The 57,671-nt window shown below is 47.1% G+C and carries 58 protein-coding genes, 3 pseudogenes and 1 riboswitch (1 of these 62 running past the window's edge); of the genes and pseudogenes, 43 read left to right on the forward strand and 18 right to left on the reverse strand.

All coding sequences use genetic code 11. The annotated features are described in order from the left end of the window. Positions 1-583: 583 nt before the first annotated feature. From MST20_RS18975 to MST20_RS19000, 6 genes are all read left to right on the forward strand, one after another. Positions 584-2,008: a PTS mannitol transporter subunit IIBC gene (locus MST20_RS18975; protein ID WP_243944211.1), complete on the forward strand. Its 1,425-nt coding sequence runs from the start codon at positions 584-586 to the stop codon at positions 2,006-2,008. Between the two features lie 66 nt (positions 2,009-2,074). Next, positions 2,075-2,515 (forward strand): PTS mannitol transporter subunit IIA, encoded by a 441-nt coding sequence (locus tag MST20_RS18980; RefSeq protein WP_020450212.1) that lies wholly within the window; start codon positions 2,075-2,077, stop codon positions 2,513-2,515. Further along, a complete protein-coding gene (locus tag MST20_RS18985) occupies positions 2,512-3,651 on the forward strand; it encodes a mannitol-1-phosphate 5-dehydrogenase (protein WP_243944212.1) in 1,140 nt (379 codons plus the stop codon). The genes MST20_RS18980 and MST20_RS18985 overlap by 4 nt, the downstream gene beginning before the upstream one ends. 259 nt (positions 3,652-3,910) lie before the next feature. After that, the gene (locus MST20_RS18990) at positions 3,911-5,989 is read left to right on the forward strand and encodes a BglG family transcription antiterminator (RefSeq protein WP_243944213.1); all 2,079 of its coding nucleotides are present in this window, start codon (positions 3,911-3,913) and stop codon (positions 5,987-5,989) included. A 116-nt stretch (positions 5,990-6,105) separates the two neighbouring features. Beyond that, complete coding sequence (locus MST20_RS18995; protein ID WP_243944214.1) at positions 6,106-6,975, forward strand: SDR family oxidoreductase; 870 nt, start codon at positions 6,106-6,108, stop codon at positions 6,973-6,975. Between the two features lie 15 nt (positions 6,976-6,990). Beyond that, positions 6,991-7,494, forward strand: coding sequence for a D-lyxose/D-mannose family sugar isomerase (locus MST20_RS19000; protein ID WP_243944216.1), 504 nt, complete (start codon positions 6,991-6,993; stop codon positions 7,492-7,494). A 16-nt stretch (positions 7,495-7,510) separates the two neighbouring features. Here MST20_RS19000 and MST20_RS19005 read toward each other — a convergent pair whose 3' ends face one another. Then, a complete protein-coding gene (locus MST20_RS19005) occupies positions 7,511-7,894 on the reverse strand; it encodes a DUF2283 domain-containing protein (RefSeq protein WP_243944218.1) in 384 nt (127 codons plus the stop codon). 84 nt (positions 7,895-7,978) lie between these two features. Here MST20_RS19005 and MST20_RS19010 point away from each other — a divergent pair, with 84 nt between their 5' ends. From MST20_RS19010 to MST20_RS19020, 3 genes are all read left to right on the forward strand, one after another. Continuing rightward, a complete protein-coding gene (locus MST20_RS19010) occupies positions 7,979-8,401 on the forward strand; it encodes a pyridoxamine 5'-phosphate oxidase family protein (protein ID WP_075753916.1) in 423 nt (140 codons plus the stop codon). Positions 8,402-8,854: 453 nt separating this feature from the next. Beyond that, entirely contained in the window at positions 8,855-9,664 is an 810-nt protein-coding gene (locus MST20_RS19015; RefSeq protein ID WP_243944220.1) for a lipid II flippase Amj family protein, read from the forward strand. 164 nt (positions 9,665-9,828) lie between these two features. Beyond that, positions 9,829-10,770, forward strand: coding sequence for an LCP family protein (locus tag MST20_RS19020; protein WP_243944221.1), 942 nt, complete (start codon positions 9,829-9,831; stop codon positions 10,768-10,770). Positions 10,771-10,801: 31 nt separating this feature from the next. On the opposite strand, the gene MST20_RS19025 is transcribed toward MST20_RS19020, so the two are convergent. Beyond that, on the reverse strand, positions 10,802-11,095 hold the full coding sequence (locus tag MST20_RS19025; protein WP_020450222.1) for a DUF3817 domain-containing protein: 294 nt from the start codon (positions 11,093-11,095) through the stop codon (positions 10,802-10,804). 84 nt (positions 11,096-11,179) lie between these two features. Then, a complete protein-coding gene (locus MST20_RS19030; RefSeq protein WP_243944223.1) occupies positions 11,180-11,590 on the reverse strand; it encodes a carboxymuconolactone decarboxylase family protein in 411 nt (136 codons plus the stop codon). Between the two features lie 117 nt (positions 11,591-11,707). On the opposite strand from MST20_RS19030, the gene lrpC reads away from it, so the two are divergent. Continuing rightward, on the forward strand, positions 11,708-12,136 hold the full coding sequence (lrpC, locus tag MST20_RS19035; protein ID WP_023857895.1) for a transcriptional regulator LrpC: 429 nt from the start codon (positions 11,708-11,710) through the stop codon (positions 12,134-12,136). Positions 12,137-12,206: 70 nt separating this feature from the next. Then, positions 12,207-14,390: a DNA topoisomerase III gene (locus tag MST20_RS19040; RefSeq protein ID WP_243944318.1), complete on the forward strand. Its 2,184-nt coding sequence runs from the start codon at positions 12,207-12,209 to the stop codon at positions 14,388-14,390. 124 nt (positions 14,391-14,514) lie between these two features. On the opposite strand, the gene MST20_RS19045 is transcribed toward MST20_RS19040, so the two are convergent. The 3 genes from MST20_RS19045 to MST20_RS19055 are packed head-to-tail and all read right to left on the reverse strand — an operon-like array spanning position 14,515 to position 17,949. Next, the gene (locus tag MST20_RS19045) at positions 14,515-15,498 is read right to left on the reverse strand and encodes a prephenate dehydrogenase dimerization domain-containing protein (protein ID WP_243944224.1); all 984 of its coding nucleotides are present in this window, start codon (positions 15,496-15,498) and stop codon (positions 14,515-14,517) included. After that, entirely contained in the window at positions 15,495-17,591 is a 2,097-nt protein-coding gene (gene pabB, locus MST20_RS19050) for an aminodeoxychorismate synthase component I (protein WP_243944225.1), read from the reverse strand. Before pabB ends, MST20_RS19045 begins: the two co-directional genes overlap by 4 nt. Then, positions 17,560-17,949: a chorismate mutase family protein gene (locus tag MST20_RS19055; RefSeq protein ID WP_243944226.1), complete on the reverse strand. Its 390-nt coding sequence runs from the start codon at positions 17,947-17,949 to the stop codon at positions 17,560-17,562. The genes pabB and MST20_RS19055 overlap by 32 nt, the downstream gene beginning before the upstream one ends. Positions 17,950-18,916: 967 nt before the next feature. Between MST20_RS19055 and MST20_RS19060 the strand changes: the two genes are divergently transcribed. Further along, entirely contained in the window at positions 18,917-20,638 is a 1,722-nt protein-coding gene (locus tag MST20_RS19060; RefSeq protein WP_165426086.1) for a pyruvate oxidase, read from the forward strand. Between the two features lie 150 nt (positions 20,639-20,788). Then, positions 20,789-21,382: pseudogene (locus MST20_RS19065) on the forward strand (lytic polysaccharide monooxygenase auxiliary activity family 9 protein); the annotation flags it as partial. A gap of 119 nt (positions 21,383-21,501) precedes the next feature. On the opposite strand, the gene MST20_RS19070 reads toward MST20_RS19065, so the two are convergent. The 5 genes from MST20_RS19070 to aspA all read right to left on the reverse strand — a co-directional run bounded on the left by MST20_RS19070 (position 21,502) and on the right by aspA (position 25,670). Continuing rightward, positions 21,502-21,753, reverse strand: coding sequence for a hypothetical protein (locus tag MST20_RS19070; protein ID WP_243944227.1), 252 nt, complete (start codon positions 21,751-21,753; stop codon positions 21,502-21,504). A gap of 71 nt (positions 21,754-21,824) precedes the next feature. Further along, on the reverse strand, positions 21,825-22,376 hold the full coding sequence (locus MST20_RS19075) for a GNAT family N-acetyltransferase (RefSeq protein ID WP_243944228.1): 552 nt from the start codon (positions 22,374-22,376) through the stop codon (positions 21,825-21,827). Between the two features lie 54 nt (positions 22,377-22,430). Next, entirely contained in the window at positions 22,431-23,711 is a 1,281-nt protein-coding gene (locus tag MST20_RS19080; protein ID WP_243944229.1) for an Nramp family divalent metal transporter, read from the reverse strand. 182 nt (positions 23,712-23,893) lie between these two features. Then, complete coding sequence (locus tag MST20_RS19085) at positions 23,894-24,154, reverse strand: GlsB/YeaQ/YmgE family stress response membrane protein (protein WP_075753944.1); 261 nt, start codon at positions 24,152-24,154, stop codon at positions 23,894-23,896. 94 nt (positions 24,155-24,248) lie between these two features. Beyond that, positions 24,249-25,670: an aspartate ammonia-lyase gene (aspA, locus tag MST20_RS19090; protein WP_243944230.1), complete on the reverse strand. Its 1,422-nt coding sequence runs from the start codon at positions 25,668-25,670 to the stop codon at positions 24,249-24,251. A gap of 306 nt (positions 25,671-25,976) precedes the next feature. On the opposite strand from aspA, the gene MST20_RS19095 reads away from it, so the two are divergent. Continuing rightward, on the forward strand, positions 25,977-27,161 hold the full coding sequence (locus MST20_RS19095; RefSeq protein ID WP_243944231.1) for a macrolide family glycosyltransferase: 1,185 nt from the start codon (positions 25,977-25,979) through the stop codon (positions 27,159-27,161). A 25-nt stretch (positions 27,162-27,186) separates the two neighbouring features. Here MST20_RS19095 and MST20_RS19100 read toward each other — a convergent pair whose 3' ends face one another. Beyond that, the gene (locus MST20_RS19100; RefSeq protein ID WP_243944232.1) at positions 27,187-27,633 is read right to left on the reverse strand and encodes a DUF2188 domain-containing protein; all 447 of its coding nucleotides are present in this window, start codon (positions 27,631-27,633) and stop codon (positions 27,187-27,189) included. 118 nt (positions 27,634-27,751) lie between these two features. Between MST20_RS19100 and MST20_RS19105 the strand changes: the two genes are divergently transcribed. Next, positions 27,752-28,573 (forward strand): EcsC family protein, encoded by an 822-nt coding sequence (locus MST20_RS19105; protein ID WP_243944234.1) that lies wholly within the window; start codon positions 27,752-27,754, stop codon positions 28,571-28,573. A gap of 43 nt (positions 28,574-28,616) precedes the next feature. Here MST20_RS19105 and MST20_RS19110 read toward each other — a convergent pair whose 3' ends face one another. Next, positions 28,617-29,906, reverse strand: coding sequence for a Na+/H+ antiporter NhaC family protein (locus MST20_RS19110; RefSeq protein ID WP_243944235.1), 1,290 nt, complete (start codon positions 29,904-29,906; stop codon positions 28,617-28,619). Positions 29,907-30,034: 128 nt separating this feature from the next. Between MST20_RS19110 and MST20_RS21295 the strand changes: the two are divergent. From MST20_RS21295 to MST20_RS19150, 9 genes and pseudogenes are all read left to right on the forward strand, one after another. Then, a pseudogene (locus MST20_RS21295) lies at positions 30,035-30,364 on the forward strand (cupin domain-containing protein); the annotation flags it as partial. A 21-nt stretch (positions 30,365-30,385) separates the two neighbouring features. Further along, positions 30,386-30,751, forward strand: a pseudogene (locus MST20_RS21300) (YdbC family protein); the annotation flags it as partial. A gap of 74 nt (positions 30,752-30,825) precedes the next feature. Beyond that, complete coding sequence (gene gsiB / locus MST20_RS19120) at positions 30,826-31,266, forward strand: glucose starvation-inducible protein GsiB (RefSeq protein ID WP_106071083.1); 441 nt, start codon at positions 30,826-30,828, stop codon at positions 31,264-31,266. Between the two features lie 221 nt (positions 31,267-31,487). Further along, complete coding sequence (locus tag MST20_RS19125) at positions 31,488-32,528, forward strand: AI-2E family transporter (RefSeq protein ID WP_243944239.1); 1,041 nt, start codon at positions 31,488-31,490, stop codon at positions 32,526-32,528. A 71-nt stretch (positions 32,529-32,599) separates the two neighbouring features. Further along, positions 32,600-32,741: riboswitch (cyclic di-AMP (ydaO/yuaA leader) on the forward strand. Positions 32,742-32,814: 73 nt separating this feature from the next. Then, complete coding sequence (locus MST20_RS19130) at positions 32,815-34,059, forward strand: dicarboxylate/amino acid:cation symporter (protein WP_243944241.1); 1,245 nt, start codon at positions 32,815-32,817, stop codon at positions 34,057-34,059. Positions 34,060-34,129: 70 nt separating this feature from the next. Beyond that, the gene (locus MST20_RS19135; RefSeq protein WP_243944243.1) at positions 34,130-35,056 is read left to right on the forward strand and encodes an ABC transporter ATP-binding protein; all 927 of its coding nucleotides are present in this window, start codon (positions 34,130-34,132) and stop codon (positions 35,054-35,056) included. Further along, a complete protein-coding gene (locus MST20_RS19140) occupies positions 35,049-35,816 on the forward strand; it encodes an ABC transporter permease (protein WP_243944245.1) in 768 nt (255 codons plus the stop codon). The genes MST20_RS19135 and MST20_RS19140 overlap by 8 nt, the downstream gene beginning before the upstream one ends. A 121-nt stretch (positions 35,817-35,937) precedes the next feature. Then, positions 35,938-36,276, forward strand: a complete 339-nt coding sequence (locus MST20_RS19145; protein ID WP_243944247.1) for a hypothetical protein — start codon at positions 35,938-35,940, stop codon at positions 36,274-36,276. A 124-nt stretch (positions 36,277-36,400) separates the two neighbouring features. Continuing rightward, positions 36,401-37,549: an acyl-CoA dehydrogenase family protein gene (locus MST20_RS19150; RefSeq protein WP_243944249.1), complete on the forward strand. Its 1,149-nt coding sequence runs from the start codon at positions 36,401-36,403 to the stop codon at positions 37,547-37,549. A gap of 35 nt (positions 37,550-37,584) precedes the next feature. Here MST20_RS19150 and fbpB read toward each other — a convergent pair whose 3' ends face one another. The 3 genes from fbpB to MST20_RS19165 all read right to left on the reverse strand — a co-directional run bounded on the left by fbpB (position 37,585) and on the right by MST20_RS19165 (position 38,637). Then, positions 37,585-37,740, reverse strand: coding sequence for a Fur-regulated basic protein FbpB (gene fbpB, locus MST20_RS19155; protein WP_003179099.1), 156 nt, complete (start codon positions 37,738-37,740; stop codon positions 37,585-37,587). Positions 37,741-37,742: 2 nt separating this feature from the next. Beyond that, positions 37,743-37,901, reverse strand: a complete 159-nt coding sequence (fbpA, locus tag MST20_RS19160) for a Fur-regulated basic protein FbpA (RefSeq protein WP_023857875.1) — start codon at positions 37,899-37,901, stop codon at positions 37,743-37,745. A 415-nt stretch (positions 37,902-38,316) separates the two neighbouring features. After that, positions 38,317-38,637: a thioredoxin family protein gene (locus MST20_RS19165; protein ID WP_003179104.1), complete on the reverse strand. Its 321-nt coding sequence runs from the start codon at positions 38,635-38,637 to the stop codon at positions 38,317-38,319. 160 nt (positions 38,638-38,797) lie between these two features. Between MST20_RS19165 and MST20_RS19170 the strand changes: the two genes are divergently transcribed. From MST20_RS19170 to MST20_RS19195, 6 genes are all read left to right on the forward strand, one after another. Further along, on the forward strand, positions 38,798-39,883 hold the full coding sequence (locus MST20_RS19170; protein ID WP_023857873.1) for a D-alanine--D-alanine ligase: 1,086 nt from the start codon (positions 38,798-38,800) through the stop codon (positions 39,881-39,883). Positions 39,884-40,020: 137 nt separating this feature from the next. Next, on the forward strand, positions 40,021-41,391 hold the full coding sequence (locus tag MST20_RS19175; RefSeq protein ID WP_243944251.1) for a UDP-N-acetylmuramoyl-tripeptide--D-alanyl-D-alanine ligase: 1,371 nt from the start codon (positions 40,021-40,023) through the stop codon (positions 41,389-41,391). Between the two features lie 65 nt (positions 41,392-41,456). Beyond that, a complete protein-coding gene (locus MST20_RS19180; RefSeq protein WP_243944253.1) occupies positions 41,457-42,167 on the forward strand; it encodes an alpha/beta hydrolase in 711 nt (236 codons plus the stop codon). Positions 42,168-42,518: 351 nt separating this feature from the next. After that, complete coding sequence (cshA, locus tag MST20_RS19185; RefSeq protein WP_243944255.1) at positions 42,519-43,982, forward strand: degradosome RNA helicase CshA; 1,464 nt, start codon at positions 42,519-42,521, stop codon at positions 43,980-43,982. Between the two features lie 113 nt (positions 43,983-44,095). Further along, positions 44,096-44,575, forward strand: a complete 480-nt coding sequence (locus MST20_RS19190; protein WP_243944257.1) for a PH domain-containing protein — start codon at positions 44,096-44,098, stop codon at positions 44,573-44,575. Then, on the forward strand, positions 44,565-46,049 hold the full coding sequence (locus MST20_RS19195; protein ID WP_243944259.1) for a PH domain-containing protein: 1,485 nt from the start codon (positions 44,565-44,567) through the stop codon (positions 46,047-46,049). The genes MST20_RS19190 and MST20_RS19195 overlap by 11 nt, the downstream gene beginning before the upstream one ends. On the opposite strand, the gene MST20_RS19200 is transcribed toward MST20_RS19195, so the two are convergent. Next, complete coding sequence (locus MST20_RS19200) at positions 46,046-46,645, reverse strand: rhomboid family intramembrane serine protease (protein ID WP_020450255.1); 600 nt, start codon at positions 46,643-46,645, stop codon at positions 46,046-46,048. The two genes, MST20_RS19195 and MST20_RS19200, sit on opposite strands and share 4 nt — an antisense overlap. 343 nt (positions 46,646-46,988) lie before the next feature. Between MST20_RS19200 and MST20_RS19205 the strand changes: the two genes are divergently transcribed. The 13 genes from MST20_RS19205 to MST20_RS19265 all read left to right on the forward strand — a co-directional run bounded on the left by MST20_RS19205 (position 46,989) and on the right by MST20_RS19265 (position 57,287). After that, positions 46,989-47,948 (forward strand): LolA family protein, encoded by a 960-nt coding sequence (locus MST20_RS19205; RefSeq protein ID WP_165395380.1) that lies wholly within the window; start codon positions 46,989-46,991, stop codon positions 47,946-47,948. 225 nt (positions 47,949-48,173) lie between these two features. Next, positions 48,174-49,343 carry an alanine racemase gene (gene alr / locus MST20_RS19210; RefSeq protein WP_243944261.1) on the forward strand — a complete coding sequence of 390 codons (1,170 nt, stop codon included), beginning with the start codon at positions 48,174-48,176 and terminating at the stop codon, positions 49,341-49,343. 111 nt (positions 49,344-49,454) lie between these two features. Beyond that, positions 49,455-49,736, forward strand: a complete 282-nt coding sequence (locus MST20_RS19215) for a CopG family ribbon-helix-helix protein (protein ID WP_006638778.1) — start codon at positions 49,455-49,457, stop codon at positions 49,734-49,736. 4 nt (positions 49,737-49,740) lie between these two features. After that, the gene (gene ndoA / locus MST20_RS19220) at positions 49,741-50,091 is read left to right on the forward strand and encodes a type II toxin-antitoxin system endoribonuclease NdoA (protein ID WP_003179128.1); all 351 of its coding nucleotides are present in this window, start codon (positions 49,741-49,743) and stop codon (positions 50,089-50,091) included. 117 nt (positions 50,092-50,208) lie between these two features. Then, on the forward strand, positions 50,209-51,036 hold the full coding sequence (locus MST20_RS19225; protein ID WP_243944262.1) for an RsbT co-antagonist protein RsbRA: 828 nt from the start codon (positions 50,209-50,211) through the stop codon (positions 51,034-51,036). A 3-nt stretch (positions 51,037-51,039) separates the two neighbouring features. Further along, entirely contained in the window at positions 51,040-51,405 is a 366-nt protein-coding gene (locus MST20_RS19230; RefSeq protein WP_243944263.1) for an STAS domain-containing protein, read from the forward strand. A 2-nt stretch (positions 51,406-51,407) separates the two neighbouring features. After that, positions 51,408-51,809: an anti-sigma regulatory factor gene (locus MST20_RS19235; RefSeq protein WP_009330126.1), complete on the forward strand. Its 402-nt coding sequence runs from the start codon at positions 51,408-51,410 to the stop codon at positions 51,807-51,809. A 10-nt stretch (positions 51,810-51,819) separates the two neighbouring features. Beyond that, entirely contained in the window at positions 51,820-52,827 is a 1,008-nt protein-coding gene (locus MST20_RS19240) for a PP2C family protein-serine/threonine phosphatase (protein WP_243944264.1), read from the forward strand. 58 nt (positions 52,828-52,885) lie between these two features. Beyond that, the gene (locus MST20_RS19245) at positions 52,886-53,212 is read left to right on the forward strand and encodes an anti-sigma factor antagonist (RefSeq protein ID WP_243944265.1); all 327 of its coding nucleotides are present in this window, start codon (positions 52,886-52,888) and stop codon (positions 53,210-53,212) included. Next, positions 53,212-53,694 (forward strand): anti-sigma B factor RsbW, encoded by a 483-nt coding sequence (gene rsbW / locus MST20_RS19250; protein ID WP_165426109.1) that lies wholly within the window; start codon positions 53,212-53,214, stop codon positions 53,692-53,694. The genes MST20_RS19245 and rsbW overlap by 1 nt, the downstream gene beginning before the upstream one ends. Next, entirely contained in the window at positions 53,660-54,451 is a 792-nt protein-coding gene (gene sigB / locus MST20_RS19255; RefSeq protein WP_243944319.1) for an RNA polymerase sigma factor SigB, read from the forward strand. Before rsbW ends, sigB begins: the two co-directional genes overlap by 35 nt. Further along, positions 54,448-55,047: a PP2C family serine/threonine-protein phosphatase gene (locus MST20_RS19260; protein ID WP_243944266.1), complete on the forward strand. Its 600-nt coding sequence runs from the start codon at positions 54,448-54,450 to the stop codon at positions 55,045-55,047. Before sigB ends, MST20_RS19260 begins: the two co-directional genes overlap by 4 nt. A gap of 77 nt (positions 55,048-55,124) precedes the next feature. Then, positions 55,125-57,287, forward strand: a complete 2,163-nt coding sequence (locus MST20_RS19265) for a Tex family protein (protein ID WP_243944267.1) — start codon at positions 55,125-55,127, stop codon at positions 57,285-57,287. Between the two features lie 41 nt (positions 57,288-57,328). Here MST20_RS19265 and MST20_RS19270 read toward each other — a convergent pair whose 3' ends face one another. Continuing rightward, positions 57,329-57,671 carry the 3' portion of a TetR/AcrR family transcriptional regulator gene (locus tag MST20_RS19270; RefSeq protein ID WP_165426112.1) on the reverse strand. The gene runs 215 nt beyond the window's last position, so the window shows 343 of its 558 coding nt (coding positions 216-558); the start codon falls outside the window, past its right edge — the gene reads right to left on this strand; its stop codon occupies positions 57,329-57,331.

The raw sequence follows: 57,671 nt of genomic DNA on the forward strand, positions 1-57,671 counted from the left end.
GCTGGCGAATTGGACCTGGAAAGGTCCTCATCGCCAGCTTTTTCGTCGAAAAAATAGAACAAAATGGACAAAAATAGGTCGGATCATAGAAATCCGACCTATTTTGTCAACGGTCTGAGACCATTCCAATCAGGAATGGTCTTTTCAGCGTGTCGAGAAACCCTCGCATTCGTTGTCAGGCCTGCGCGTCGGTGCTCACGAATTCCAACATTCGCTGCGCTCCGATGCTCGGCCTTCCTAGACTGCAAGGGTTTTCAATCACGCTGAAAGGGTGACAAAATCCTAAAACTGAAAACCGTTTTAGGATTTTGTCAACAATCTGGAAAGACCATTCCAATCAGGAATGGTCTTTTTTTATGCAATTCTTCAGCGCGCCTTTATTTTCCTCGAGTCGGCCGCGGCAGCCGAAACCAGACTAAAAAATGAAACTATTAAATTTTGTCACACGGCTCCTGCCAAAGTGCCGTTTTCTTTCAATTGAGCAGTCATCTGTAAGCGTTTTAATATAAAGACAAGGAGCCGACATTATTCGACATCATTTTTTTATCAGAGGCTTTAAAGGACAACAAAGGAGGGTTATGAAATGGAAGAAAGACAAAATCCAGATTTCAAAGTAAAGATTCAACGTTTCGGAAGCTATTTGAGCGGAATGATCATGCCGAATATCGGTGCATTTATCGCATGGGGGATCATTACCGCCCTGTTTATTCCGACGGGATGGATGCCGAATGAAGCGCTTGCTTCATTGGTTGATCCGATGATCAAATTTTTGCTGCCGCTCTTGATCGGATACACGGGCGGTAAGATGGTGTACGACCACCGCGGAGGCGTCGTCGGTGCGACTGCGGCGATGGGCGTTATTGTCGGCGCGGACATTCCGATGTTCCTCGGCGCGATGATCATGGGGCCGCTGGGCGGCTTCCTGATGAAATTGACGGACAGGCTTTTCAAAGATAAGGTCCGTTCCGGATTTGAAATGCTGATCAACAACTTTACAGCCGGAATTCTCGGTTTCATTTTGGCAGTGCTCGGCTTTCTTGCGATCGGTCCGGTGGTGCTCGGCTTGAACAAAACATTGGCGGCCGGCGTGGAAGTGATCGTCAATGCGAATCTGCTTCCATTGGCAAGTATTTTTGTAGAGCCTGCGAAAGTTCTTTTCCTTAACAATGCGATTAACCACGGTATTTTGAGCCCGATTGGTATTGAACAGGCCGCCCAGACAGGAAAATCGATTTTATTCCTTTTGGAGGCGAACCCAGGTCCGGGTCTCGGGATTCTTTTAGGTTACATGATGTTCGGAAAAGGCACATCAAAGCAGACCGCACCGGGCGCTGCAGTGATTCACTTCCTTGGCGGGATTCACGAAATTTATTTCCCTTACATTCTGATGAAACCGCTGTTAATCCTGGCTGCAATAGCGGGCGGAGCGAGCGGTGTGCTGACATTCTCCATCTTTAATGCGGGGCTGGCGGCTGTTCCTTCACCGGGAAGCATTATTGCGGTGCTGGCGATGACGCCGAAAGGCAACCACATCGGTGTGATCCTTGGTGTTCTCGTCGCGGCAGCCGTTTCATTCATTGTCGCTTCTTTGATTTTGAAAACGTCTAAAGCCGGCGAAGAAGATTTAACAGCAGCAGCAGAAAAAATGCAGCAAATGAAAGGGAAGAAGAGCCAAGCCGTTTCCGCGTTGACTTCGGCTGATGAAGCGGAAGAATCAGAGGCAACTTACGAAAATGTCGGCAAGATTATTTTCGCGTGTGATGCCGGAATGGGCTCCAGTGCGATGGGGGCATCCATTTTGAAAAACAAAGTCAAAAAAGCAGAACTCGATATCGACGTATCCAATACATCGATCAATAATCTGCCGGGAGATGCCGACATCGTCATCACGCATAAAGACTTAACGGAACGCGCAAAAGCGAAGCTTCCAAACGCCAGACACATATCGGTGGAAAATTTCCTTAACAGTCCAAAATACGATGAACTGATCAATCAGCTAAAAAAGTAAAGTTTGAGAACCCGTGAGCCTGTCAATCAGGCTCACACAATATGTATGAAAGAGAGTGATTTCCCAATGAAACCAGTACTTGCAAAAGAAAACATTCATCTCAATCAATCTGCCGCAACGCAGGAAGAAGCGATCAGGCTGGCCGGAAAGGCGCTGGTTGACGCCGGCTATGTGACCGCGGATTATATCGAGAAAATGTTGGAGAGGGAAGGCCTCACTTCCACTTACATGGGGAACGCAATCGCCATTCCGCATGGTACGGAAGACAGCAAGCGCGATGTTCTTCATTCCGGAATATCCGTGATCCAGCTTCCGGAAGGTGTTGAATACGGCGATGGCAATATCGCTAAAGTGATTTTTGGCATTGCCGGGAAAAATGATGAGCATTTGGAGATTTTGTCAAAGATTGCGATCGTTTGCTCAGAAGCGGACAATGTCGAACGGATCATCAATGCGAAAAATGAAGACGAGTTAATGGCGGTTTTTGAAGAAGGTGACCAAATATGATTGCACTGCATTTCGGTGCGGGGAACATCGGCCGCGGATTTATCGGAGCCTTGCTCTGCAAATCGGGGTATGATGTCGTGTTCGCCGATGTAAACGATGCCGTGATCAAGGAACTGAACGACAAGGGCCGCTATATCGTCGAATTGGCCGACGCTGGAAGAGAGCAGGAAACGATTGGCCCGGTTCGGGCGATCAACAGTGCGACCCAGCTTGACGAATTGTATGATTTGATAGCGAAAGCCGACCTTCTCACCACAGCGGTGGGTCCTGCGGTGCTTAAATTGATCGCAGAGCCGATTGCAGAAGGTTTGAAGCGTCGGATGAAAATAAATACCCAGCCTTTAAATATTATAGCTTGCGAGAATATGATCGGAGGCAGCGCTCATCTACGCGAGGAGATTTTTGCCCGCTTAACTGAAACAGAGCGCGCCGCAATCAGCGATTCAGTCGGCTTTCCGAACTCGGCAGTCGACAGAATCGTGCCGATCCAGCATCATGATGATCTGTTGAAAGTAACGGTGGAGCCTTTTTTCGAATGGGCCGTCGATCAAACGGAATTCGCCGGAAAAGTGCCGGATATTGAGGGTGTGACATATGTACCGGATCTCGCGCCATTCATCGAAAGAAAGCTGTTTACGGTCAATACCGGACATGCCATGGCGGCGTATGCCGGCTATAAGAAAGGTTTGAAGACGATAAAAGACGCCATTCATCACCCTGAGGTCCGCCAAACGGTGGCAGGCGCGCTTGAAGAAACAGGCCGGTACCTTGTTCAAACATACGATTTTACACAGGAAGAGCACCGGGCATATATGGAAAAAATTATCGGGCGCTTTGAAAATGAATGCCTATCAGACGACGTCACCCGTGTGGCCAGGTCGCCGCTTCGCAAGCTTGGCATGGATGACCGTCTTGTCGGCCCGGCCAGGAAGCTTTGCGACCTCGGCTTTGAACCTGTTCGCCTTGCAGAAGGTATTGCCTTGGCGCTGCAGTTTGATTGTGTCGATGATCCGGAAGCCGTTCAGCTTCAAAGCATGATCGCTGAAAAAGGCTATGAAGGGGCGCTTCGGGACGTATGCGGACTAAAAGAGGATCATTCTTTATTCAAACTGGTGATCAGCCATTTGAAAGCATAGTTTCAGATAGAATCGGGAAAAGTTCGGCAGCCGGGCGGGGGCTGCCGAAACAGAATGTATGAACAGGGCGGCGCAGATGCAACCTAACCTTGAAACATCAGCTGGGGCTGATGTTTCTTCACTTCTAGAAGATTTTAATAAAAATTTAATTAGTTCGAATTGAAGATTTCTTAACAGCGTTTTATGATAGGGATACCGTTTCAACCGCCGGACCCCCCTTTCACTCCCGCAAAAACGACAACATCGGAGGCGGCGTTTTATGTATATGACAGCAAGGGAACAAAAATTGATGAAATATCTTTTGCATCAAAACCGTTATGTCAAGGTCAATGAAATTGCCGACTATATTGAAGTCAGCACAAGAACGATCCACCGCGAGCTCAAAGCGGTTAAATCCGTTCTGGACAAGTACAGTCTTCAGCTTGATAAGCAGCCGGGAAAAGGCTTGAAACTGGTCGGAGCCTACGGAGACAAACAGCGGCTTCTTGAAGATCTGTCCCGGGACAGCCATGTCGAATACAGTGCCGATGAACGAAAGCTTTTGATTTTATGCGCGATGCTTGAAGCGGGAGAGCCGATCAAACTTTATACAATCGCCAATGACTTGCAGGTGACGACGGCAACGATCAGCAACGATCTTGACGAGCTGGAGAAGTGGATCGCTCCGTTCGGCCTGTCGCTGATCAGAAAAAGAGGCTACGGCATAGAGCTGAGGGGGCCGGAGGATGCCAAGCGAAAAATCGTCGGAAACTTGATGGCCGACAAGCTCGATGTTCAGCAGTTTCTGGAAACGATTGAAATGAACATTAAAGGCAAGAACGAAGCGCCGGAGAAAATATTCGGTGTCGTCAGCAGGGGGAAATTGCTGAAAGCGGAAAAAGTGCTGTTTCAGATGAAAGAAAAGTATGAACTTTCCCTTTCCGACAGTGCATACATCGCTCTCGTCGTCCACTTGACGTTTGCGATCGAGCGGATACAGCTCGGTGAAATGATCAATATGAATGAAGAAGAATTGACGGACCTGAAGCGTACGAAAGAGTTTGAACTGGCGATTGCGCTTGCAAAGGCGCTTGAAGATGCGTTTCACGTCAAGATCCCTGAAGCTGAGACGGGGTATATTACGATGCATTTAAGAAGTGCCAACAAAAGCTTCAAAATCGACTACAGAGCGGAAGATATCGAGCTGGATACCGCGCTCAGGACGAAAAAGCTGATCGATTTCATCTCGCAAAAAACGGGCACGAATTTAACAGGCAACCATTCGCTTTATGAAGGATTAATCGCCCACCTTGAACCGGCGATCATCCGGATCAAAGAAAAGATGTCAGTGCATAATCCGTTAACAGAACAGGTCAAAAAAGATTATTTTCTCTTATATATGGCCATAGAGGAAGGCGTCGAAACATTTTTTCCGGAAATCCGGTTCCCAGATGAAGAAATTGCTTTTATCGTCCTTCACTTTGGATCGGCGCTTGAGATGAGCAAACAAAAAGTAGACATCAGCGCGCTCGTGATTTGTTCGAGCGGAATCGGTTCATCAAAGATGCTGGCCTCGCGGCTGAAAAAAGAGCTTCCTGAAATCGCTTCCTTTGAGATATCCTCGCTGATGGAGCTGAAATCGAAAAATACCGGTGCCTATGACATCATCGTTTCAACCGTGCCGATCCCATATGAAAACATTGACTGCGTCACCGTCAGTCCGCTCCTTGACACAGAAGATGTGAAACAGATCAAACACCAGCTCACCCGGAAAATCCCGCTTATCCTTCGGAAAAAGCGGATGGCTCCCAAAAAACCGGAGCCGTTTCCCGATATGCTTCAAATTGCACGGAAAATCGGCCATTACGCAGCCGGCATTCAACATTTACTGAGCCATTTTACAGTTGAAACGCTGGAAGCTGAATCAAGCCTGGAACATACGGTCAAACGTATTTGCAGCACCCTTGAAGATCAAGGTCTGGTTACAGATGCAGGACAGATGGCCGGCGGGCTGATGGCAAGAGAAGCACAGGGGGGCCTCGGCATTCCCGGAACCACCTTCGCACTGTTCCATTTAAAAAGCGAAGCGGCCGCGATTCCCCTCTTTAAAGCTTATGATCTGTCCAAACCGTTCGAGATCAAAGGGATGGACGGAAGCGCCATGAAGATGACGCGGATGCTCATCATGCTGGCGCCGGCCGATCTGTCTCCGGAAGGTTCCGAGATTTTGAGCTTGATCAGCTCTTCGATGATTGAAAGTGATGAGAGTATAAAAGCGTACCAGACCGGAGACCGCGAGCAGCTGTACGGCAGGCTGAACGTGTTGTTTCACCGGTTTATACAGGATAAAGAGTGGTAAAAGCCAAGCCCCGGTCACCCCGGGGCTTTCTTCATTTTTCGCGCACACGGTCATGTTTAAACAAAAATTTCTCCGGTTAAAAGTCTAGTAACATCAGCTAAAGGGAGGAATCACAAATGGATTTGCGCAATCAGCAGACAAACGGACAGCCGGCACAGACGCAAGACCGTCAACCCGGCATCGAAAGTGTCATGAACCCGCGTCCGATCTATGAAAATGAAAATGACAAAGGGACGGATAAATTAAAAGGAAAGGTCGCGCTGATCACAGGAGGCGACAGCGGAATCGGCAGGGCAGTTGCCGTTGCCTATGCTAAAGAAGGTGCGGACATCTCGATCGTCTATTTAAATGAACACGAGGACGCTCAAGAGACGAAAGCCCGGGTTGAAAAAGAAGGCGTCAAATGCCTGCTGCTTCCCGGAGACGTCAGAGACGAAGCATTTTGCAATGACGCGGTTGAACAGACTGTAAAAGAGCTGGGCCGTCTTGATATTCTTGTCAATAATGCGGCCGAACAGCATCCTAAAGACAGCATTAAAGAGATTTCCAGTGAACAGCTTGAGAAAACATTTAAAACAAATTTCTTCTCTTATTTCTACTTTACAAAAAAAGCGATCGATTATTTGGAGCCGGGCAGCGCGATCATCAATACAACATCGATCAACCCTTACCGGGGCAATCCGCAGCTGATTGACTACACGGCAACAAAAGGTGCGATCAATGCGTTTACAAGATCGATGTCACAGGCGCTCGTCAAAGACGGCATCCGCGTCAATGCCGTTGCACCCGGACCGATTTGGACGCCGCTGATCCCGTCAACATTTTCAGGGGAGGAAGTGGCGAAGTTCGGTACAGATACCCCGATGGGCCGTCCAGGTCAGCCGGTGGACCATGTGGGCTGCTATGTGCTTTTAGCATCTGACGATTCTTCGTATATGACAGGGCAGACCCTCCACGTCAACGGCGGAGACTTTATCACGACATAAAAGGGGGAAGCTCGTGTGAAGGTGACAAAGGAAGACGTAATCGAATACTACGAAAAAGCGGGCATCGCGCTGAGCGACGATGATAAAAAAAACATCCAAATCATGGACTACGGATTAAATAAGCTGAATAAGCTGGGGCTCCAGCTGTTCGTCTATGTTAACACAGACCGCTACTGCGCCAAAGAGCTTGTATTATTCCCTGAACAAACATGCCCCGAACACCGGCATCCTCCCATAGACGGGCAGGAAGGGAAGGAAGAGACATTCAGGTGCAGATACGGAAAAGTGTATTTGTATGTAGAAGGAGAAAAAACGGAAGTCCCAGCCGTTCTGCCGCCGCACGAGGATATCGAGCATTTCACCGTTTGGCACGAAATTCAGCTCACACCCGGCGAACAGTACACGATTCCGCCGGATACGAAACATTGGTTCAAAGCGGGGAGTGAGGGTGCTGTGGTTACGGAGTTTTCTTCAACAAGCACCGATGATCACGATGTGTTCACAGACCCGAGAATTTAGCGAATGGGAGCCGCTCTCATTCGCTTTTTTCCGTCCGGTCAAGCACATCAAAGCCGATGAAGCGCTGTCCGTCATAATCGGCAAAATAAAATTGAACACCGTTCACACAAAGTGTTTTGACGGCTTCCTGTGCCGTCGCTCGAAACCGCTGAACGCGGGCGCCGTTTAGGAAAGCCGGTTCAAGTTTGTGTTTTCTGCCGGTCAGCGTTCCAAGCCGCGCGATTTCCGGAGCCGCCTTCCCTGGAAATTCGACACCGATAATCCGCTGATGGCGGTCAAAGTCTGCAGCCAAAGCCGTGTTACCGATATCATCGGTTGCTGCGGCAGATCCGGAACGGTTTTCCGTTAAAGCAATGTAGCCCATATCAGCCTCCGCATCAAACGATATGAAAATATTCACGTCAAAAACCTCCATTCAATTGTTTAATATACAAGACATTGTGGAAAAGTAACAGTGGAGACGATACAAAGGAGGGAACTCAAAATGGATCAGCAGCAATTGAAGAACAAGGTGCTCGACATTCTCGATCATCATAAAATCGGTTCGCTTGCAACGGTCGAAAGCGGCAAGCCTCATTCCCGCTACATGACCTTTTTCCACGACGGGCTGACGCTTTATACACCGACAAGCGATGAGACGCACAAGGCGGAAGAAATTGATAACAACCCGAACGTCCATGTGCTGTTGGGTTATAACGGTGAAGGATTAGGCGATGCATACTTAGAAATCACAGGTACGGCAAAGCTCAACCATTCTCAGGATTTAAAGGACAAAATCTGGGATGAAAGGCTTGAGCGATGGTTTGACGGAAAGGACGATCCGAACTTAACCGTGCTTGAGATTGAGCCTTCGGAAATCAGACTGATGAATGAAGGCGAAAGCACCCCGGTCACACTTGATCTGTAGCCCGCTGTGCTCTGTCAGTTTGTCATGAAGGACGAACTGTAGTATAATAAAAAACAGGAACACGCAAAAGAGCAAATAAATGGAAAGTAGACTTCTTTTTTCTTTCTTAGAAGATACTGATTTCTTCCTCTGACCCGCCCCTAACAGGATAGAGGGAAAAAAGACTTTTTGTTTCACAATTCACACTGGCGCGGCTTCGGAGCCGTAAGGACGAATGAGAGGTAGGGCTTTCGTTGTCTTGTATCAGAAATTCCATGGTGTTTACTTTCAACTCGGAACGATAGATGCTGATCTTTTACGAAATTCAAATGACCGCCTTTGGCAGCGGATAGATTTATTTGCTCGAATAAATATGATAATTGAGACCGCTTCGGCTTTTGCCGGGGCGGTTTTTGATTTGCCGAAACGTTTGCGTTTTGAAAACAGTCTTACCTATAGACTGGAGGAAAGAAAATGGACTTTTTGACATCTAAGGTACTATTGATTTTTTGTTTTCTGTTGCTGATCCATTCCATCGAAACGCTTGCATATGCCGCCCGTCTGTCAGGCGCGAGAGTCGGATTTATCGCATCGGCGCTGTCATTATTTAATGTGATGGTCATCGTCTCGAGAATGTCAAACATGGTTCAGCAGCCTGTGACGGGGAAGCTTGTCGATGTTGCGGGTGCGGACGCACTTTCCCTCGTCGGCAGCCAATTTCGGTTTTTAATCTTTGGTTCAACCGTCGGCACCATTTTCGGAATGCTGCTTCTGCCGACGTTCGTCGCCGTATTTTCGAGAGCGATTGTTCATTTGGCAGGGGAAAAAGGCTCCGTTTTGCAAGTGTTTCGCAAGGCGTTCTCAAAAAATATCTTCAAGCATGCCAAGCATTATGCGAAAAGACCGAGCCTGGAATATGTGAGAGACTTTCGGTTCCGCTATATACCGAAGCGGCTGTTTGTCTTGAACATGGCCATCACGGCGATTTATACAATCGGTGTTCTTGCCGCTCTTTATGCGGGCGTCCTCGTGCCCGAAAGGCATACGACCGCGGTGATGGCTTCCGGCCTTGTCAACGGGGTTGCGACGATGCTGCTGGCGCTGTTTGTCGATCCGAAGGTTTCCGTACTTGCAGATGACGTAGCAAAAGGGAGGCGGAGCTACACCTATTTGAAATGGGCTTCGATTACGATGGCAACATCGAGGGTGGCCGGGACGATTTTTGCCCAAGTTCTGTTTATCCCGGCTTCTTACTATATCGCATGGATGACGAAGTGGATGTAGTCGATTTTTGACGAAAAGAACAAAATTCGATCATTTTTCTTTCGAAACGAAACAAATGAAAACAAAATGTTATCTTTTTCGACAGGATTAGACGGCTTGATCTTTCTTTTATTAATTGCCCGCTGTTTGATCCTGTGATAGTCTTATGTGTGGCGGTGATAAAAGTGGAGAGGGTTAGAGTAAGAGTAAGAAAACCGAAAAGAAAAAGGCGAAAAATCATAAAGCGCCTGTTTACCTTAATGTTGCTGGTTCTCATAGCAGCAGCGGGTTATACCTACTTTGAATACAAAAAAGGCTTATCCGAATCTGACGGAGATTTTAAAGAAGACGGTCAGTTTGAATTTAACGGGGAAGGCTCTGATCTTGATGAAGTGAACATCCTCGTTCTAGGGATCGATTCAAGAGGGGAAGACCATTCAAGGTCTGACTCGATGATGGTGATCCATTATAATAAAAAGCAGAAACAGCCTAAATTGATCTCGATTATGCGGGACAGCTATGTCGACATCCCCGGGTATGACAAGCAAAAAGTCAACGCGGCTTATGCATACGGAGGCCCGGAACTCGTCAGAAAAACATTAAAAGAATCCTTTGATTTGGACATTAACTATTACGCCATCATCGATTTTAAAGGTTTTGCCAAAATCGTGGATGCGGTGGCGCCTGACGGCATCGAAGTCGACGTTCCGAAAAAAATGTCGTACGGAATCGGGATGACACTGCAGCCGGGAAAACAAATTCTTCACGGTGATAGGCTGCTGGGCTATGTCCGGTTCAGGCATGACAGAGAAAGCGATTTTGGACGGGTCAGAAGACAGCAGGAAATCTTTTCAGAGCTTCAAAAAGAAGCGATGAGCATCGGAAATATCGCCCAGCTTCCGAAGCTGTGGGGGCTCGTCGATCCTTATATTGAAACAAACATTCCGAACGGCGTCATATTCTCCCTCGGCAAAGACTTTTTGCTCGGAAGCGTAAAAGAAACCAAAAGCTTCAGGCTCCCGGTTGACGGATCATTCACGAACAAAGACGATCCAACATACGGGGCGGTCCTCGATTTAGACCTTGAACAAAACAAGGAAGAGCTGAAACGCTTTTTAAATGAGTGATCAAAAAATCCGCCGGGTTTCCCGGCGGATTTTACTGATCATATTTTTTTAGTCCCCGGTCATAAAGGAAATTGCCGAACGGAACAAATGCGGCCACAAGACCGGCAGCCGGCCATTTCACAGACCACCTCAGCACAAAAGTCGCATACAACAGAACAAACAAATACAAAATAAACAATCCGCCGTGGAGCGATCCGACAATCGTAACGGCCATCGGATAATCCGCCCAATATTTAAGCGGCATGGCGATAAACAGCAGGATTAAAAGCGACATGCCTTCAATAAAACCCATCAACCGAAGGCGGCCAATCGGCGTTTGCAGCATAGCATACCTCCTGTGGAGTGATAGTCTACCTTTATACTATAAACCAAAAGGGGACAAATATGACAGGTTTTTTCTCCGTTGAATTTATGCGTCTGCCGGAAGCTTCATTAAAGCGCCGAAATATTGCTGGGCAGTCGTAAAACAAATAAATGCGGTCAATTCCGTTATTTCTTCTTCTGAAAACACTTCTTTTAAAACATCAAACTGCCTGTCTGACACGCGCTCCCTCTGCGCCAAAAAGACCTCTGCAAACCCCATCGCAAAGCTCGTTTTCTGCTGATTCGGGATCCCGGGTTTCCCCTTGGCCCTGCAATATTCGCATCCGTTTCCCTGAGCCAGCACGCGGCGCACCTGCTCCTTCAGTTCCTTTGATAAAAAGCCGTCTCCTGACAGTTCCTCAGCTAAAGCCGTCCAGTTTGACATCAGGCTTTCAGAGTGTCCGAGCAGCCGCTGAAACGGCGTCTCTCCTCTGTCTGAAAAATTGATTCTTGTCATATGATGATCACCTCTTCATAATCATATATAAGCAGAAGTGAAAAATGAATTTCGAACGAAAGAATTTTCATGATAATATTAAAGTAATGAAATAGAATGAAGGGAATAAAGTTACATATGAAAATTGATGACCTCGATTTTAAAATCATAGCTGAATTAAAGAAAGACAGCCGTTTATCGATGCGGGAGCTGGGCAGAAAGATCAGCCTTTCCGCGCCGTCTGTGACCGAAAGAGTCAGGCGGCTCGAATCGTTCGGCGTCATTAAAAAATATACGCTTGACATCGATTACCAAAAGGTCGGTCTTCCCGTATCCTGCATCATTGAAGCAACGGTGAAAAACGGGGAATACGAAAGGTTTAAAGCGTATATCGAACGCCTCCCGAACATTGAATTCTGCTACCGGATCGCGGGAGCCGCCTGCTATATGCTGAAAATCAATGCAGAGAGCCTGGCGCAGATCGAAGCGTTTATCAATGAAACATCACCATATGCGCAAACCGTGACACACGTCATTTTTTCTGAAATTGAAATAAAGGAATCGTGAACATTAGAGATGCATTTGTATCATCTGTTATAATAAAAGGATGCATGAACAAGAAAGTGATGTGATGGACTTGTCTAAAACAGTCGTTTTAGCAGAAAAACCTTCAGTCGGCCGTGACTTGGCCCGCGTGCTGAAGTGTCATAAAAAAGGAAACGGATATCTTGAAGGCGACCGCTATATCGTGACATGGGCGCTCGGCCATCTGGTCACATTGGCGGACCCTGAAGGATACGGAAAGGAATTCCAGTCTTGGCGGCTTGAAGATCTGCCGATCATCCCCGAGCCTTTAAAGCTCGTCGTCATCAAAAAGACCGGAAAGCAGTTTCAGGCGGTTAAATCGCAGCTGATCAGAAAAGATGTCAAAGACATCGTCATTGCAACAGATGCCGGCCGGGAAGGCGAGCTTGTCGCCCGCTGGATCATCGATAAAGCAAAGGTCACGAAGCCATTGAAGCGCCTGTGGATTTCGTCGGTCACAGACAAAGCGATCAAAGACGGATTTAAAAACTTAAAGAACGGCAAAGACTTTGAAAACCTCTACCATTCAGCCGTGGCTCGAGCTGAAGCCGATTGGATCGTCGGCATCAACGCGACAAGGGCGCTGACAACGAAATTCAACGCCCAGCTTTCCTGCGGACGCGTACAGACGCCGACATTGGCGATGATCGCGAAAAGAGAGGAAGATATCAAGAACTTTAAACCCGTCCCTTATTTCGGCTTGCGTGCAGCGGTTGATGGTATGACGCTGACGTGGCAGGACAAAAAGACGAAGCAGACCCGCACGTTCAACGCGTCTGTGACCTCACAGCTTGCAGGAGCGTTGCAAGGCAAACCGGCCGCCATCGCCGACTTGAAAAAAACGGCGAAAAAAAGCTTTGCCCCCGGTCTGTATGATCTGACCGAGCTGCAGAGGGACGCCCATAAACGCTTCGGATTTTCCGCAAAAGAAACGCTGTCCGTTTTGCAGAAGCTCTATGAGCAGCACAAGCTTGTCACCTATCCGCGGACGGACTCAAGATTTCTTTCCAATGACATCGTCCCTACGCTGAAAGACCGTTTGGAAGGCATGCAGGTGAAGCCTTATGCTCAGCATGTGGCCCGGATCTTAAAGCGTGGCGTTAAAGCCAATAAAAGCTTTGTCAACGATGCGAAAGTATCCGATCACCACGCGATTATTCCGACGGAAGAGCCGCTTGCGCTCGGCGCGTTAAGCGAAAAGGAAAGAAAGCTTTACGATTTGATCGCGAAGCGCTTCCTCGCCGTTTTAATGCCGCCGTTTGAATATGAAGAAACTAAAGTGTTTGCCGAAATCGGCGGAGAAACCTTTACGGCAAAAGGGAAAACCGTTCAGTCGCAAGGCTGGAAAGCGGTGTACGATTTCGCAGACGAAGATGATGACGAGGAAGAAAAGGATCAAACCCTGCCAAAACTCGCAAAAGGCGACACGCTGTCCGTCCGGTCTTTGACAGAGACGAAGGGTGAAACAAAACCGCCGGCGCGGTTTAATGAAGGAACATTGCTGTCTGCGATGGAGAATCCGGCCGCATTTATGCAGGGAGAAGAAAAAAACCTTGTGAAAACTCTCGGAGAGACGGGCGGACTTGGGACAGTCGCAACACGCGCCGACATTATCGAAAAGCTGTTCAACACGTTCCTGATCGAGAAAAAAGGAAAAGATATTTACATTACTTCAAAAGGAAAACAGCTCCTTGAGCTTGTTCCGTCAGATTTAAAATCTCCTGCCCTCACCGCCGAATGGGAGCAGAAGCTTTCAGGCATTGCGAAAGGAACACTGAAATCCTCCGCCTTCATCAAAGAAATGAAGGAGTACGCAAAGCAGACGATCAGAGAAATCAAAAGCAGCAATCAAACGTTTAAGCACGACAATATCACAGGGACGCATTGCCCTGACTGCGGAAAACTGATGCTGAAAGTAAACGGCAAACGCGGCACAATGCTCGTCTGCCAGGACAGGGAGTGCGGCCACCGCAAAACAGTCGCCAAACAGACGAACGCCCGCTGCCCGAACTGCCATAAGCGTATGGAACTGCGCGGACACGGAGAAGGCCAGACATTCGCCTGCGTCTGCGGCCACAGAGAAAAGCTCTCCGTTTTCGAAAAGCGCAGGGCAAAAGACAAAAATTCAAAAGCATCAAAACGCGATGTACACTCCTACTTGAAAAAGCAAAACAAGGATGAGCCGATCAACAACGCGCTCGCCGAACAGCTGAAGAAGCTGAAGCTTGATCAATAATCAGCAGACAGCCTGCCGAAAACGGCAGGCTGTTTTAATGTGACCAAATATCATCAAAACTAGCTGTTATGAAGAAGAACTTGTCAGTGAAAAAGTCGCGAATCTACACGGCATTTTCATACTTCTATTTGTCCCGGAAAGCTGTTCCCTGTTCTAAGGAATCAGTTGTTTTTAAAATCCTTGATTCTACTCTATTAACCGGGTGGTTGGTTTGGCTGTGCTTTCCCTCCTTTGGTGCGATTGGACCTTCAAAGATACTAGCACAGAGATCTTGATAATGGGCTATTTCAGATCCAAATACCTCCCGGGATTTACGCAGCAGTTCGGTGAATACGGACTGATCCCTCATCGATTCATTCAACGATGCAACTGCTTCAGCCAGTGCGGCACGGGCCGTCATTGCTTGGTGGTTCACGGATTGGACGTCCCAATACACATCCGGTGTTCCAGAACTAATCCGTGCCAGTAGCGCAAGCATAGTTGCATGCGGAGGAGGGGCAAGGGAACTAAGTTTTGCGATGTCAACATCTAATTCTGCGAGCGCCAATCCAAAGGTGAGTATCGCTGAATGAGTGAGTGCCTGCATAGCCGCGGCCAATTGATCATGCTCCTCAGCTTCTAATAGCACCGGACGGCCTTTCCAATCTAAAATCATCTGAATCAAATGACTTCCTTTAGGCCCGTCGTTTTGAACGATGACAGCTACCGGTCTACCCGCGATACTAAGACTGGGAGCAAACATAGGGTTAAGACCTATGCTTTCGAAAGGCAAACCGAAAGCGTGTATTTTTTTAAATATGGGTGACTGGACAGAAAGAGTGTGCGCCAAGAGAGAATCAGGCTTCATTAACGCCCCGACAACTTTTACTGCTTGAAGAGCCGCGGTCTCTGGTAAAGCGAGCATCACCATGTCCGCCTTCTGAATAATATCTTTGGCCTCTGGAGTCGGAACAGTGATGTCACACTTCTTGAATTGTCGACGAACAGAAGGAGGCTTCTTATCGATAATACATACTTCAACACCCGATCCTTCAAGGAGGTCTGCAAACATCCCGCCAACGCCGCCGGCTCCCCCCGCAATCACACACTGCCTTATTTCCTGACTCATCTTGAACCTCCCACTGCAGAGAGTTCCGCTGCTGCGATGGCTGAGACCATTGCTCGCGCTTTAACCTGAGTTTCTTTGAACTCCTCTTCTGGATCTGACAATGCTACGATCGCTCCTCCGACACCAAAAGTCGCCTTGTCATCGGTCACAACAACTGTGCGGATAACAATGCTAAGATCCGCAGCGCCACTCAGTCCAAACCAGCCGAGGCTGCCCGAGTAGACACCGCGGGGGCCATCCTCGAGCCTGTCTATGATTTCCATCGTTCGAATTTTCGGAGCACCGGTCATCGAACCGCCTGGAAAAGCAGCACGGACGCAATCAACCGTTGATTTGTCCGGACGTATAGTGCCGCGAATCGTCGAGATCAACTGGTGGACTGGTGCATATGTTTCTACATCGAACAGCTTAGGTACATGAACAGATCCTATTTCACAAACAGTGTTAAGGTCATTTCTGACTAAGTCAACGATCATTAAGTTCTCTGCGAGATCTTTTTCATCACTTAGTAACTCATTTCGTAATTGATGATCTTCAGCAGAAGTCCTGCCTCTCATACGAGTACCCTTGATCGGTTTGGACTCAATGATACGATCAGCACTGATTGAGAGGAACCGTTCCGGAGAGGCACTTAGTACTGCCGCATCCGCAAAGTTTAAAAATGCCCCATAGGGAACCGGACTGATTCTTCGCAGGTGCGTATACGTAATCCAAGGATCTATAGGGGTATTAACAGTTGCGGAATTAGTCAAGCATATCTCATAGGATTCACCATTGCGGATTTCTTCTAAGCAATTGTTGATCAGTTGAAGATAAGAAGTCCGGTTATGCCGAAACTCGATTGGGATATTGTGGTCTGGCACGGATGTAAGGACTGAATCCTTGTCCGAATCGTTTGCTGCAGCAGGAATGTCATCCAAGATTCGCTCTGCAGCGTTTAGCCAGTTGAGTGCTTGCTTATCCTCATCCCCAGTCGAAAGACACAACAGATAGGCTTCCTGTTCAAGATGATCAAAAACAAGCATGCGGTCTGCGAAAAGCAAGGCCGCATCAGGAATCTCAGATTGATACCGGCTGCTCCCGCAAGTTTCAACTTTTAGCTCATAGCCAATGTAACCCACATAGCCGAGATTGAATTCAAAGGGAAGGCCTTTCGGAGCAGATGTTGCCCGACGGCGGATTTGCTCATCAAGATAATCAAAAAATGACTGTTCAATGAACTCCGTCTCTTGACCCGAACGTTGTACTTTTACAACACCCTCTGCTACGCTATAGGTTATATATTCAGCATTCTCTCCGGCACCATCGCCAAGATAGGAAAATCGTGACAAGCCTTCGATGACACTGCTGCTGTCAAGCCAGAATCCATGAGGTGCATCAGCAAATAGTGTCTGGTAACTTAACTGAGCGTCAGGAAATCCCGATAATTTTCGAAAATGAATCCGGTAGAAATCGCTTTTAGATTGGGAAGGCTCCTTTAATTTGGGAGACGGTCTTGATCGTTCAGTGCGCTTCGGAGTCAGGTCTCGAAAGTTGGCAAGCAACTCGTGCCCATAATGACTGCAGATTGACTCGGGGTGGAATTGCACACCCCAAATCGGCAGATGGCGGTGTCGAAGCCCCATAATCAACTTATCTTTTGTCCAGGCAATCGCTTCCACATCATCACCCAGATCAGTAACGACAAGGGAGTGATAGCGTACGACAGAGAACTCAGGCGGAAGCCCGTCAAAGATATCAACCCCTGAATGGTGAATGACTGATGTTCGTCCATGCATGGGCTCAGAAGCGTGGTTCACCTTTCCGCCAAACAAATGAGCTATACCTTGATGTCCAAGACAGACTCCGAGAACTGGCAGCTTAGCTTCTTGAATAACAGTTGCATTAATACCAAAGTCCTCAACCCGTTCCGGTCGACCGGGGCCTGGGGAGATCACGATGTTGTCAATCTCATCAATCGGCACTTGTGACCAGTCTACATCATGACGGACAACGATTGGCGGTCGGCCATTTACTTCGCCGATCAATTGATAGAGGTTGTAAGTGAATGAATCATAGTTGTCAATTAGAAGTGTTTGTATCCCTGCCCCCATTAAACAATTCCTCCCTTTTTCTTTTTTGCCCGGCCAGGCTTGAAGAAATGTCCTGTCTGCGATTTTCTGAATTATCAATGACGATATCCTCAACCCTGCACGTTTCAGAAATAATGAGCTCATAAAGGTTACGCAAAAACTCTTGACTTAGACCATTCTCGTCAGCGTATCGAGCTGCCCGTTCCTGGACAAAGTTAATTCGGTGCGGCTGCATCATCGGAATATGATACTCGCGTTTGTATAATCCAATCTTAATGCAGCATTCTAAACGTGCTTTCAATGTATCCAACAGTTGTTCATCAATACGATCAAGTTTGACACGCAGGCCCTCAAGCCCCTTTTCTATTTCTGATAACATGTAAATGCCTCCAATTCTAAATTCTTTTGATAAAAGAGAGGGACTTTACCTTGACGATCCGCGTCTCTCCTTTTCACCCGAAACTTAGACTATGAAGTATACGGTTGATAAGATAGGAAGATTTGAATGTTTCGACTATAGTTTCTATGAAATTACCTTCAGATCGCAACAACCGAATCTCGAAGACCACAGCACTTGAAACTGACAATCTGCAGCATTATGAATACCTAACGTGCCGAGGAGACTCAACAAGCGGATTGAGCTTGTCGTGTATCCACATTCATAGACCAGCTTGTCCTTCTAAAATGGAGTAACCTTGATACAATGCCGCATGACAGGCGGAATCACATACGTACGAGCACTCCTAATCCATCAGATCAGGATGTTTGGATAAATAATCCATTCCCCAAATACTATAAATTTTTATAAAAGTATAATCATTGCCCCCACGACCACCCCTGTGTTTGACGAAGGATTTAACTTTCATCGAAGTTATGCAAATTCGGTTTATTTCTGTTAAATTATAACTCTGAACCTAAATTATAACAATTTAAATATTGAAAAAAGTTTCAACACTTGTGTGAATGAACTGCGCCCAATTGCTATAACAGCGCTGCTAACGGATGAAGATCAAATGAAAAGTGTGAGTCCAATACAATTCCGGATTCATGCCGGTCCAACCGCTTCATGACATTTTATTGTCTAACTTTGCGGGGGCATATCAAAATGAGTGGCAGGCTTTTAGGAGATTTGATCATGTGTACATGGAGTGGTGCTTAGGATCGGATGTCGCTGGATTTTCCGGGCACGACTTCAAGTTCAGCAGTGCGGTGGGGAGATCTTTATGCGAGATGAGCACGGCTGGGAACACAACCGCTGTCGTATTTTCCCTCACTTTCGTCAGTATGCCGGATCACGTTTCCCGTCAGCGAAAAAGTGGTATGGAAGAAACAAAGGAGGACGTGATATGGCAAACAAAACCGCAGGAAAAGCAGCTGCAGAACTGCTGAAGGAATGGAATATTGATCATGTTTACGGCATGCCGGGGGACAGCGTCAACGAATTTATCGATGAATTGCGGCATGAAGAAAACAGCCTCCGCTTCATTCAAGTGCGCCATGAAGAAACCGCTGCTCTCGCTGCCGCAGCTGATGCGAAGCTGACAGGCAAAATCGGCGTCTGCCTTTCGATAGCGGGCCCGGGCGCCGTTCATCTTCTGAACGGCTTGTATGACGCGAAAGCTGACGGGGCGCCTGTGCTGGCGATTACAGGGCAGGTGTCTTCGAATGAAATCGGAAGAGATTACTTTCAGGAGATCGGTCTTGAACGAATGTTTGAGGATGTGGCTGTCTTTAATCAGCAGGTTCATTCGGCCGAAGCCCTGCCTGACCTTTTAAATCAGGCGATCCGTACCGCCTACAGCCAAAAAGGGGTCGCCGTACTGAGCGTATCCGATGATCTGTTTGCGGAAAAGATTAAGCGGAAGCCGGTTTATACGTCTGCGCTTTATATCGAAGGCGATCTTCAACCGAAGCAAAGCCAGCTGATGCAATGCGCACAATTGATTAATCATGCGAAAAAGCCGGTGATTTTAGCGGGAAAAGGAATGAAATCGGCAAGAGATGAGCTGCTCGAATTTGCCGATAAAGCGGCCGCCCCGATCATCGTTACGCTCCCCGGGAAAGGAGTCGTACCCGATCGGCACCCGCACATGCTCGGGAACCTCGGACACATCGGCACAAAACCCGCATATGAAGCGATGGAGGAAAGCGATCTGTTGATCATGCTGGGGACTTCTTTTCCATACCGCGATTATCTGCCGGAAGATGCGCCGGCTATTCAGCTTGATAACAACCCGGCGAAAATCGGCAAACGGTATCCTGTCACCGCCGGCCTTGTCTGCGATGCGAAAAAAGGGCTTTTGGAACTGACGAAAACCATTGAACGGAAATCGAACCGCGCATTTTTGGAAAGCTGTATACAACATATGAGGAAGTGGCGCTATGAAATTGAAAAAGACGAACAGGTGGCGACAGCACCGCTTAAGCCTCAGCAGGTGATTGCAAGGCTTGAGGACGCAGTCGCCGATGATGCGGTCCTGTCCGTTGACGTCGGAAATGTGACGGTTTGGACGGCGCGCCATTTTAATATGACCAATCAGGATTTTCTGATTTCAAGCTGGCTTGGCACGATGGGATGCGGTCTTCCAGGCGCGATTTCGGCAAAGCTTTCCAATCCGGAGCGTCAAGCTGTAGCCGTGTGCGGAGACGGCGGCTTCAGCATGTCCATGCACGATTTTCCGACTGCTGTCAAATATGACCTGCCGATTGTTGTCGTGATTTTAAATAATCAGAACTTGGGAATGATTCAATATGAACAGCAGGAAAAAGGGCATGTAAATTATGCGACGGCGCTCGAAAACGTCGATTATGCCAAGTTTGCCGAGGCCTGCGGCGGGAAGGGCTTCAGCGTGACAAAGCACGAAGAGCTCATACCGGCTTTGAAAAATGCCTTTCAATCACAAAAACCGTCGATTATCGATGTGGCAATAGCGGATGAACCGCCGCTTCCGGGAAAAATATCCTATACGCAAGCTGTAAACTACAGCAAATATATGATCAAAAAACTGGTTGAGAAAAAAGAGCTCGACTTGCCGCCGCTGAAAAAAAGTTTGAAAAGGATTTTTTAGTATGATGCCAAGGGAGATCGTCCCTTGGCTTTATCATGTTCAGATGTTAAAATTTGATGGATAGTATTGGAATGTCCGCGTTTTTTCTTTTTGCATCAAAACCCGTCTCAACACGATAAAAAGAGAGGGGATTGAAACGTGGATTATGTTATGAAAAGTACCTTCAGTACAGCTTTCATACTAGCAGCCGGATTGCTGTTGATGTCAATCGTTCCTCAGCAAGCCTTCGCTCATGGTTTTGTCGAAAAACCGGGGAGCAGAGCGGCTCTGTGCAGTGAGGCTTACGGACTTCTCAATCTGAACTGCGGAAGCGTGATGTATGAGCCACAAAGCCTGGAAGCGAAAAAAGGGTTTCCCCATGACGGCCCGGCAGACGGACAAATAGCATCCGCGGGCGGACTGTTCGGCGGGATTCTTGATCAACAGTCGGAAAATCGCTGGTTTAAACATATTATGACCGGCGGGGAACACACCTTTACCTGGACATATACCGCCCCCCACAACACCAGCCAATGGCACTACTATATCACCAAAAAAGGCTGGGATCCTGACAAACCGCTTAAGCGTGCAGATTTCGAACGGATTGGAACCGTGCCGCATGATGGTTCCCCTGCATCTCGCCATTTATCTCACCAAATTTACATTCCAGAAGACCGCTCCGGGTATCATGTCATATTGGCCGTTTGGGATGTAGCTGATACTGAAAACGCTTTCTATCAGGTGATCGACGTTGATTTAGTGAACAAATAAAGCCCAGTCGTCTGAAAATCGGTTTGTGAATCAGCGGGTTTTGGTGCAAACAGAGAAAATAAGTGATCAAAAACCCCGGCTTTCCCAAAACATGCCGGGGTTTTTGAGATTCGTTATTTCTTTTTCTTCATTGCGGCAGCCATGAACGGCAGCAGGGTGCCGAACAGCATTGTACCGCCGAAGAAATTCCCGAGATAAGGCTGTCCGATCAGGTAACAGACGGCAAATACAGCCGCAGCAAGACCGATCATGATATAGCCTGGATAAAACCTTTTTTTAAAGCTTGTCCGTTGGGTCACCCGAAAAAATATCAGCCCGATGACGAGCGGGACAATCCATAAGTAAAACAGTATAAATACTCTCATGATCAAAACTCCATATTTTTTTATCTATCATAACAGATTGCAGTGTGAAATGCGTGTGACAAATCCCGGACTCATTTGCTGCGGGCGAGGTATTCCTCCTTCAGGAGCCCGTATACGAAATGGTCGGCGAAGTGATCGTGGAGCCACTCGCATTGTCTGAGGCAGCCTTCTTTCGTGAAGCCGAGCCTTTCCGGAATCGCCTGGCTTTTTACGTTTTGAACAGCGGCTCTGATTTCAACTCGGTTTAAATCGTATTCGTTGAAAAGCGTGTCGATCAGCGCCCGGCAGGCATCAGTCATCATCCCTTTTCCTTGAAAAGGCTCCCCCAGCCAATAGCCAATCGAAGTCGTACGGTTGATCCAATTAATATAATGGAGCCCGATGATTCCGGCAAAATGGCCTTGATGCCATATTCCCGCCTGAAACCCGTTGTTCGCAGCGGCCTGTTTCATGCTTTCTTCAATAAAAGCTTCGGTATCCTCCAGCTGCTTTGTGCCGTCCACCCAAAACAGCCATTTCCGCAACACATCTTTAGACTGCTGGATCTGCATATAAACGGCTTTGGCATCTTTTGGTTCGAGCATTTTCAAATAAAGATCATCACGCACCATTAATTTAAACATCCAGAATCCCCCTTTTCTTCAGTATAATATAAAAAAGCCGACCGAGGCCGGCTTTTAACCAGAAAATGTATCGTAAATCAAGAAAATATTAAGGGCGACGATTAAGGCGGCGATTAGCCATGAGACGGCTGTTATCCACTTCGCATTTTTCAGGCTCCCCATAATGCGTTTATTGCTCGTAAATAAGATAAGCGGGATAAGGGCAAAGGCGATGCCGAATGACAGGACGACCTGACTCAAGACAAGAGCGGTTGTCGGATTCACCCCTGAAGCAATAATAGCGATAGGCGGCAAAATCGTAATGAACCGTCTTAAATAAAGCGGAATCCTGAAATTAATGAAGCCTTGCATGATAATATCTCCTGAAAGCGTTCCGACAGACGAACTCGATAAACCGGCGATTAACAGGCCGACGCCGAACAGTACCGCGGAAAGCGGACTGACCATGCTGCTGAAGTGGCTGAAGGCCACATCAAGGTCTTCGACAAAAATGCCGTTCTTATAAAACAGTGCAGCGGCGACGATCAGCATGCTCGCATTGATTGCTCCGGCAATCAGCATGGCGATCAAAATGTCGATGAACTCAAACCGGAATATCTTTTTCTTTTCCGCTTCCGTTTTTCCGACCACTCTTCGCTGTGTGAGAGCGGAATGAAGATAGATGGCATGCGGCATCACGGTCGCTCCCAAGATTCCCGCCGCCAGCAGGATGCTGTCTGCACCATCGAAGCGGGGAATAAACATGCCCTCCAAAACCGAACCGATATCAGGTTTTGCAAAAAAGGTTTGAAAGGCAAAAGCGATCACGACGATGAACAGCATTCCTGTTATCGCTGCTTCAAGCGGCCTGACGCCGCGCCTTTGCAGTTCCAAAATCGCGAAAGATCCGGCGGCTGCAATAATCGATGCTTCAAGCATCGGTATACCGAACAGCAAGTAGAGACCGAGAGCAGCTCCGATAAATTCGGCCAAGTCGGTCGCGATCACGACAAGCTCTCCCTGAATCCACAAGCCGATGGAGACCGGTTTAGGGAATTCTTCCCGGGCGACTTCGGGCAGATTTTTACCCGTTGCAATTCCGAGCTTGGCAGACAGCGACTGAATCAGCAAAGCCATAATATTTGAAAAAAGAATCACCCATAAAAGCAAGTAGCCGTATTTCGAACCAGCCGCGATATTGGTGGCGAAATTGCCGGGATCAATATAAGCTATAGCCGCGATAAACGCCGGACCCAAAAAAGGGAGCAGCCTTTTGAAGCCTTTGCTTTTTCCGTCCAGTGCATCTTGAGCTTCTTTTGATATTTGCGAGTGTTTGGACAAATCGTGACTGACCATTTGATTCACCTAGATTCTCAGTTGTTTTTCCTTGTACATAAAAGTTTCCTTAGTGCAAATTTATATGATCATCATATGCCCGCGATGATCAATTGTCAACCATAAGATGCTATAGTATATGCGCGAACGGTTTCGCCCAAACAAAAAAACCAGCACCGCTTTCGGGCGATGCTGGCCGGATATTAGGCCTGAGAACCCATTCTTCCGCGGAAGATCAGGTTTAAAATGAAGACGAGAATTGCGGCTCCGATAATCGCCGGAAAGATGGCGAATCCCGCAATATCAGGCCCCCACGTTCCGAACAGTCCATGGCCGATCCAAGCTCCGACAAAGCCGACAACCATGGAGCCGATCCATCCGCCGGGAGCGCCGCTGCCTCCGATTGCACCTCCGATCAAACCAATGACAATCGCAACAATTAAAGAAACGAGAAATCCTAACATTGTCTTTCCACCTCTTTCAATTGATTTATATTAAATGTTTAGCCCGTCTCGGGCGTCTATAAACGCTTGAAAGCATATTGAGAAAGACGGATGGCTAATCCTCGAGAAGCGAAGCGCCTGCGATGCCAGGGTGTGTCATTTCATACGGATCGAGAATGAGATCCAATTCTTCCTCTGTCAAAACATCGTGGAGCAAACACAGCTCGCGCACGGATTGTCCTGTGGCAATCGCTTCTTTCGCAATTCGTGCGGCAGCTTCATAGCCGAGGTGCGGATTAACGGCCGTAATCGTTCCTACGCTTTTTTCGACGAATTCTTTCAGCCTGATCTCATTCGCTTCAATCCCGGTGATGCAGTAATCGGTAAATACGCGAAATCCGTTGTTCATGATTTTAATCGACTGAAGCAAATTAAAGACGAGGACGGGCTCCATCACGTTTAACTCAAGCTGCCCCGCCTCTGATGCAAGGCAGATGGTATGATCGTTGCCGATCACTTGAAATGCGATCTGGTTCATCAGCTCAGGCATCACCGGATTTACTTTGCCGGGCATGATGGAGGAGCCGGGCTGGCGGGGCGGCAGCCGGATCTCGGCAAGTCCCGCCCTCGGGCCTGACGCCATTAAACGCAAATCGTTGGCAATCTTGGACATGTTCATCATGCCAACTTTCAAAGCAGCCGATACTTCTGTGTAGGCATCCGTGTTTTGTGTGGCATCGACAAGATGGTCTGCGCCTGTCAGCTGATAGCCGCTGATATCTGACAGGTGTGCGACAACGCTTTGAATATATCTCGGATCGGCGTTTAAACCTGTGCCGACTGCGGTGGCTCCCATATTGACTTCATAGAGATGATGCTGCGACTGCTTGATCCGCTGAATATCGCGTTCGATCACCCGGGAATAGGCTTCGAATTCCTGGCCGAGCCTGATCGGAACAGCATCCTGAAGATGGGTGCGGCCCATTTTAATAACGGAATCGAACTCCTCCGCTTTTTTGCGGAAGGCATCCAGCATATGCTCCATCGTCGATATGAGCTGTCTTAAGTGATTCAATGTGGCCAGATGAATGGCTGTCGGAAACACATCATTTGTAGATTGGGCCATATTGACATGCGTGTTCGGGCTTAAATGGAAGTAATCACCTTTTTCTTTTCCTAAAAGCTCCAAACCTCTGTTTGCGATCACTTCATTTGTATTCATATTCATTGAAGTGCCGGCGCCGCCTTGAATGGGGTCGACAATAAAATGATCGTGCCAGAGCCCTTCCGCTATTTCGCCGGCCGCTTTTACAATGACTTCGCCGAGCTCTTTATATAAACGTTTAATATCCATATTGGCGAGAGCAGCCGCTTTTTTGACCATTGCCAAAGCTTTAATCAGCTCTTCATCAATCCGATAGCCTGTAATCGGAAAGTTCTCCACGGCCCTCATGGTTTGTACGCCGTAATAGGCGTCAGCCGGAACTTCCTTTTCGCCTAGAAAATCCTTTTCGATCCTGGTTGCTTTCGTATCCATGGCAAAACCTCCGTAGGTTGTTTCTTATGATGTATTGTGCCTCGATCGGCCGTGTTTTAATTTGCTTTTAAAAAAAGGAAAATCGTCTTCCGATTTGGGCTGTCAAGTAATAAAGAGCCTGTTTTCTCTAATGATATACGCTCATTTGCATGGCAAAAAAATTTAAAGGAAAGATATGCAGAAACAGACAAATGGTCATATAGTTATGTTTATGTATTATTAACTTAATTAAATTTCTTTACTTCATTTGTCTTTTTGTAGTAAATTTCCTTATATAAATTTTCGTATGAGAAAGGAAGATCTGTGATGGGACATGTACTGATGATCAATTTCCCGGGGGAGGGGCACATCAATCCTTCTCTTGGCGTCACAAAGGAGCTGCAAAGACGAGGAGAAAGCATCGTATATTATGCAGTTGAGGAATACGCTGAAAAAATTAAAAAAACAGGCGCGGAAGTCCGTTTATACCCGGATTTCAGAGAGGCTTTATCACCAGGGAAGGAAAAAGAAAAGAGGGACTTTGCCGAGTTGGTTTACAATATGTCGGGTAAAGTCGATGAGATCGTTCAGCTCATCTACCGGGAAGTCAGGAGCGAGTCTTATGATTATGTAATATATGACCATCACTTTTTGGCGGGGAAAATCATTGCTGAAATACTTGGGCTGCCGAGCGTTTCGTTATGTACGACATTTGCAATGGACGAGACGTTTGCAAAAACGTTTACCCTGCAAGGCGACCTTGAAAGCTCGCCGTATTTTGAAAAATTGAAGCAATCCCTCGGCGAATTAAGTGAGCGGTATCCCGTCAGCCTCGATAAGCCGTTTGACGTGTTCTCCTGTCCGGGGGATATTACGATTGTCTTTACCTCCAGGGAGTTTCAGCCTCATGCCGAACGATTTGGCAATGACTATTTGTTTGTCGGGCCGTCAATTACGAGCAGGCAGGACCCAGGCAGCTTTCCGTTCGCTGAGCTGGAGGGGGAAACCGTCATCGTGATCTCGATGGGCACAATCTTTAATCAGCAAAAAGAACTGTATCATATGTGTATCGAAGCGCTGAAAGACTTTGACGGCAAGGTGGTTATGGCTGTCGGGAAATCAACGGACCCCGCGGATCTCGGCACCATACCGGATCATTTTATCGTGAGGCCGTATATCCCGCAATTGGAGGTTTTGAAAAAAGCCGATGCATTTGTCACCCACGGCGGCATGAACAGTACAAATGAAGGCCTGTACTTTGATACGCCGCTCATCGTCATCCCGATGGGTGCAGACCAGTTTTTCGTCGCAGGTCAGGTGGAACGTACAGGCGCCGGGATCAAGCTGGATAAAAATGAACTTTCTCCGGCTGTTTTACAAAAAACGATTGACGAGATGCTTAAAAACCGCTCCTATAAAGACGGCGCCGCCAATATCGGCCGCTCGCTCCGCGATGCCGGCGGCTATCAAAAAGCAGCTGATGCTGTATTGGAGTTGGCGGGGAAAAAGTAAGACGCTCCAAAAACGGAGCGCCTCGCTAATTCATCCTGATCTTCCGCTGCACACTGCCGTCTTTTTTATGGACGATGACGGCGGTGCCTTTGTTTTCGGCGATTTCTTTCGCCCGTTCGACGGCTTCTGCTTTTGTATCCTTTACTTCGCTGGCCCGCTTAGCGTCTTCGGCTTTGACTGCCCAGCCTTTTTTGTGTTTAATGACATGCTCGCACTTTTCCGCAAGCTCCGGCCTGCTGCTCGAACCGCTGTCACCGCGTTCCGTTTCATCGGCTTCCTCCGCATAGGATTTGAGTTCGCTTTTGCTTCTGTTATCCGCCCATTCCTTCGCCTGACTCGTCGCAATCGGAATCGCCCTGCTTTCGTCGTATCCTTCGTCTACCATCGCATTCGCAATTTCAATGGCTTTCTTTTTTACCGGTTTGTCCAAATGTTTCAATGAAGCGGGATAGTCTTCCATTGACCATGGCATTTGATCATTCCTCCTTTTACGTAAGGGTTTACCCGCCAGCTGCCGATCAAAAAACACGGATTCATAAAGTGAATCATTGTATACTATAAAAAAACACGATTGAGAGGGCGAACCTTCTGTGCGCTACGATAAAACAGATTTGGAAAACGAACTGAAAAAAATTGAAAAATGGGAAAAAGAACAGCAGAAAGCGTGGTTTTGGGAAAGGATCGGCCGGCTGCCGTTTAAAGTTCTGGACAAGCTTACGCCGGCATTCATTCAAGATAAAATCGGTCTCTTGCTCGACGAAATCGGCGGCTTTATTCAAAACGGAGGCCAATATTTGACGTCCGAAAAGCATTTGATCCGCCAGTTTCAAAAAAAGCTGCCGGATGAAACAATCGAAACGGTCGAAGATATTCAAAGGGCTCCTTTGGAAGTGATGGATCAAATGTGTGAAAACCTCGGGAAAAACAGGGCGAATACCGCGGCTGTCCAAGGAGCGACAACCGGTGTGGGCGGCTTGTTCACGCTTGCCGTCGATATTCCCGCAATCCTCGGCCTTTCATTGAAGACATTGCAGGACATCGCGGTGTCTTACGGCTACGATCCTAAAGAAAAAACGGAGCGGATGTTCATTATTAAATGCCTGCAGCTCAGCGCTGCTGATATTGTCGGGAAAAGAGCGATCATTCAGGAACTCAGCCGCTACCATCTACAGTCTCGCTCCCGGGAAAATATGATTTCGCAAATTCAAGGCTGGCGGGAGGTTGTTTATACATACCGCGATTCTTTCGGATGGAAAAAGCTGTTTCAAATGGTGCCTGTCGCAGGCATCCTCTTTGGCGCAATCTCAAATCGTTCAATGGTGAACGGCGTTGCCGAAACAGGGATGATGATGTATAAAAAGCGGAGGATCATGGACAGGCTTGCGGAGCTGGACACCGCAGAAACAGAGTGATAAAAGGCTGCCGTCTGATAACGGCAGCCTTTCTCATGTGGCGTTACGCTTTTTCCGTAAAGCGAGGCAGTCTGAACATAATCGCGCATATGCCGCAAACGCCGATCAAAATCGGATAAAAAGAATAAGGAAGAATGCTGACAGGCGATATTTTCGCGATTTGTGCAGCTGACAGCATTTGCGCGCCGTAAGGAATCAATCCTTGAACAACACAGGAAAAGATATCGAGGATGCTCGCCGATTTCCGGTTGTCGATTCCGTACCGGTCGGATAAATCTTTTGCCAGCGGCCCCGCTGTAATGATGGCAATCGTATTGTTGGCCGTCGCCAGGTTTGCCGCGCTGACAAGGCCGGCAATGCCCGCTTCCGCTCCTTTTTTTGAACGGATTCTCCGCGATACAAATTGAAGGAGAAATGCGATCCCGCCGTTTCGCTTCATCATTTCAGCCATTCCGCCAATCAGAAGCGATAAAATGATCAGTTCGGACATCCCGCCGATGCCTTCGGTGATCGCTGTTAAATACGTATGAAGCGTCAGGCTTCCGTCGGAAATTCCGATCACCCCGGCTAACACGATCCCGCCGAAAATAACGGCCATAACATTAAACCCGAGAAGGGCGAATATCAGAACCCCGAGATACGGCAGCACCTTCACCCAGCTGTAAGTCCCGGCTTGTGCGCCGGGATGGCCTCCGGCTGAAAACACCATCAGCAGGATGACTGTCGCAACCGCGGCTGGCAGAACGATCAGGAAATTCGTTTTAAACTTGTCCGACATTTTCGTCTTTTGTGTGCGGACAGCGGCAATGGTCGTATCGGAAATAAATGATAAGTTATCACCGAACATCGCGCCCCCTACAACCGCAGCAACCGAATAGGCCGCAGGAACGCCGATCTCAGCGCTGATCCCCGCAGCGATCGGAGCGAGCGCAGCAATCGTTCCGGTTGACGTGCCCATCGACACAGAGATAAACGCAGCGATGATAAATAAACCGGCAACCATAAACTGCCCCGGTACAAACGAAAGCGCGAGATTAACGGTTGATTCGACGGCCCCCATCGCCTTTGCGGCAGATGAAAACGCGCCGGCCAAAATAAAGATCATCACCATGATCATAATATCGGGGTGTCCGGCGCCTTTCGCAAACCACTCCGTCTTTTGGCTGAGCTTCTCCTTGCGATTCATCGCCAGTGAGACAACCGATGCCGCAAGCGCCGCGGCCACGATTGGCAGGCTGTAAAAGTCGCCTGTGATCAAGCCTGATCCAACGAATAAACAAACAAATAAAAACAGCGGCAAAAGCCCTGAAGCTTTTCCGTTTTGATTTTGCATGATGTACACCTCTTCTATAGGTTCAAACCGTTTTTTCACCAATATCCAACACTTTAAAAGGCGCACGCTCAAAAGTCAAATGGTAAAATAAGTTCGGGAGAAAATCAAATCAAAAGTGGGGGAAGCTGATGGATCGCAAAACGAATCTTCTTGAATTGACAAAGAAAGTCACAGAAAAGCACGCCAATTTTTCCGTTTCGGAAGTGAACGACCATTGTATGCGAATTGCTGTTTTGGAGGGCGAATACGTATGGCATTTCCATCCCGGCTCAGATGAGCTGTTTATTGTTTTGGAAGGAGAGCTGTTGATCGATTTTCAGGACCGTCCTACAGAAGTTCTGAAAGCGAACGATTCCCTGCTGATTCCGAAAGGTGTCATTCACCGGACGCGCGCTCATGTAAGGTCGGTTAACCTTTGTATAGAAAAAACGAATGCGGAAACCGTCGCTTTCGCGGAAGGGAATGTGCTGAAGCTGATACGGTGCAAATCAGCCGAACAGCAGCTTCAAGCGTTCAGCGAGGCGCAGGCCAAATGGGCCCCGCTGCAATACGTCAGCGGATTCATCAGGCAGTGGGGCGGATGGATGGAAACAGAAGACGGGCCGGAAGCCGTCGTCCTCGTGCTTTGGAAATCGAAGCGAGATTATTTGAACTTTATGGCGGAACATCATGATGCTATATATGAAAGAACAAATCAGAAAGGCACGTTCGAATCCATCAACATTACGCTGTTTGAAGAGCCTGCCGAGATATCTAAGACGCTGCAGAACAATGCGCCGGCTCCGGTACCGGAATGGGCGATAAAGGGCAGCGGACAATCGCATGATTCCCGGACTCTTTCGTGAATGTGCTATTAGTGTTTACTCTTTTTGAAATGTGGAATGTAAAAACCATAACACTTCAAAAGGAGGAATCGAAAATGGCAAACAATAATGACAACAACAAAATGAGCAGGGAAGAAGCAGGCAGAAAAGGCGGAGAAAAAACAAGCCAAAACCATGATAAAGAATTCTACCAAGAGATCGGTCAAAAAGGCGGAGAAGCGACAAGCCAAAATCATGACAAAGAGTTCTACCAGGAAATCGGCGAAAAAGGCGGGGAAGCCACAAGCCGTAATCATGACAAAGAATTCTACCAGGAAATCGGCGAAAAAGGCGGAGAAGCCACAAGCCGTAATCATGACAAAGAATTCTACCAGGAAATCGGTGAAAAGGGCGGAGAAGCCACAAGCAAAAACCATGACAAAGAATTCTACAAGGAGATCGGTCAAAAAGGCGGAGAAGCGACAAGCCGTAACCATGACAAGGAATTCTATCAAGAAAACGGTGAAAAAGGCGGACGCCAAAGAAGAAGCGGTTAATGAGCGGTGAAGAGAGGGGCTGAACATCAGCCCCTCTCTTTTTATGGAAGATGCTACCGCTGCCGCGCGAACGTCCATATTAAAATATTATTAATTATTGATCTTCTGAAGAGATTTCCGGTCTGTTTTGTTATATAATTTACAGATGATGCATCAAATTGTAATTATAAAAGTTTGAATGCTAAAAGTTAAGGACTAAAGTACTGGTGGGAGTGTACCGAATGGCAGCGTTGATTAAATTTTTTCAGCATCCTGGGGTCAGGCGTTTTTCAGTTTTTGTTGTATTGGCGGGAGTTTTATATCTGTTCCGCAGCATGATGAATCTCATATTGCTCACATTTATCTTTACGTTTTTGATGAACCGTCTGGAAAATGTGATCCGCGGTTTTTTAAACCGCTTTATTAAAGTCAGCCAGAGACTGATTATTTCCTGTTTGTATGCGGCTCTTGCCATCGCGCTTTCGATCGGCGGTGTGGTCTATTACCCCGTGATCGTCACCCAGATTCAGCAGCTGATCAAACAAGGAAAGTATATCGCTTCTCACCCTGACAGCATTCCTTTTCTCGATATGATCACCGGTATGTTCGGCGATATCAATTTGACATCCTATTTGGAAAAAGGTCTTAACTTTATCTATACATATATCACGGATATTAGCGCGTTTGGCCTGCAGGTGGTTATGTCATTGGTTCTCAGCATGTTCTTATTGATCGAAAAAGACAAGGTCTTGAGCTTAATGGATAAATTTAAGACGAGCAAAATAGCTATTTTCTACGAGGAAATTGCTTACTTTGGGAAAAAATTCACGAGAACGTTCGGAAAGGTGCTTGAGGCTCAGTTTATTATCGCCACCATCAATTGCGCACTGACGACCATTGCCCTCGCGATTATGGGTTTTCCTCAGCTTTTCGGCCTTGCCGTCATGGTGTTTTTCCTCGGGCTGGTTCCGGTCGCAGGCGTTGTGCTCTCCCTTATTCCGTTAAGTATTATCGCCTACAGCATCGGCGGAATCGCTTATATCGTATCACTGGTATTGGTCATCATGATCGTCCATGCGATAGAGGCCTATTTCCTCAATCCGAAATTGATGTCCGCCAAGACGGAACTGCCGATTTTCTTCACGTTTATCGTGCTGATTTTTTCTGAACATTTTATTGGGATTTGGGGTTTAATTATCGGTATTCCAATATTTGTTTTCCTGCTTGATATACTTGATGTTACAAATCAGGAGAAAAACCGAACAGCTGGCACCCGAAAATAGCATATATTTGTAAATCGGAAAATTTGGTTTACATATTTCGAATTTTCAGGTATAACTGTTATATAACGAAATAGCGCCACACGTTTAATCCTTTAGTAGGAGTGGGGGACCCGATCATTTGGGGTGAATTTTTCTGTTCCCGTGCGAACTGAAAGACGGACATCTCTTCGTCCGAACCCGTCAGCTAACCTCATCAACGTGAAGAGAGTCATGTGGACCAATTTTAATGGTAAAAGCCCATGGGAGATCTCTCATGGGCTTTTTTTGGAAAGGGGAGATATGTTATATGAAGTTAGCAACAAAAATTATTATCGCTCTATTACTCGGTGCAGCCGTCGGTATTATACTGAACGTCACTTCACCGGATTTATTCAGCAAGCTTAATACATTTTTATTCGGGCCGCTCGGCACGATCTTCCTTAACTTAATTAAAATGCTCGTTGTACCGATTGTTTTCTTTTCTCTGACTTTAGGGGTGGCAGGACTTGGAGATCCAAAGAAACTGGGCAGAATCGGTGCCAAAACGATTTCTTTCTTTTTAGTAACAACTGCAATTGCCATTATGATCGGACTTGTTTTAGCGTTGGTCATCAAACCGGGAACCATCGGAACATATGATACAAGCGCTGCGGAATATTCAGCACAGAAAGCGCCAAGCATTGCCGAAACGCTTTTGAACATCATTCCGACAAACCCGGTTCAGGCAATGGCTGAAGGTAATATGCTGCAAATCATTGCTTTCTCCATTTTGGTCGGTCTCGGAATTACGATGCTCGGCAAAAAAGCGGACGCTCTTCTCAAAGTGGTTGAACAAGGTAACGATCTAATGATGTATCTCGTCAATCTCGTCATGAAGTTCGCACCGTACGGTACGTTCGGCTTGATTGCCGGGGCGATCGGAAGCCAAGGCTGGGACGCCATTAAAGCAATGGGACTTTATATGATCGTCGTCATTCTGGCGCTGTTCATCCACACCATCGTCACATACGGCTCAGCGATTGCATTTCTGGCAAAGCGGAACCCGCTCACATTCTTTAAAGATTTTTCAGAGGTTATGCTTGTCGCTTTCAGTACGTCCAGCAGCAACGCGACGCTTCCGGTTTCGATGGATGTCGCTCAAAGAAAGCTGAAAGTTCCAGAGCCGATCTCAAGTTTTGTTCAGCCGCTCGGAGCTACGATCAACATGGACGGAACGGCGATTATGCAAGGGGTAGCAACAGTCTTTATCGCTCAGGTGTACGGTTATGACCTGACATTCACACAGCTTTTGACGGTCGTTCTCACGGCAGTGCTTGCCAGCATCGGAACAGCGGGTGTCCCGGGTGTCGGACTGATTCTGCTCGCCATGGTTCTTCAAACAGTTGGCCTTCCAGTCGAGGGAATTGCACTAATATTGGGAATTGACCGACTTCTGGACATGATTCGTACGGCTGTCAATACAACAGGCGATGCAGCATGTGCAGTCATCGTCACCGAAACGGAAAAGAAACACGGCAAAATTGAAGCCCCTCATAGTGAAGTGTCCGTGTAACTCAAAAATGATATAATCAAACAGTGCCTTTTCGGGCACTGTTTATTTTTTTGGGAAAGAGGAGGGGGCTATGACAAAGCAGCCTGTTTTACATATAGAAAATGTTGATAAAATCATAGACGGCAAAACGATATTAAAGGATATCCGCTTAACGGCGGATGAAGGGGAGATCATCGGCCTGCTTGGTCCGAACGGGTCGGGAAAAACGACCCTCATCAAATTGATCACCGGCTTAATGAAAATGAAAAGCGGATCAATTGTCATAAACGGCTTTCCGATTGACCGCCAATTTGAAAAAGCGATCCGGTCCGTCGGAGCCATCGTTGAAAATCCTGAATTTTATCCGTATCTGACAGGCTATGAAAATCTGAAACATTATGCAAATATGCACGCTGGAATCGGGCGGGAAAGACTGGCGGAAGTGATCAGCAGGGTCGGTCTTGAAGATGCCGCAGAAGACAAGGTCAAAACGTACTCGCTCGGAATGAAACAGCGCCTCGGTATCGCTCAGGCGATTCTTCACCGGCCGAAGCTGTTGATTTTGGACGAGCCGACGAACGGATTGGACCCGGCGGGAATGAAAGATTTCCGCGAACATCTGCGTGAACTCGCCGAAGAAGAAGGAACGGCGATCCTGTTTGCGACCCACTTGCTGAAGGAAGTGGAAGATTTGTGCGATCGGGTCGTCATCCTTCAACAAGGAAAAATCAAATCAACCGTCGACCTCAATGATGCAGATGAAAAGCAGGAAAAGGCGATGCTGGAGGTACAGCCTCATGACAAAGCGCTTCAGTGGCTGAAAGACCAGGGATACGAAGCTCACGCCGAAAAAGGCCTGCTTACCGTAAAGGTGGCGAAAACGCAAATTCCTGCTTTAAATCAACAGCTTGTCGCCAATCATATTGACGTCTATTCGATTGCTCCGTTTAAGCAGTCTCTTGAGGATGAATATATGGCGCGGACGAATGGAACGGAAGAGAGGAATGCTGATGTTTAAACTGATTCAAAACGAGCATGTTAAATTGCTGAAGCGAAAAGTAACTTTTGTATCGCTGGCGCTGATCGCAGTCTTTCAATTTCTCCTCGCGCTCATAACGAAAAGAATCCTGATGAGCGCCGGGACAGAGGATCATTTTATCGGCTATTTTTCATTCACCCCAAACCTGAATATCCTCTTGCAGGGGCTTTCGATTGTGGTGGCGGCTTCAATTATATCCTTTGAATATGATAAAAAGACGATCAAATTTTTGCTGATCCGCCCTGTCAGACGAGAAAAAATTCTTGTTTCAAAATACGTGACGAGCGTGCTCGCAAGCATTTGGCTTTTTATCATTTACTACGGATTTTCTTTATTATTCGGTCTGCTCTTTTTCGGCGTGAAGCTCGACGAAAAAGCGGAGCCGCTCTTTATCAATACGGTGACAATGATCGGGACGCAGTGGTTTGAAGTATGGATGATGGTTTCCTTTGCGTTTTTATGCTCTGCATTGTTTAAAAGCAGCGCGCTCAGCATCATGGTGTCGATTGTCGTGCTGTACGGCGCCAAAATGCTTGTGACGATTATGTCGTATTTGGAAAAACCGCTCGGTAAATTTTTACTGTTCGCCAATACCGATTTAACGCAATACGCCGGAGAGACCAAGCCGCTTTTTGCCGGGATGACGCCTTTGTTTTCGCTCTTCATCGTCTTTCTCCATCTCGTGTTTTTTCTCGGAGCGGCGTGGTGGGCCTTTTGTAAACGCGATATGAAAGTATAAAATAATTTGTCTAAAGTGTGACAAAAGGAATGACATTTTTGTGAAATATGTCGTAATTACCGTGTGAATTTCCTATTCTCAATTATAATTTTAGGATAAGGGAATGGGGGATGAGACATCCATGAAAAAATTTATTACGGCATTGCCAATTGTATTGCTGTTGTCATTTTCATTTGTTTCTTTTGCCTTTAATTTCGATCATCTTGTCTATTTTAGACTTGCGCTCGGACTCTTTTCGCTCGCAGGTTTGTTTCTGTTATATAAATTGAAAAACGGCATCCGCTTCTTTATGGCGTATCTTTATGGAAGCTGGGTCGTGCTGGCCGGAATCGCCGCATATGAAGAACCGCTTTTTTCCGATTTCTTCTTCGGCGGCCTCACGATCACGATGGGCTACTTAACCTACATGCTGATTTATCTCGGTATGAAGGTTGACCGTCGCGGCGGTCAAGCCGTTTAATCCAAAGCGCACCTCGCTGAAGGTGCGCTTTTTTGTTTTGCCATGGCTATCATTTGCACAACGAGCCGGGAACGAACTATAATACTTATTAAATCTATCGGAATTTGGTCAGGAGGATGCCGGTGTGTGTTCAATATTTGTGAAAACGGAAAGGCAGCAGGAATGGCTCGGTAAAATCGGGAAACTGGCGGATGAATTTGAGAAAACAGCAGCGTACTATGACGAACATGCCGAATTTCCCGCAGAACATATTCAAAAGCTGCGGGATTCAGGCTACACAGCGCTGACGGTCGGAAAAGATTACGGGGGAGAAGGCATTTCGGTCTACGATATGCTTTTGTTTCAGGAACGGCTTGCCAAAGGAGACGGACCGACGGCTCTCAGCATCGGCTGGCACTTAAGCGTAATGGGCGAACTGGCGGAAGGAAACAGCTGGGACCGGCATGTGTTTTCATCGATTTCACATGAAGCATTAAAGGGCGCGCTGATCAACAGAGCTGCAAGTGAAGCGCAGACGGGAAGCCCGACAAGAGGAGGACGCCCCGGAACCCATGCAGTCAAAAAGAATGGCGGCTGGATTGTAAACGGACGTAAAACATTTACAACGATGTCTCCGGTTCTCGACTACTTTCTTGTCACCGCTTGGATTGAAGAGAAGCAAACGATCGGCGTTTTCTTGATCCATAAAGATGCGGAAGGCTTGGCGATAGAAGAAACGTGGGATATGGCGGCGATGAGGGGGACGGGAAGCCACGATTTGGTGCTGACCGATGTCCGTCTCGACGAATCCATGCTTGTCGAGCTGTTGGCAAGTAAAAGAACGGATAAAGTCAACGGCTGGCTGCTTCATATACCGGCTGTTTATCTAGGTATCGCGCAAGCAGCGAGAGATTATGCCGTCCAATTTGCAAAAGACTATCAGCCGAACAGTTTAAAATTTCCGATTAAAGAAGTGCCTGCTGTTCAGCGCCATATCGGCGAAATCGATTTGGAACTCATGAAAGCCCGCCACTTTATGTATCATGTCGCAGAGATTTATGATGACCCGGAGCGCCGCGCCTTTTTGACAGGTGAGCTCGGAGCGGTTAAGCATACGGTAACGAATACGGCTATTGCTGTCGTAGACAGGGCGATGAGAGTCGTCGGAGCGAAGAGCCTGGCGAGAACGAACCCGCTCCAAAGATTCTATCGCGATGTCCGGGCGGGCCTCCACAATCCGCCGATGGATGATGCGACAATCGGCAAGCTTGCTGGCATTGCATTCAGTGAATAGTAAAAAGAAGCCGTTCAAAATGAGCGGCTTCTTTTTTAAGTTTGTTTTGCTTTAGAAATGGCCAAAAGGCGGTTCTCGTGTCTGCGGTCGATCTTGTCATAAATGACTTCCATTTCTTTCGGGTTCTTGGCGATTTCTTTCTTATATTCTTCGACAAGCTGATGAAAGGTTTTAATCTTCCGTTTTGACATGATTATCCGCCTTTCTTGTTGGATTGGTATTCGCTTTCAAGTTCGCTTAAAGACAATTCGTAAAGATGGCGCTCTTCTTTTTTATATATGCCAAGCTGGATAAGCCGCTGAATGAGTTGTTTCTTTCTCATTTCCACCGCTTTCTTTAATTGAGGAGCCATGTGATCACCTCGTCAACCATTAGTGATATTGATAATCATTATCAATTAAGGGTATTATACTAAATAGTATTACAGAATGTAAAGAGACATCCTTAAAATCATATTGAACAAAATTGAAAAATATGAATTATTATCCAAAAAGTATATAAAAAAAAGAAGCCGACAAGGGCTTCACAACTAGAAAAAATAATTGCAAAATAGGAACAAAAAACATTCTACCTGAATATAAAAAACGAATCAAGAACTTTTTGCGAAATTTCGACATTTTCGTTTCCCGGGAAATACTCGTGTCGAATTATTAATGAAAGCTCATTCTTTTATGAAACAAATATTGCTGCTGTCCCGTCTTGTATAAAAAGGACATGGGTACTCCCATGCCCGGCGGTTCAGACAAAAAATCAGGACTTTGAACGAATTAGCTAATATGTTCAGCCAGGAACTCGTTCACTTCTTCAGGCGTTTTGGCATTTGCGCTGTGAAGGTGACCCGTTTTTTCACCGTTTTTGAAAATCAACAGGCTTGGAATACCCATGACCTGATACTTATCGGCAAGTTCAGGAAGATCGTCTTTATTCAGCTCATACCAGTCATTTTCCTGATAAGCCTCAAGAATGTCTCCGATGAACATGTTCATGCGTGTGCAGTCCGGGCACCAGTCAGCGTAAAATTTGACGATGATTTCTTTATCGGATTGGATCAGTTCATTAAATTGTGCTTCTGTTGTGATTTTTTTCAATTGCAACCTCTCCTTTTCAATGCCATTTTAATATAAAATGAAAAGGATTTACATACAAATGCTTTTTATATGCTGTTTTTAGACCGTATTAAAATAATTAGATCATTTTCCCGGGAAAGTGATAAGATAGTAAAGATGAATCCAGTGGGGGGAGTACGAATTGAAGACAAGATTAGGATTGGTATACGGCGGAAAATCAGCGGAGCATAACGTTTCTCTGCAAACCGCGCTGGCCGTCACGAAAGCATTAGATACTGAAAAATTTGATATACACCCGATTTATATAACAGAAAAAGGCGAGTGGGTGAGAGGGCCGCAACTGACAGAACCGGTTTCAAATGTGAAAATGCTTCAGTTTGAACAGACGGGCCAGACATTTTCTCCGGCATTGCTAAACCGCGATATGTTTCCGGGAGAAGCTGATGTAAAAGAAGACTCGATTGATGTTGTTTTCCCGCTTTTGCACGGACCGAATGGGGAAGACGGCACCATTCAAGGCATGCTTGAACTATTGAATGTGCCATATGTGGGCAACGGAGTCTTAGCTTCCTCTGCGGGTATGGATAAAGTGGTCATGAAGCATCTGTTTGCACAGGCAGGCCTTGACCAGGCGAAATACGTTTCATTTGTGAAAAAAACCTGGAGTCACTCCAAAGAAGAAAGCTATGATCAAGTGGAAGCTGAGCTTGGTTATCCGTGCTTCGTAAAACCGGCTAACCTTGGATCAAGCGTCGGGATCAGCAAATGCAGAAACCGTGAAGAGCTTGACCAAGCCTTTGAGCTTGCATTTCAATATGACCGGAAAATTGTCGTTGAAGAGGGCGTCATCGGACGCGAAATAGAACTCGGCGTTCTGGGGAATGATGAACCTGTCTGCTCAGTCGCGGGGGAAATCGCTCCGAAGAAAGATTTTTATGACTATAAAGCAAAATACGAAGACGGCGACACTGATTTGATTATTCCGGCTTCCCTGACAGAGGACGAATACGAAACAATGCGCAGCATGGCGGTCAAAGCGTTTCAGGCGATTGACGGCTCAGGCCTTGTGAGAGCGGACTTTTTCCTTACAAACGAAGGCAGGGTCCTGATCAATGAAGTCAATACGATGCCGGGATTCACACCGTTCAGCATGTTCCCGCTTCTCTGGAAGCAATCAGGGGTTGAGTATGCTGAACTGATTGAAAAACTTGTCGCTTTGGCAATCGATCGGCACGAAGAAAAACAGCAGATCAAACATACATTTTAACGGGACGGAGCGGACCGAATCCGGAGAGCTTTCATGGAGAAAGGCGCGGAAGCGGTTCGCCCTTATATACAGCTGCAGACACTATCCTTATTTGTGGTAGTGTCTCTTTTCCTTGCTGGAGAAAGAGAGGGACATACATGATAACGAGAACGGTAAAAGAAATTGCTGAAATGTCGGAAGGCGTTTTGACGAATGAAGCTTTTGAAGGGCGTCTCGTCAAAGGCGTCTCAACCGATTCGAGAAAACTGGCGAAAGACCAACTGTTTATTCCGCTTGCAGGCGAGCGGTTCAACGGACACGTTTTTGCAGAGCAGGCTTTTCAGGAAGGCGTCGCGGCCGTGCTCTGGAACCGGAGCGAACCGAATCCTCCGGAAGGGAAGCCGGTTATTTTAGTTGACGATACGTTGGAAGCGCTGCAGAAGCTTGCGAAGGCATACAGGCATCAGCTCGACGTGAAAATCGTCGGTGTGACCGGCTCAAATGGAAAAACGACGACAAAAGACATGATTCATGCTGTGTTGGGCACCGAATATAAAGTGCATAAGACAGAAGGAAACTACAATAATCACATCGGCCTGCCCCTGACGATTCTGGCGATGCCAGAAGATACGGAAATCGCCATTTTGGAGATGGGGATGAGCGCCAAAGGAGAAATCGATTTTCTGACTCGTCTGGCGCGTCCTGATATCGCAGTCATCACAAACATTGGCGAATCGCACCTCCTTGAACTCGGATCAAGAGAAGGAATTGCAGAGGCAAAGCTCGAAATTGTCAATGGGCTTTCAAAAGAAGGCACACTCATTTATGTCGGAGATGAACCGCTGCTCGCCGAAAGGCTGAACCAGCCGCCTTACGAGACAAAAACGTTTGGAGAGGATCCGGCTTTCGACTATCAGCTTGAGGATATGACACAGACGGAAGAGGGCACGGCATTCCGTGTCAGAGGGATCGAAAACCGGTTCTTCATCCCGGTCCTCGGAAAGCATAATGTCAAAAACGCTTTAGCTGCGATTGCGGCCGGAGACCTTCTAAATGTCAGCCGGGCTCACATTGCGGAAGGGCTGACGAAACTGAAAGTGACCGGAATGCGGCTTGAGCTTGTGAAGACGCCGGACGGCGTTGCGATCATTAATGACGCCTATAATGCAAGTCCGACATCGATGAAAGCGGCGATCGAGCTTGTCGAACAGATGAAGGGATACGGTAAGAAAATGCTCGTCCTCGGCGATATGCTGGAGCTCGGCGAAGGAGAAAAAGTGTTTCATGAAGAAATCGGGCAGGCAGTCAATCCGGACTCGATCGACTTTTTATTTACGTACGGAGATCTCGGTGCATATATTGCAAAAGGGGCGCTTAAACATTTTCCGGAACACCGCGTCCTTCATTTCAACCCGGAAAACAAAGACGATTTGAAAAAGACATTGAAAGAAAAAGCGAATACAGGGGATCTGATCCTCGTCAAAGCGTCCAGAGGCATGCGTCTTGAGGATGTTATAAAAGATTTGTAAGGGAACATTGAATCATAAAGTCGTTTTTTATGTGATCATCAGTAAAAGAAAACGGGTGAATGGTCATGATAGGATGTTTATGCATTCACGGATTTACCGGAGCACCGTATGAATTGGAACCGCTGGCTTCTCATTTAAAACAAACGGCCGATTGGCAAGTCGAAATGATCACGCTGCCCGGGCACGGGGAGATGCCGGTTTTAAAAGGCGTCTGTTTTCAGGAATGGATCGCTTGCGCGGAAGTGGAGCTCGTCCGCTTGTTGAAAACGTGTGATACGGTATTTTTAATCGGATTTTCAATGGGCGGGATGATTGCCGCCTATTTAGCCGGAAAATATCCGGTCAGCCGCCTTGTCCTATTGAGTGCGGCCGCCCAGTACATCAGCCCGGGACAGCTGATCCAGGATTTGAAGAATGTGATCAAAGATTCTCTGCAAGGCAAGCTTGAGGATAATCTGCTTTACAAAAGGTATAAACAAAAGCTGACAAGCACACCGGTGTCTTCAGCATTTCAGTTCCGCAAGCTCGTCAAGATGACAAAGCCTGCTTTGAAAAACCTCCAGATCCCTGTGCTTATTGTTCAGGGGGAGTGTGATTCAATCGTGCCGCTGTCAAGCGCGTATTACTTGTATGAAACCATACCTTCCGAAGAGAAAGAGCTGTGCCTCTTGCCGCAATCCAAGCACCATGTCTGCCTTGAAGAAAACTCCGTTCCCCTATTTCAAACCGTTGAGGCGTTTCTCAAAAAAACGCAGACTGAATTCATAAAAAAATAAATAATTGAACGGCAATCTGCAAAAAATAATCTGGGATGCTGGCAGGGAAAAAATGAGCGTATGCTGTCGAAAGCCGCACAAGCCTGTGTTACAATGTGTAAAAGACGCCTCCGGGCGGGCTTTATATTTCGATGACGGACGGCTTCGCCCGAGGTCCATAGGAGACTGCCGAACCGGCAAGAGAGCACACTGCTCATTCTCATCTTGTTGAAAAACGTATAACGGAATGGTAATATAACATGTAAAGTAATTCGGGCTTTGCATAAGTATGGACCTGTCCTTTGCACAAAGGGCAGTTTTTATTGATAAAACACGATTACTGAAACAGTAAGCAGAAGGAGTTTGAATACATTGACAATAACGTTTCAAGATTTTCAATTAAGTTCTGATCTCACAAAAGCGATCAAGCGTATGGGATTTGAAGAGGCAACACCGATTCAGGCACAAACGATTCCGCTCGGCCTTGCAAATAAAGATGTGATCGGACAAGCGCAAACGGGAACAGGAAAAACGGCTGCATTTGGCATCCCCCTTGTTGAGAAAGTCGACCCCGAGTCTCCTAACATTCAAGCCATTGTTATCGCACCTACTCGTGAACTAGCCATTCAAGTTTCTGAAGAGCTATATAAAATTGGACAGGATAAACGCGCTCGTGTGCTGCCGATTTACGGTGGACAGGATATCGGACGCCAGATTCGCGCGCTGAAGAAAAATCCTCATATTATCGTCGGAACACCTGGCCGTTTGCTTGACCATATCAACCGCCGCACAATGCGTCTTCAAACAGTGAACACTGTTGTGCTTGATGAAGCGGATGAAATGCTGAACATGGGATTCATCGAAGATATCGAATCCATCCTTTCCAATGTGCCTGCTGAGCACCAGACATTGCTGTTTTCTGCAACAATGCCTGCTCCGATTAAACGGATTGCAGAACGTTTCATGACCAACCCGGAGCACGTGAAAGTGAAAGCGAAAGAAATGACAGTATCAAACATTCAGCAGTTCTACCTTGAAGTACATGAACGCAAAAAGTTTGATACGCTGACACGTCTTCTTGACATCCAGTCTCCGGAACTGGCGATTGTATTCGGCCGGACAAAGCGCCGCGTCGATGAGCTGACAGAAGCGCTTAATCTGCGCGGCTATACAGCTGAAGGAATCCACGGCGATTTGACTCAAGCGAAGCGGATGGTGGCACTCCGGAAATTTAAGCAAGGCGCAATTGAAGTGCTCGTTGCGACAGACGTTGCGGCGCGCGGCCTTGATATTTCAGGGGTAACGCACGTCTACAACTTCGATGTGCCGCAAGACCCTGAAAGCTATGTTCACCGCATCGGAAGAACGGGCCGCGCAGGCAAAACAGGAATGGCGATGACCTTCATTACACCGCGCGAAAAAGATATGCTGCGCGCCATCGAGCAGACGACAAAACGCAAAATGGACCGCATGAAAGCACCGACTCTAGATGAGGCCATTGAAGGACAGCAGCAGGTGACGGTTGACCGCCTCCGGACGATCATTGAGGAAAATAACCTGAACTTCTATATGACGGCTGCAGCGGAATTATTGGAAGACCATGATTCTGTGACAGTTGTTGCGGCTGCCATTAAAATGATGACTAAAGAGCCGGACAATACGCCTGTCCGTTTGACGGAAGAGGCTCCGCTCAGATCGAAGCGAAACAAAAATCACCACCACCGTTCCTCAAAACGCAGAGACGGCGGCGGTTACAGAGGAAAGAACAATCGTTCATCCTATGATAAAAAGCGTTCTTCGAATGACAGACGCCAAAAAAAATCATATAATTCATAAGCAAAAGGCGGATCCTTTTTTACGGATTCGCCTTTTTTTAAAAACGAAAGCCTTTAAACGAAACATTTTCAGCCTGAAGACCGTAAATAGAATGAGATTGGGGGAATCGAGTTTTGAGAAGCGAGCCGAAAAATCAAATCAGCCGTGATGGCGTAAAAGTCTGGAGAATCACAGCTTGTATCACATCATTCGTTTTAATGCTGGCTGCAGCAGGCCTTGTTGCCGCAGGGGTGATATTTAAGTGGCCGGTATGGATCGGCGTTTTGTCAGCAGCCGTTTGGCTGGCGATTTCATTTGTCATCATTATTATTATTCCGAATATCCGCCACAGAATCTGGCGGTACGAAGTCCATGAGAACGAAATCGATATTCAGCACGGCATCTTTGTGGTGACCCGCGTGATCGTTCCGATGGTCAGAGTCCAGCATGTTGATACATCGCAGGGCCCCATCCTCAGAAAATATAATCTCGCCTCCGTGCAAATTTCAACAGCCGCGACGACCCATTCCATTCCCGCTCTGGATGTTGAAGAGGCCGATCAGCTCAGGGACTCCATTTCCAGGCTGGCGAGGGTGACTGAAGATGATGTCTGAACCGAGACGCATGCACCCCGCCGCCGTCATTCTCAACTTTATTAAAGGCCTTGTTGAGACTGTTAAAAACTTTATCATTCCATTTGGCGTAGTGCTTTTTTTAAATCAGTCGCACACAGTCAAAATGCTGGCGATCGCCGCGGCCGTGCTGTTTTTCATTGCTTTGGTCGTGACGAGCATCATCAAGTGGAGCAAATTTACATACCGTATCGAAGAGGATGAATTGCGAATAGAGGAAGGCCTGATCAATAAGAAAAAAAGGTATATTCCGATCGAACGGATTCAAACGATCAACACGAGCGCAGGCCTCATTCAGCAAATATTCAAGCTGGTGAAGCTGCAAGTCGAAACGGCAAGCGGAGGAACGGAAGCGGAAGTTTCCTTGGTCGCCATTACTCAGGCAGAAGCCGAACGTATTCAGCAAGCGCTTTTCGAAAGGGAAAAGGCGGCGGAAGGTACTGGAGCCGATGTCACGGATCAGCAGGAAGAGACTGCTGCAGAGGCGAAGGAACCAGCGGAAGAGCCGGAAATGATGTACAAAATGACCGGGCAGGAGCTTTTAACTGCAGCGTCAACATCAAGCGGCATCGGCGTCATTATTTCAGGGGTATTCGCTTTTTTCACTCAAGTCGACGACTTCTTTGACTTGGATTGGTTGTATGACCGCTTTGCGTTTTTGAACAGCGCTGGAGCGGCTGTTATCGCCTTAGCCGCTTTTGTGGCCCTTTTCATCGCATGGCTTCTCAGCATTGTCGGGATGCTTTTGAAATACGCCAATTTTACAGTCGTCCGTAAAGAGAAAGAAATCGTCATTTCCAGAGGACTGATTGAAAAGCATCAAATCACGATTCCGCTGCAGCGGATTCAAGCGATTAAAATCAAGGAGAGTCTGATCAGGCAGCCTTTTGGACTTGCAGCCGTCACGATTGTCAGCGCAGGCGGAAACGTTTTGGAAGAGGATAAATCAGCCGTCTTATTTCCGATTATCAGCAAAAAAATGATCAAACAGCGCCTCGGCGAGTTCATTCCGGATTATGCGCCGGAAGACGATTTGAACCGCTTGCCGAAACGCGCACTGCGCCGCTATCTCCTGCGCGCATCCTGGCCGGTTCTCGCTGTCGTTCCGCTTTCGATTCTGTTTCCGCCGTGGGGCTATTTGTCCGCTGTATTGATTCCTTTTTACTGGATCATCGGCTGCTTATCATACCGCGATGCCGGATGGAAGATCAGCGGCAGCAAAATCATCATGTCATCGCGCTTCATCGGCAGAACAACCGCTGTCATTCAGCGCAGGCGCATGCAGGTGTTCGAAGTCAGCCGCTCATATTTCCAGCGCAGAAGACAGCTTGTTTCGATTCATACATCAACAAAATCGTCTGCTTTAATGGAGAAGTTTTCGGTGGCTGATGTCGAGGAGAAAGATTCGGACGATATTTTTGCATGGTATTCTTATGAAAAAAGAGTGAACGGTTAAAAGCCGTTCACTCTTTTATTTAACAACGGAGGAGCCAGAGCGAGTCCGCCCAGCAGTCCGAAGATGTGCGCCATGATATTGATATTTTGGTTGACAAACGTCATCAAAACCGAAATGGCGAGGATGGTGACGATGATTTGGGAATTGGCGCTTCCCATCAGCTCTTTTCGAAACAGCACGATGTACAGGTACACGCCGAACAAGCCGAATATCGCTCCCGAAGCACCGACATGCATATACTCCAGCGGTTCGATGAAATATGTGCCGATATTGCCGATCACTCCTGCCCCGATATAAACGATGAGAAACTTGAGTTTCCCGAGCATTCGTTCCAGCCCGGGGGCAAATAAAAAGATCGACATCGAATTAAAGAGCAGGTGGCCGAACCCGGCGTGAATAAAGATCGGCGTCACAAACCTCCACCATTCTCCATTCGCTATCCCCCAGTTAAATCCAATCAATAAATCAGACCACATCTGTACGGCCGTCAACGGAAGTAAAAAAAGAATCCAGATGGCAAGCTGCAGGGCCAGTATGGCGGATGTGACCGGGTAGAGCCTGATAAACGTCTGAAAATTTTCTGTTCTGATAAACATGCTTATGATTTAAGCCCCTTTACAATGATCTCGTACATATATAGTAACACGTTTATGAACAGGCAGCGGCGATTAGTACGGAGGAGAAAAATGATTTTGAAAGGTTGTCATGCTAGTCTGCATATTGTCTGAGACACGCTCATATATTGGGTAGTGCAATAAGGGAGACGAGTCGTTGCAGGCTTTTATGGTACGCACGCCGATACAGCCGGCCCTGTTCTTATGGCGTACCGTTAAAGTCGAACAAGCGGTTTCTTCCTTTTTACATCAATGATTAAAAAGGGGTTGAAAAAAGGTGAGAAAAAGCTTTGTTTTGCTTTTAACGGGGCTGCTTGTAATCCTTATGCTTTCTGCCTGCGGCCAAAAATCGCAAGAAGATGTTGTGACGGGGCTCGACAAGAAGGCAAAAGAATACACGTCCTATAAGGCAAAAGCGAAAATGACGATTGAAACGGGAAATGAACCGCAGGAGTACAATGTGGAAATCTGGCATAAAAAACCTTCTCTCTACCGGGTCTACTTGGAAAACCCGAAAAAAGACCAGAGCCAGGTGATCTTGCGCAATGAAAACGGCGTGTTTGTTTTGACTCCGTCGCTGAATAAAAGCTTCCGCTTTCACAGCGACTGGCCCAATAACAGCAGCCAGGTATACTTATTCGAATCGCTCGTAAAAGATGTCAAAAATGATGGGGAAGCTTCTTTTTCCGCAAAGGATTCAAAATACATTTTTGAAACGAAAACGAATTATCAGCATAATCAGATGCTGCCGACCCAGGAAATCGTTTTCCATAAAAAGACCATGGCTCCTTCATCGGTTAAAGTGATGGATACGGACCGCAAACCGATGGTAAAGGTTGAGTTTACAAGCTTTGAATTCGATAAGCCGCTCGATAAAGACGCATTTGATGAAAAGAAAAATATGACGCTGTCTCAAATTGACGTAGCGACAAGCGCGGACGTGTCAGACTCTTTCGCCGTCAAAACGCCGCTCGATGTGCCTCAGGGCGTGAAAAAGCTTGAGGAGAAAGAAATGGCGACTGAAGACGGCAAACGAATCGTCATCACATACGGCGGTGAAAAGTCCTTTACATTGATTCAGGAAAAAGCCCGCGTCGCCAAAACGTCCACTTCCGTGTCCATGAATGGAGAGCCGGTTGACCTCGGCTTCACGGTCGGCGCACTGACGGATAAATCGTTGTCATGGACTTATGACGGAGTCGACTATTTCATCTCATCAGAAGACCTTTCTCAAGATGAACTTCTGATGGTTGCCAAAAGCATGCAGGGCCAGTCTTCAAAATAGACTGTGCCGTATCCGGCAGCCTGTTTTCCGCCCTGGAGCGGAAAGCAGGCTGTTTTTATATTTGCGGCGCAAGCGTATGTTTTCGACAGCTTTTCCGTAAAATGTATAGCGTGCCAGCAATTTTTCTCTTGTTCTGGGCAGTTGTTCCCGTACAAAATTTCCCTTTCTCCGAACTTTTTAGTATGATGGGAAGGACGATTGAAACAAGGAACAGGAAGTGTCATGATGAGCTTAAAACCATTCTATAGAAAGACATGGGCCGAAATCGATTTAACGGCTTTAAAAGAAAACGTGCGTAATATGAAGCGGCACATCGGTGAGCATGTCCACTTGATGGCCGTCGTTAAAGCGAATGCCTATGGACACGGGGATGCACAGGTAGCGAAGGCGGCTCTTGCAGAAGGGGCGTCCATTCTTGCTGTGGCTTTACTGGATGAAGCGCTTTCGCTGAGAGCGAAGGGGATTGAAGAACCGATTCTTGTCCTCGGTGCAGTGCCGCCCGAATATGCTGGCATAGCTGCGGAAAAGCGCATTACTGTGACGGGCTACTCCGCCGGCTGGCTGAAAGACGTGCTCGGTTTTCTCGGTGAGACCGAAGTTCCTCTTGAATATCATTTGAAGATCGACACGGGCATGGGCCGCCTTGGCTGCAAAACGGAAGAAGAGATCCAAGAAATGATGGAGATGACCGAATCGAGCGATAAACTCAATTGTACGGGCGTGTTCACTCATTTCGCGACGGCGGACGAAAAGGACACCGATTATTTCGACATGCAGCTTGACCGCTTTAAAGAACTGATCAGCCCTCTCCCGCTTGACCGTTTAATGGTGCATTCGTCGAACAGCGCCGCGGGTCTGCGCTTCAGGGAACAGCTCTTTAATGCCGTCCGCTTCGGCATCGGCATGTACGGGTTGGCGCCGTCAACCGAAATAAAAGACGAGCTGCCGTTCCGTCTGCGGGAAGTGTTTTCGCTTCATACCGAACTCACCCATGTGAAAAAAGTCAAAAAAGGCGAGAGCGTCAGCTACGGGGCGACATATACGGCCAAGCGCGACGAATGGATCGGGACAGTCCCCGTCGGGTATGCTGATGGATGGCTGAGGCGTCTGGCCGGAACGGAAGTGCTGATCGACGGAAAACGCCAAAAAATAGCAGGGAGAATCTGCATGGACCAGTTCATGATTTCCCTCGCCGAAGAATACCCTGTCGGTACAAAGGTTACCTTGATCGGGAAGCAAAAAGACGAATGGATTTCGGTCGACGAAATCGCCCAACATTTGCAGACGATCAATTATGAAATTACCTGTATGATAAGTTCAAGGGTGCCCCGTATGTTTTTGGAAAATGGGAGTATAATGGAAATAAGGAATCCGATCTTGCCTGATCAATCCTGAAAATTGATGAATTAGCGGAAAAACAACTTTGCTTGCGAAAAGAATAATGATATCATTATGGATGGAATGGATAGAGTGTTGTATCCGTAAGTTTGGTGGAGGTGTATGTTTTTGTCTGAATCCAGCGCTACAACTGAAATATTGATTCGCTTGCCAGAAGCTTTAGTATCAGAACTGGATGGTGTCGTCATGCAAGATAACGGGAGCAGAAATGAACTGATTTACCAAGCCACAAAAATGTATTTGCGCGAGCGCAAAAATCGACAAATTCGGGAATCGATGAGACGCGGTTATATGGAGATGGCCAAGATTAATTTGAACATCTCTTCTGAGGCTCAATTTGCAGAGTATGAGGCTGAAAACACAGTAGAGCGCTTAGTAAGCGGAGGATAATCATTTGATTGTTAAACGCGGCGATGTTTATTTTGCTGACCTATCTCCTGTTGTTGGCTCAGAACAAGGCGGGGTGCGCCCGGTTTTAGTGATTCAAAACAACATCGGCAATCGCTTCAGCCCAACTGCTATTGTTGCAGCCATAACAGCCCAAATACAGAAAGCAAAATTACCTACCCACGTCGAAATTGATGCGAAACGCTACGGTTTTGAAAGAGATTCCGTTATATTGCTCGAACAAATTCGGACGATTGACAAGCAAAGATTAACGGACAAAATCACCCATCTCGATGATGAAATGATGGAAAAGGTCAACGAAGCCTTACAAATCAGTTTGGCACTCATTGATTTTTAATATTGATGAAAGTTGCTCGAGGCGAAAGAGCAACTTTTTTTGTGTTCAAAAATAACAAACGATATAATAGAACTGTTAGTCCAAAAAATGTTATGAGATGTAGTTAGGGGGATGAACATGTCGAATCAAGCAGTGTTAAAATTTATCTCGGAACACCAAAATGTACTCGCCGGGAATTTGGCTGATATTCTGAAAGACTTAAACAGCAACATGACAAACGTGAAGCTGACTGAACACATGTACGAGACGATCAGCAATGAATACATTCATATCCTCATGAATGAGTCCGGAGACGGGAATGAAAAATCGATCGACACCATCTACCAGTTTTCTTCAAAAGCCGTACAGCTCGGCGTTCCGCTGAAGCTTCTGTCGTCGGGATTATCAGCTTTTTGGAAGCACCTGTACTATGAAATGAACAAGGACGTCCCGGAAGATCAGCAGTGTTATGATCTGATTTGGGAAATCGATAAATTTATCGAACCGATCAACAGCGAAATCTTGAATCAGTATGCGATCTCCTGGGAGAAAACCGTCGCTCTGCAAAAGGTCGCATTACAGGAGCTCTCGGCGCCGCTGATCCCGGTTTTTGAAAATATTACGGTGATGCCTCTCGTCGGCACGATCGACACGGATCGGGCCAAAAAGATTATGGAAAACCTGTTGAGCGGCGTCGTCAAACACCGGTCTGAAGTCGTCCTCATTGATATTACGGGCGTGCCTGTCGTCGATACGATGGTCGCACACCACATCATGCAGGCTTCCGAAGCCGTCAGACTGGTCGGCGCTAAATGCCTGCTCGTCGGAATCCGCCCGGAAATCGCGCAGACGATTGTGAATTTGGGAATCGATTTAACTCAGGTTATTACAAAAAATACCCTGCAAAAAGGAATTCAAACCGCATTGGAAATGACAGACAGAAAAATCGTTTCATTGGAGGAATAATCTTTGAGGGTACCTAACATTCCAATTTTGAAGTTATATAACTGTTTATTGGTATCCATTCAAGTGGAGCTCGATGACCAAACCGCTCTGAAATTTCAAGAGGACCTGCTGAACAAAATATATGAAACCGGTTCGAACGGAGTGGTGATCGATCTGACTTCGGTGGACATCATCGATTCATTCATCGCCAAAGTACTTGGCGATGTTATTACAATGTCAAAACTGATGGGCGCCAAAGTCGTTCTGACTGGCATCCAGCCGGCTGTTGCGGTGACATTGATTGAACTCGGCATTTCTTTGGACGAGATCGAGACGGCGCTCGATCTCGAAAAGGGGCTCGAGACATTGCAGCGGGAATTGGAGGAATAATTATGGCAGACCAATCCTGTGTAAAGATTTTGACAGAATGGGACATAGTGGCCGCCAGACAGCTCGGGCGAAATGTCGCAAAAGAACTGGGGTTCGGCACAGTGGACCAGGCCAGAATCACAACAGCCATCTCAGAGCTGGCGCGTAATATTTATTTGTATGCCGGAAAAGGCCGAATCTGCATCGAACAGGTTCAGGAAGAAGGAAAAAAGGGGTTGAAAATCGTAGCGGAGGATGAGGGGCCGGGAATCGCTGACATCAAAAAAGTGATGGAAGACGGTTTTTCAACCTCAGGCGGTCTCGGAGCGGGCCTGCCGGGAGTAAAGCGTCTGATGGACCAATTTGAATTGCATTCGGACGCGGAAAACGGAACGGATATACAAGCCATAAAGTGGCTGCGGTAGGAGGGAAGGAATGGATTTCAGGGAAGTGATTGAGCAGCGCTATCGACAGCTGCTTAGCCGATATATATCTGAATTAACAGAGACATCCCTTTATCAGGGACAGAAATTCAGCAGAAAAACGATTGAACATCAAGTGCCGCCGGAAGAGATTATCAGCATACACCGAAAAGTTCTGTCTGAATTATATCCGGATCTTCCGGACCATGTGTTCCATTCTCTCGATTTTTTAATTGAAGTGATGATTGGATACGGTTTGGCCTATCAAGAACATCAGACATTAAGAGGAATTCAGCAGGAAATTAAATCGGAAATCGAAATTGCCGCGAATGTCCAGCAAACGCTGCTCGAGACGACGATTCCGAAAGTTGAAGCGCTCGAAATCGGGGCGGTCAGTGTTCCGGCTAAGCAAATGAGCGGTGATTATTATCATTTTGTGCGGGACAAGGAATCGATTAACATTGCCATTGCAGATGTGATCGGAAAAGGAATACCGGCCGCGTTATGCATGTCGATGATCAAATATGCGATGGACTCTTTGCCGGATTCGGGCACGTCTCCTTCACAGGTGCTGAAAAACCTGAACAGGGTCGTCGAACAAAATGTGGACCCTAGCATGTTTATTACAATGTTTTATGGCAATTATCATCTTCAAAAACACCTATTTACGTTTTCATCTGCCGGTCATGAACCTGGCTTTTATTATTCTTGCAGGGAAAATAAATTTTACGATTTAAACGCAAAGGGCCTCGTTCTTGGCATTTCATCACAATACGACTATGAGCAGTACGAGCAAAAACTGGATATTGGCGATATGATCGTTCTTTTTTCAGATGGTGTAACCGAATGCCGGACAGACAGCGGATTTTTGGAGCGGTCTGACTTGCAGAACCTGATCACTTTACATATGGAGAAACCGGCTCAGCAAATGGTTGACTGTATATACGAACATCTGCTCAAGCTTCAGGATTTTCAGCTTCATGACGATTTTACTCTCATTGTTTTCAAAAGAAAGGTTTAAAGTTTCTCTTCGCTGGGTAATAAACCAGTAGCTCATTAAGAGAACCAGAGGTGATATTGTGAATTTGGCAGTTGATATGAAAAAAAATGACCATGTGATAGAAGTAAAAGTGGCGGGCGAAATTGATGTGCATACGGCCCCGGCATTGCGGGATAAGCTGATGCCGCTCGCGGAAGAAGGAAAAGATCTCAAAGTTTCTCTGAAAGATGTTTCATATATGGACAGTACAGGGCTGGGTGTATTTGTCGGCATTTACAAAGCGGTAAACAGAACTGGGGGTTCTTTAGTGCTTGAAAATCTGTCAGAGCGTTTGATCCGTTTGTTTGATATTACAGGCTTAAAGGACATCATCGATATTTCTGGAAAGTCAGAGGGTGGATTATAATGAAGAGAGCAGCTGATTACATTGAAATGAAGTCACCTGCCAAACCTGAATACGTAGGAATCATTCGTTTAACCTTGTCGGGGATCGCAAGCAAGATGGGGTATTCTTATGATGACATTGAAGATTTGAAAATTGCGGTCAGCGAAGCGTGCACAAACGCTGTGCAGCATGCTTATAAAGCAGATAAAACAGGAGAGGTCTCCGTCAGATTCGGCGTGTTTGAAGACCGCCTCGAAATCATCGTCGCAGATCAGGGAGACAGTTTTGATATTCAGGATAAACAGAAAGGGCTGGGGCCATATTCCCCTGAGCATACGGTAGATCAATTGTCAGAAGGAGGGCTCGGTTTATATTTAATGGAGACGCTCATGGATGAAGTGCGTGTCCAGATTGATTCAGGCGTAACCGTCTCGATGACAAAGTTCTTAAACAGGGAGCGAGTTGATGATGGCACAACCGTCCAAAACTACGAAACTAACTAAAACCGAAGTCGACACGCTGATCAAAAAATATCAGGATAGCCAGGATGAAGAAGCTCAGCTGACCCTTGTTCAGACTTATAAAAATCTGGTGGAAACACTCGCCAAAAAATATTCAAAAGGAAAAAGCTTTCATGAAGATTTATGCCAGGTTGGGATGCTCGGATTGCTTGGAGCCATCAAACGCTATGATCCCGATGTGGGAAAATCGTTTGAAGCGTTTGCGATTCCGACTATTATCGGAGAAATCAAACGGTTTCTCCGTGATAAAACCTGGAGCGTCCACGTCCCGAGAAGGATCAAGGAGCTCGGGCCGAGAATTAAAATGGCGGTGGATCATTTAACGAATGAAACGCAAAGGTCACCAAAAGTCGATGAGATTGCCGAGTTTCTTGACGTCACAGAAGAAGAAGTGCTGGAAACGATGGAGATGGGCAAAAGCTATCAGGCGCTTTCCGTCGATCACAGCATTGAAGCGGATGCAGACGGCAGCACGGTGACGATCCTCGACATTGTCGGCTCGCAGGAGGAAGGCTATGAAAAGGTGAACCAAAAGCTGATGCTTGAAAGTGTATTGCACGTACTGTCCGACCGCGAAAAGCAAATCATTGAGCTGACATACATTCAAAACAAAAGCCAAAAAGATACCGGTGACATGCTGGGTATATCGCAAATGCACGTCTCACGGCTGCAGCGCAAAGCTGTCAAAAAGCTGAGGGAAGCTTTGGCTGAAGATCCGTTTATGGAGCTTAAACCATGATTTGGACTGAGTCGAATGAACATATGCAAGCGCTTGTTTATCAGCTTCCTAAAGAAGGAAAAGCCGTCTGCGGAGACAGTTTTTATTTCCATGCGACTGACGAAACCATGGTGTGCGCGCTGGCCGACGGGCTAGGCAGCGGTGCGATGGCACAAGAATCTTCCGCGGTCATCAGCGAAGTTGTCGAAGCGCACGGTCATGAAGAAGTCGCAAGCTTGATGGAACGGTGCAATCAAGGGCTGAAACATAAACGCGGCGCAACCGTGGCGATTTTAAAAGCCGATTTTCGAACAAGAACGATCGCTTACAGCTCTGTAGGCAATATCCGCTTTATCTTGTACGCTCCTTCGGACAAATATATCCACCCTCTCCCTGTGACGGGATACATGTCGGGAAAACCGCAAACATACAAAACATTCACTTACACGTATGAAAAAGGATCAAGATTCATCATTTATTCAGACGGATTGGAAGTACCCGCCCTCCGGTCTTATTTAAAACAGCACCACACACCTGGAGATATATCGAATCAGCTTGAATCATACACACTAATGGGAAAAGACGATCTCACCTATATCATCGGACAGCTTTTTTAAAGAAGCTGCCCTTTGATATAGGTGTTTTTCTGTTTCTTTTGGTACACTAAGAAGACAACATTCTTTTGGAGGCTACAATGGATACTTTAGCGTTAATCGTCAAACAAATCGCAAAAGAAACAGGGCTTGCGCCAAAGCATGTCGAGAGTGTCATTCAATTGTTAGAGGACGGCAACACCGTTCCCTTTATCGCGAGATACCGCAAAGAACAAACGGGCTCCATGGATGAAGTCCAAATTCAAACAATCTCCGAACGATGGGGATACATCCAGCATTTAAATCAGCGGAAAGACGAAGTCATCCGGCTGATCGACGAACAGGGTAAGCTGACAGGACAGCTGAAGCTCGATATAGAAAAAGCGGACAAGCTCCAGGAAGTTGAAGACTTATACAGACCATTTAAACAAAAACGAAAAACAAAGGCGACGATCGCCAAAAGCAAAGGCCTTGAACCTTTGGCTGATTTCATCATCTCGCTCCCGCGCAACGAAGACGTAACAGCCGAAGCACGCAAATACATAAATGAAGAAAAGGAAGTCATGAGCGCCGAAGAAGCGCTTGAAGGAGCGAAAAACATACTGGCGGAACGGATCTCAGACGAACCGGAATACAGAAAGTGGATCCGGCAGGAGACTTTTAAAAGAGGAACGCTGAAATCCGCGGCGAAAGACGCCGAAGCGGATGAGAAGAAAATATATGAAATGTATTATGAATATGAAGAGCCGATTCAAAAAATCGTTCCTCACCGCGTGCTTGCGGTTAACCGCGGCGAAAAAGAAGAGATTTTGAGAGTGTCGGTCGAGCCGCCGGCAGACCGCATTCAAGCTTACTTGGAAAAACGGATTTTACAACACAAGCAAACAAGTGCTGAAGATGTGCTGAAAAGCGCAATCGAAGACGGCTATAAGCGCCTGATTCAGCCGTCCATCGAAAGAGAAATCAGAAAAGAATTGACGGAAAAGGCGGAAGATCAAGCGATTCACATTTTCGCCGAGAATCTGCGCAAATTGCTGCTGCAGCCGCCGATGAAAGGAAAGCTCGTTCTCGGCGTCGACCCGGCATTCCGCACGGGCTGCAAGCTTGCAGTTGTCGATGAGACGGGAAAGATGCTCCAGATTGATGTCATATACCCGCACCCTCCCGTCAATAAAAAAAGCGCGGCCATTGAAAAAGTGAAACGCATCATCAAAGACTTTCAAATTGAGGTCATCGCCATCGGGAACGGAACGGCATCAAGAGAGACGGAACAATTTATCGCCGATCTTTTGAAGGACATCGACAGAAAGGTGTACTATTTGATCGTCAATGAAGCGGGAGCCAGCGTCTACTCGGCATCAGAGCTTGCGAGGGAAGAATTCCCGGATTTGCAGGTTGAAGAACGGAGCGCCGTGTCGATCGCACGCAGACTCCAGGACCCGCTCGCCGAACTCGTCAAAATCGATCCCAAGTCGGTCGGTGTCGGCCAGTACCAGCACGATGTCAGCCAGAAAAAACTAAACGATTCGCTCCGCTTCGTGGTGGAAACCGTCGTCAACCAAGTCGGCGTCAACGTGAATACGGCGTCAGCCGCGCTCTTGCAATATGTAGCCGGACTATCGAAAACAGTCGCGGCCAACATCGTCAAAAAGCGGGATGAAATCGGAAAATTCACGAGCCGGAAAGAGCTGAAAGACATTCCGCGCCTGGGCGCGAAAACGTATGAGCAATGCATCGGCTTTTTAAGGGTGCCTGACGGCGGTGAACCGCTCGACCGCACGGGCATCCACCCTGAGAGCTATAAAGAGACGAGAGAGCTTCTGAAAAAGCTCGGCCTGTCAACAGCCGAAATCGGCACAAGAGAGCTTCAGGATAAAATCAACGAACTGAATATTTCTGAAGCAGCTGAACAGCTTGGAATCGGGGAAATCACCCTGAAAGACATTTGCGCCCAGCTGACAAGGCCTGAGCGCGATCCGAGGGATGAAGTCCCTAAGCCGCTCTTAAAAACCGATGTGCTTCAATTGGAGGACTTAAAAGAAGGGATGGAGCTGCAGGGGACAGTACGGAACGTCGTTGACTTCGGGGCATTTGTCGACATCGGCGTGAAACAGGACGGGCTCGTCCACATTTCCAAGCTCAGCCATTCCTTCGTCAAGCATCCGCTTGACGTGGTGTCGGTCGGGGACATCGTGACCGTATGGGTGGAAGATGTCGACGCTGCAAAAGGAAGGGTATCCTTATCAATGGTGAGGGATCGATAGCCCAGCTTGCCGGAGCTTTGTTTCTCCGGCGGGCTGATCTTTTATACACCAATTTTTAACAGAATGCGGTGGACGACGCCTGCCACATGAGCCGGCGTCTGAACCATCCCTTCATTGATCCATTCCTCCAAAACGCCGACCACTCCTGAGACGACAAACGATATTTCCATTTCATCACATGTAACCTCGTTTTCCGATTGCTCTATCATGCTCAATTCTTCGAAAATTTTTCTTTGGAAAAAGTCTTTAAATTTATTGATGGTCAAAATGTTTCCTTTCGGTTTCGTCAATAAAGTGAAGATCGCAGCGTTTTGATAAATATATTCGGTCGTTTTTTCGATGAAGGTGAGCAAATTGTGCGGATCTTCGCTCGGAAAATAATCA

The organism is Bacillus sp. B19-2 (assembly GCF_022832475.1).
In the GTDB taxonomy this organism is placed as follows: Bacteria; Bacillota; Bacilli; order Bacillales; family Bacillaceae; genus Bacillus; species Bacillus paralicheniformis.

Coding starts and splice junctions, on each gene's coding strand:
- MST20_RS18975 (WP_243944211.1), top strand. CDS start 584: ATGGAAGAAAGACAAAATCCAGATTTCAAAGTAAAGATTCAACGTTTC.
- MST20_RS18980 (WP_020450212.1), top strand. CDS start 2,075: ATGAAACCAGTACTTGCAAAAGAAAACATTCATCTCAATCAATCTGCC.
- MST20_RS18985 (WP_243944212.1), top strand. CDS start 2,512: ATGATTGCACTGCATTTCGGTGCGGGGAACATCGGCCGCGGATTTATC.
- MST20_RS18990 (WP_243944213.1), top strand. CDS start 3,911: ATGTATATGACAGCAAGGGAACAAAAATTGATGAAATATCTTTTGCAT.
- MST20_RS18995 (WP_243944214.1), top strand. CDS start 6,106: ATGGATTTGCGCAATCAGCAGACAAACGGACAGCCGGCACAGACGCAA.
- MST20_RS19010 (WP_075753916.1), top strand. CDS start 7,979: ATGGATCAGCAGCAATTGAAGAACAAGGTGCTCGACATTCTCGATCAT.
- MST20_RS19015 (WP_243944220.1), top strand. CDS start 8,855: ATGGACTTTTTGACATCTAAGGTACTATTGATTTTTTGTTTTCTGTTG.
- MST20_RS19025 (WP_020450222.1), bottom strand. CDS start 11,095: ATGCTGCAAACGCCGATTGGCCGCCTTCGGTTGATGGGTTTTATTGAA.
- MST20_RS19030 (WP_243944223.1), bottom strand. CDS start 11,590: ATGACAAGAATCAATTTTTCAGACAGAGGAGAGACGCCGTTTCAGCGG.
- lrpC (WP_023857895.1), top strand. CDS start 11,708: ATGAAAATTGATGACCTCGATTTTAAAATCATAGCTGAATTAAAGAAA.
- MST20_RS19045 (WP_243944224.1), bottom strand. CDS start 15,498: ATGAGTCAGGAAATAAGGCAGTGTGTGATTGCGGGGGGAGCCGGCGGC.
- pabB (WP_243944225.1), bottom strand. CDS start 17,591: ATGGGGGCAGGGATACAAACACTTCTAATTGACAACTATGATTCATTC.
- MST20_RS19055 (WP_243944226.1), bottom strand. CDS start 17,949: ATGTTATCAGAAATAGAAAAGGGGCTTGAGGGCCTGCGTGTCAAACTT.
- MST20_RS19060 (WP_165426086.1), top strand. CDS start 18,917: ATGGCAAACAAAACCGCAGGAAAAGCAGCTGCAGAACTGCTGAAGGAA.
- MST20_RS19070 (WP_243944227.1), bottom strand. CDS start 21,753: ATGAGAGTATTTATACTGTTTTACTTATGGATTGTCCCGCTCGTCATC.
- MST20_RS19075 (WP_243944228.1), bottom strand. CDS start 22,376: ATGTTTAAATTAATGGTGCGTGATGATCTTTATTTGAAAATGCTCGAA.
- MST20_RS19080 (WP_243944229.1), bottom strand. CDS start 23,711: ATGGTCAGTCACGATTTGTCCAAACACTCGCAAATATCAAAAGAAGCT.
- MST20_RS19085 (WP_075753944.1), bottom strand. CDS start 24,154: ATGTTAGGATTTCTCGTTTCTTTAATTGTTGCGATTGTCATTGGTTTG.
- aspA (WP_243944230.1), bottom strand. CDS start 25,670: ATGGATACGAAAGCAACCAGGATCGAAAAGGATTTTCTAGGCGAAAAG.
- MST20_RS19095 (WP_243944231.1), top strand. CDS start 25,977: ATGGGACATGTACTGATGATCAATTTCCCGGGGGAGGGGCACATCAAT.
- MST20_RS19100 (WP_243944232.1), bottom strand. CDS start 27,633: ATGCCATGGTCAATGGAAGACTATCCCGCTTCATTGAAACATTTGGAC.
- MST20_RS19110 (WP_243944235.1), bottom strand. CDS start 29,906: ATGCAAAATCAAAACGGAAAAGCTTCAGGGCTTTTGCCGCTGTTTTTA.
- gsiB (WP_106071083.1), top strand. CDS start 30,826: ATGGCAAACAATAATGACAACAACAAAATGAGCAGGGAAGAAGCAGGC.
- MST20_RS19125 (WP_243944239.1), top strand. CDS start 31,488: ATGGCAGCGTTGATTAAATTTTTTCAGCATCCTGGGGTCAGGCGTTTT.
- MST20_RS19130 (WP_243944241.1), top strand. CDS start 32,815: ATGAAGTTAGCAACAAAAATTATTATCGCTCTATTACTCGGTGCAGCC.
- MST20_RS19135 (WP_243944243.1), top strand. CDS start 34,130: ATGACAAAGCAGCCTGTTTTACATATAGAAAATGTTGATAAAATCATA.
- MST20_RS19140 (WP_243944245.1), top strand. CDS start 35,049: ATGTTTAAACTGATTCAAAACGAGCATGTTAAATTGCTGAAGCGAAAA.
- MST20_RS19145 (WP_243944247.1), top strand. CDS start 35,938: ATGAAAAAATTTATTACGGCATTGCCAATTGTATTGCTGTTGTCATTT.
- fbpB (WP_003179099.1), bottom strand. CDS start 37,740: ATGTCAAAACGGAAGATTAAAACCTTTCATCAGCTTGTCGAAGAATAT.
- fbpA (WP_023857875.1), bottom strand. CDS start 37,901: ATGGCTCCTCAATTAAAGAAAGCGGTGGAAATGAGAAAGAAACAACTC.
- MST20_RS19175 (WP_243944251.1), top strand. CDS start 40,021: ATGATAACGAGAACGGTAAAAGAAATTGCTGAAATGTCGGAAGGCGTT.
- MST20_RS19180 (WP_243944253.1), top strand. CDS start 41,457: ATGATAGGATGTTTATGCATTCACGGATTTACCGGAGCACCGTATGAA.
- MST20_RS19195 (WP_243944259.1), top strand. CDS start 44,565: ATGATGTCTGAACCGAGACGCATGCACCCCGCCGCCGTCATTCTCAAC.
- MST20_RS19200 (WP_020450255.1), bottom strand. CDS start 46,645: ATGTTTATCAGAACAGAAAATTTTCAGACGTTTATCAGGCTCTACCCG.
- MST20_RS19205 (WP_165395380.1), top strand. CDS start 46,989: ATGCTTTCTGCCTGCGGCCAAAAATCGCAAGAAGATGTTGTGACGGGG.
- alr (WP_243944261.1), top strand. CDS start 48,174: ATGAGCTTAAAACCATTCTATAGAAAGACATGGGCCGAAATCGATTTA.
- MST20_RS19225 (WP_243944262.1), top strand. CDS start 50,209: ATGTCGAATCAAGCAGTGTTAAAATTTATCTCGGAACACCAAAATGTA.
- MST20_RS19235 (WP_009330126.1), top strand. CDS start 51,408: ATGGCAGACCAATCCTGTGTAAAGATTTTGACAGAATGGGACATAGTG.
- MST20_RS19240 (WP_243944264.1), top strand. CDS start 51,820: ATGGATTTCAGGGAAGTGATTGAGCAGCGCTATCGACAGCTGCTTAGC.
- rsbW (WP_165426109.1), top strand. CDS start 53,212: ATGAAGAGAGCAGCTGATTACATTGAAATGAAGTCACCTGCCAAACCT.
- sigB (WP_243944319.1), top strand. CDS start 53,660: ATGGCACAACCGTCCAAAACTACGAAACTAACTAAAACCGAAGTCGAC.
- MST20_RS19260 (WP_243944266.1), top strand. CDS start 54,448: ATGATTTGGACTGAGTCGAATGAACATATGCAAGCGCTTGTTTATCAG.
- MST20_RS19265 (WP_243944267.1), top strand. CDS start 55,125: ATGGATACTTTAGCGTTAATCGTCAAACAAATCGCAAAAGAAACAGGG.